This is a genomic window from Verrucomicrobiia bacterium, from assembly GCA_035765895.1.
Taxonomy (GTDB): Bacteria; Verrucomicrobiota; Verrucomicrobiia; order Limisphaerales; family DSYF01; genus DSYF01.
Window position 1 is genome coordinate 1 of record DASTWL010000080.1, and the last position, 57,671, is coordinate 57,671.

Below are 57,671 nucleotides of genomic sequence, written 5' to 3' on the forward strand. Positions count from 1 at the left end.
GTCGGCGTGCACGGCAACTTTCTGCTTCAGGTCTATCCCAAGAAGGACATCTGGCAGCGCCAGAATCAGGAGGAGTTCATCGACGAAGTGCGCACCGTGGACTCCAATGTCACCGGCACGCCGGTGCAGCTTTACGAATACACCACACTGTTGAAGCAAAGTTACGAGGATGCCGCGTGGTATTCCCTGATTGCCATTTCCCTGATGGTGCTGCTTCACTTCCGCAGCCTGGTTGCGTTGGCGCTGGCCTTGTTGCCGGTGGCCATCGGCACCCTGTGGCTGGTCGGGCTGATGGGTTACTTTAAAATCCCGTTCAACCCCGCCAATATCATGACGCTGCCCCTCGTGATCGGCATCGGCGTGACCAACGGCATCCACATTTTGAATCGTTTTGCCGAAGAGCAGAACCCCAGCATTCTGGCCAAGAGCACAGGCAAGGCAGTGCTGGTTTCCGGCCTGACGACGATTGCGGGGTTTGGCAGCCTCATTCTCGCCAAACATCAGGGGATTCAGAGCCTGGGTTACGTGATGGCCAGCGGAACGGCGGCGTGCATGTTGGCGGGTCTGACTTTCCTGCCCGCCTTTTTGAATTTGTTGATGCGGCGCTGGCGTTTAATCAAACAACCCAGTGCAATCAACAAGTGACCACACTGGGTTGGGAGGAACCGAGGTTAAAAACCTCAAGGTAGGCAGAGCATAGTCGGGTTGACATTAATGTCAATCCAGTTGTTTTGGCAGGCACAAAAAACGTTGAGTGGAAACCGCTAACGTTATCGGAATGCAAGTTGTCTTGAGCTACTTATTTCATCATGGCGGTCGCGGCGGACTCTCGGCGCGGCCGGCTCGCCGCCTTGCGGCCGGGGCGTTCCTCGCGCTGGGCGTGGTGCTCTTGCCCTTCACCAGCAAGGGCTTGGACGAAGACGGGCCGGGCCTTGGTCCGCTGTTTGACACGTTCCCGCTGACGCTCGCCGACGGCACGCGAACGGAAGCGGCTGGGCCTTTCTACTATCAGGAACAGCAGGACACCCAATCCACCTGGGCCGTTCCGCCGTTGTTGTCATCGGTTCAGGATCCCGCCACCGAATCTCGGGAATTTGATTTCGTTTACCCGGTGCTGACGTATGACCGCTTCGGCAGCGAATATCGGTTCCAGATCATCCAGCTGTTCAGCTTCTCCGGTGGCGGGCTGCAATCGGGCGAAACCGAGCATCGCTTCACGCTCTTTCCGCTCTACTTTCAACAACGCTCCCCGGACACGAACGAAAACTACACGGCGCTGTTTCCGTTGCACGGCACCTTGAAGAACCGGCTGTTCCGTGACCGAATCGACTTCACACTCTGGCCGCTTTACGTAAAAACCATCCGTCGCCAGGGCGTGGGAACGGTCGGAGCCGATGAATTTCTCGCATTGGGCAATCGCTGGGCCCGACACAGCCGGCGCGGCGATTTCACCACCTACAACTTCATCGCGCCCATCTTCCACCTGCGTTACGGTGACGGCCTGCACGGCTGGCAGGCGTGGCCGGTGGCCGGTCATGAGGTAAAAGTGGTCACCACGCGGACCAACGCCTGGGGGGACGCGGAATCCATTCCGGGCTACGAAAAGACGTTCATTGCCTGGCCGTTCTGGTTCAACGAAACACGCGACATTGGCACCACCAACACCGCACATTTCTCGGCACTGCTGCCGTTTTATTCCAAGCTGCGTTCGCCCGGACGGGATTCAACCTCCTACCTCTGGCCCTGCGGTTTGACGCTGACGGACGATCGCCTCAAGCAGTATCACGAAACCGACGTGCTCTGGCCGATCTTCGTTTACGCCCGCGGCGCGGGAAAGACGTCCACCCGCGTCTGGCCGTTGTTTGGCCGCGCCCGCAGCGAGCTGCTGGAAAGCGACTTTTATCTGTGGCCACTTTACAAATACAACCGGCTGCATTCCGACCCGCTCGACCGCGAGCGGACGCGGATTTTGTTCATTCTCTACTCCGACAAGCGGGAGCGGAACACCGAAACGGGCAAGGCCTCCCGCCGGATTGACTGCTGGCCCTTGTTCACCCACACCCGGGATTTCGAGGGGCGAACGCGTTTGCAGATCTTCTCGTTGTTTGAACCGATTGTTTCGACGAGCAAAAGCGTGGATCGCAACTACTCGCCGGTCTGGTCTGTCTGGCGGGCGGAGAACAATCCCGTCTCCGGGGCGTCCAGCCAGTCGCTGCTGTGGAATCTGTATCGCCATCAGGTGACGGCTGACGGCAGCCAGCGGACGTCATTCCTCTTCGGCCTGTTTGAGCACCGGCAAACGCCCGCCGGCACGGGCCTGCGGTTGTTTTTTATTCCGTTCAAATCGCCCGCGCCAACGCCGCCGGCTGCGGCCAAAGTTGATTCTCCAGTCCAAATGACGCACCCTGCCGGCGTGGTGCATCGATAAACCAACCCCGCGCACGCATGTTTCAAAACGTCGGCGAAATGGTGATCTTGTTCTGGCGCACGCTGCTGGCCCTGCCTTTGGCGTGGCGGCAGCGGCAGAAGGTCTTCGACCAGCTTTTTGAGATCGGCAACGCCAGCCTGCTGATGGTGTGCGTGCTCTCGTTCTTCATCGGCGCCGTCATCGCGCTGCAAACCGGGCCGGTGCTGGTGGAGCGTGGGTTGCATAGTTACGTGGGCGGCATGGTGGGCTATTCCATCGCCCGCGAGCTGGCCCCGATTATGATGGGGGTGCTGCTGGCCGGACGCATCGGCTCGGCCATGACGGCGGAGATTGGCTCCATGCGTGTTTACCAGGAAATCGACGCGTTGCGCACCATGAACATCAACCCGGTGCATTACCTGGTGTTGCCCCGGATGATTGGCATGGGGGTGGCCATGCCGATGCTGGTGACGTTTGCCATTCTGGTCGGCTGGCTGGGCGGCGCAACCGTTGCCGCCACGAACCACCAGATTGAAATCTCCTTCCAGGTGTTCTTCCAGGACCTGCGCACCGTGGTCGACCTCGGTGACGTCATCCACGGCGTGGTCAAAAGTTTCTGCTTTGCCATCGTCATCGGCCTCGTGTCCTGTCATCAGGGCCTGATCACCCGCGGCGGCCCGCGGGGAATTGGCCGGTCGGTGACCAAATCGGTGGTCAACTCGATTGTGTTGATCATCATCCTTGACTACCTGCTCACCCGCGTGCTCCAGAAATGATGAGCGAATCCTCCCAACAGTGTGGCATCAGCATTGAAATCAAGGGGCTCCGCAAATCCTTTGACGGCCAGGAAGTGCTCAAGGGCATCGACCTGCAGGTGCAACCCGGTGAAGTGTTCGTGCTGATGGGCCCGAGCGGCAGCGGCAAAAGCGTGCTGCTGCGCCACATCATCGGCCTGGAGCCGCCGGACGCGGGCGAGATTCTCATCGCCGGCGAATCCATTCACACCGAAGGCGTCATGGACCGGCATCATCTGGCCATGGTGTTTCAATCCGGTGCGCTGTTAAACTCGCTGACGGTGGGCGAAAACGTCGGCCTCTATTTGAGCGAGCATCGGCTGAAACCGCCGGAGGAAATCCGCCGCATCGTGGCCGAACAGCTTGAAGCCGTCGGGTTGAAGGGCGTGGAAGCCAAAATGCCCAGTGATTTGTCCGGTGGCATGAAGAAGCGGGTGGCCATCGCCCGCGCCCTGGTCAGCGAGCCCGAACTCATTCTCTACGACGAGCCCACGAGCGAACTGGATCCGGTGTCGTCCGTGGTGGTCGGCGAACAGATTGCCAAATTGAACGCCCGGTCCAAGGTGACTTCGCTTGTGGTTTCGCACGATCGGGATCTCGCCTTTGGCATCGCCGACCGCATCGCCGTGATTTTGGAGGGCCGCATCCTGGCCATCGGCAAGCGGGAGGAAATCCGCCAGTGCCAGGATCCCGCCATCCGTGATTTTCTCAACGCCAATTTCAACCGCCTTTGATTTGCCATGAAAAACACCCTTGAAACCCGCCTGGGGTTCTTTGCCGCCCTCATTGTGATCGCCGCCGTGCTGATCCTAGAAACGCTGGGCAGCCTGGAAAACTTCCGCCACGGGAAGCACGTCCGCGCCCTGTTCAACACCGTCCAGGAACTCAAGGAAGGGGACCGCGTCAAAATGGCGGGCGTGGAAGTCGGCCGCGTGGAAAAAATCGAGCTCTATGAAGGCCGGGTGCGCGTTGACATGAAACTGAACGCCAACGCGCCGGTCAAAACGGACAGCACGGCCACCATCCGGTTCGCCGGCCTGCTGGGCCAGAATTTTGTGTCGCTCGATTTTGGTTCGCCCGGCGCCGAACTGGCCGACAACAACACCTATCTGCCCACCGCCGAGCAGCCGGATCTCAATGCCATCATGCAGCGCCTCGACAACGTGGCCGCCGGTGTGGAAAACCTCACCAAGAGCTTCTCAGGCGACAAAATCGACAACATCCTCGGCCCGCTCACGGATTTCTTCAAACAAAACAACGCCCAGATCAGCGCCACCATCACCAACATCAAGAACATCAGCGCACAGGTGGCGGACGGCAAAGGCACCGTGGGCAAGCTGATCATGGAGGACACGCTTTACAACACGGCCTTGAACACGGTTTCAAACTTTCAGGACACGGCGGCCGACATGCGTTCAACCATCGCCGATGCGCGCACTGTGCTGGCCGATGCCAAGGCGGGCAAAGGCACCCTGGGCAAGTTGTTGACCGACGATGCGCTCTACAATGAAACCACCGAATCCATGACCAACCTCAAGGAGATTCTCCAGAAAGTGAACCGGGGCGATGGCACGGTGGGCAAACTGGTGAACGACCAGGAATTCTACAAGAACGCCAAGCTCACCCTGCAAAAACTCGACAAGGCCACGGAAAGCCTGGAAGACCAGGGTCCCATCAGTGTTATGGGGACGCTCTTCCAGACGTTCTATTGAGTTCCGCCGGGCGGGTCCGGGCGGCGGACCACGCTGCTCGACCCATGCGCACGATTTATTTCGACTACAACGCCACCACGCCCCTGGATCCGGAGGTGGGGGCGGCCATGCAGCCTTATTTCGCGGCCGAATGGGGCAATCCGTCGAGCATTCACCATGTGGGCCGGCGCGCCCGGGCGCTGCTGGATGAAATGCGGGATCGGGCCGCCGCGCTGTTCGGTTCCAAGCCGAGCGAGGTCGTTTTTACCAGCGGCGGCACGGAATCCAACAATCTGGCCATTTTCGGCACCGCGCGGCGGCTGCGCACGCGGGGCCGCCACTTGATCACCTCGGCCATCGAGCACCACGCGGTTCTAAATTGCTTCGAATACCTCGCCCGGCAGGAAGGCTTTGAAGTGACCGTGCTGCCGGTGGACCGCGAGGGCCGGGTGTCGCCCGAAAATTTGCGCCGCACCCTTCGTCCCGACACGATTCTGGTTTCCATCATGGCGGCCAACAACGAGGTGGGAACCCTCCAGCCGATTGCGGAACTCGGCTCCATCTGCCGGGAGCGCGGGGTAATTTTCCACACTGACGCCGCCCAATGGTTCGGCAAGGAGCCGTTCACAAACATTCACCAGTTCAACGCCGACCTGGTCACGGTTTGCGCTCATAAGTTTCATGGCCCGAAAGGGGCTGGTGCCCTGTTCATCCGCTCCCCTTTGTTGCCGGACCCGATTATTTTCGGCGGCGGCCACGAAAATGAGCGGCGGGCGGGCACGGAAAACCTGCCGGCGATTGCCGGTCTGGTGCGCGCCATGGAACTCTTCCTGCGCCAGCCCGTTTTCCCGACCGAACCGTTGCGGATCATGACCCAACAGCTGGCCCAGACGATTCAATTAATTGAGGGCGTGACGCTGGTCGGCTCACCAGCCCAAAGGCTCGCCAATACGGTCGCTTTCGTCGTCAACGGCACGGATAGTTTCGCCCTGCTGGCCGGATTGGACGTTGAAGGCATTTGCGCCTCGGCCGGAGCCGCGTGTTCGGCCGGTTCCTTGGAGCCTTCGCACGTCGTCTCCGCGCTTGGTTTTGATGCCCAGCTGGCCCGCTCGCTCGTTCGCTTCTCCCTTGGGCGCGAAAACACAAATGATGAGATTGAGGCTGTCGCCCGCCTCCTTCCCGCCATCGTCCGTCGTGCACAATCGGGCCGATAACCCGCCGATTCCTTGTGAATTACTTGTCAGCTTTGTCAATGACTCCGAGTTCTCCGTCTTGTCGAAAGTTGTGCGTGGGGTTTTTCACATTCCAAAACCCCGTTTTCAGGCCCGATTTCTTGACACCCCCGGTTGTTTGCCTTATTCACAGCCCATATTAAATCGGTCCAATTTTTGTGAGAGAATCACTCCATATCACGCAATGAACCTGACCATTTCCAAGGATCAAATCATTCACGGTCTGCAGGCGGTCCAGAACGTGGTCAGCACGCGCACCACCCTGCCGATTCTCTCCAACGTGCTGCTCGAAGCCGAGGGCAATCGCCTCAAACTCACCGCCACCGACCTCGATGTGACGGTGTCCTGCTCCGTTGAGGCGCAGGTCAAGAAAGGCGGCGCCACCACGGTGCCCGTCAAAAAGCTGTTTGGCATCGTGCGCGAACTCTCCAATAGCGACATCGAGCTGGAAGTGGACGAAAAGAACAATTGCAGCATCCGTTCCGGCGCTTCGTTCTACAAGGTGAACGGCCTCGCCGCGGAGGAATATCCGCCGATGCCGAAGTTCAAGGACGACAAAAAGGTCTCGCTCAAGCAGGAAACCGTCAAAACAATGATGCGTAAAACGTCGTTCGCCATCTCCACAGACGAGTCGCGCTACGTTCTGAACGGCATTTTCATGAGCCTGAAGGACCACAAGCTCACGATGGTGGCCACCGACGGCCGCCGTCTCGCACTCGTGGACGAGGAAGTGGACGTCACCGAGCAAAGCCAGGGTGAATTCATCGTGCCCGCCAAGGCGGTGAACGAGTTGAACCGCCTGCTGCAAGGCGCGGGCGAACTGGAAATTCGTTACAGCGAAAATCAGGCAGCCTTCAACCTCAAGGACGACAAGGGATTTTCCATCCTCATCATCAGCAAGCTCATCGAAGGCAATTATCCCAACTATCGCCAGGTTATTCCCGGCGAGGCGAAGGAGCGCGTGCAGCTCGTGCGTGAGGAATTCCTCCATGCCTTGCGCCGTGCGGAAATAATGACCAGCGAGAAGTCGAACTCGGTGAAGCTGACCTTCACCAAGAACAACCTCGCCATCACGGCCAATTCTCCCGAAGTGGGCGAAGCGCGCGAAAGCATCGCGGTGAACTACAAGGGCAAGGACATGGCCATTGCGTTCAACCCAAAATACATGATCGACCCGTTGAACGCGCTGGCCGAGGACGAAGTTTTCTTCGAGCTGATCGACGAACTCAGCCCCGGCGTGTTGAAGATCAACGGCCCGTTCCTCTACGTCGTCATGCCGATGCGGTTGAGTTGAAAACCCCTTTAAAGCAAAAAGGCGCGGAGAAATCCGCGCCTTTTTCGTTTATGGGGGAGAGTCGAATTCCGTTACATCTGCTCCAGCACTTCGATGCCCAGCGTGTTCAATCCCTGCTTGAGCACGCGGCCAGTCAGGTCGCAAAGCGCCAGCCGACTGTTGCGCATTTCGTCTTCGGACTTCAGCACCGGGCAGGCTTCGTAGAATTTCGCGAACGCGCCGGCGACCTCGTAAAGATAATTGCAGAGATAATTCGGCCGGAAATCATCCAACACCGCTTCCAGCACGCCGCCGAAGTTCAATAATTGCTTGGCGAGCGCGAGTTCCTCGGCCGCCGCCAATTGGATGTTGGATGTCGGATGTTGGACTTTTGATGTTTCTCCCGCCTTCCGGAGAATGCTCGCGATGCGGGCGTAGGCATACTGCAAATACGGCGCAGTGTTGCCCTGGAGCGACAGCATCTTGTCCCAACTGAACACGTAATCGCTCTGTCGGTTCGGCAGCAGGTCGGCGTATTTCACGGCGCCGAGACCGACCACGCGCGCAATCTCGCGGCGCTGGGCTTCGGGCAGGTCGGGATTCTTCTCATTCACCACCGCCAGCGCGCGCGACTCGGCTTCGTCGAGCAGGTCGCCGAGTTTTACCGTGTCGCCGGAGCGCGTTTTGAACGGCTTGCCATCGTCGCCCATGATCTTGCCGAAGCCGACGTGGAAGAGCTTCACGTTCTTCGCTGCCTCGGGCTGCCAGCGCCCGAAGGCGAGGAAGAGCTTCCTGAAATGCGGCGCCTGCCGGTCGTCCACCACATACACAATCTCGTGCGGCGACCACGTCTTCAGGCGGTAATCCACCGTGGCAAGGTCGGTGGTCATGTAGTTGAAACCGCCGTCGCTCTTGCGGACGAGCGCGGGGTCGGCCACCCACTCGCCGTCGCGGTTGACGAGAAAAGGGTCTTCCTTCGGCGGCAACGAGCCGTCGCTGAAGATGCCCACCGCGCCTTCGCTTTCGCGGGCGATGCCGCGCTTGAGCAGGTCCGCGACGACTTCGCCGAGCCAAGGGTTGTAAAAACTTTCGCCCAGCGTCTGGTCGAACTTCACGCCGAGCCGGCCGTAAATCGTGTCGAACTGGACCTGCGACAGGCGGATCATCTCCTTCCAGATGGCGGTGTTCTCGGCATCGCCGGCCTGGAGCTTCACCAGTTCCTGTTTGGCTTCTTCGAGCCGCGCGGGGTGGGCGTCGCACTCGGCGTTGATGACCTTGTAGAGCCGTTCGAGTTCGGCGATGGCGTCACGTTCGAGCGCGGGGCGATCCAGGATTTGTTTCCAGCCGAGCAGCAGCTTGCCGAATTGCGTGCCCCAATCGCCGATGTGGTTGTCGGTGATGACGCGGTGGCCGAGCAGGCGCAGGATGCGCTGGAGCGCGTCGCCGATGCCGGTGGATCGAATGTGCCCGACGTGCATCGGCTTGGCGACGTTCGGCGAACTGAAATCCACCACGACCGTGAGCGGATTGGCCGCGCGGCTAAAAAACAGATGCTGGCCCACGAGCGCTTCACCGAGGCACGCGGCCACGGCGGCGGGCTTGAGGCGGAAATTGAGGAAGCCCGCGCCGGCGATTTCGACGGGTTCGCACCACGCGGCGACGTCGAGCTTGGCCTTCACCTGTTCGGCGAGTTGGCGCGGGTTCAGCTTGCGCGCCTTGGCGAGGGCCATGAGGGCGTTGCTCTGGTAATCGCCGAATTTCGGGTCCGGGCACGGGCGCACGAGCACGGCGCTCACGTCGGCGTCCGGCAGGACGGCGCGGACGGCGGCTTGCAGCGCGGCTTCAATGTGTTTGTTGGGCAGCATGACAGGATGCGTGAACACGTCACGCGGGCGTGATTATTGCTAAAGACGGATGAAAAACCAGACGAGAGAATGGGATCGATCAGTGTTGACATAGCAGCGCTCGACGCGCGACACGCCACGAGCATCTGCGTTGAACACGCATGAGTTTTGAGAGTAGGCGAGACCTCAATTCTGGCTGGATACCGGATGAATCACTGGCGATCTGCGCTCCCCAGCAATCAGGGAAGTATGTGAGCGACCACTTTGAATTACACGCAGCCTCCAGTTGCTTTGAGAACGGATGACGTTCGAGATCCGCAAGCTCACCGGAGCGATTGACTGTCTTTATGGCAGCCAGAATTTTGTGAGCGAGGCAGCGCCAGCAGCGAACGTCCAGATGCCTCGAAACATTTTCGAGCGCCAGCTTGAGTAAATCCAAAGGAACATTGCGCAGATTTAAGTCTTGAATCCGTGCCCAGTTCTCTGGGAAATCCCAAAAACTTGAGGTATGAGCATCTGCGAGCGCACGGATTATCGAGGTTGGACCGTCATACTGGATGCGATTGAGCTCAAGCAGCCTGGCAGAACGGATTTGCTCTTGGCGCGCTCGCTCTGCCATTTCCTGTTCCTCTTGGGTTCTGCGCTCAAGCTCGCGCCTTTCCAGTTCCGCACGCCACAAAGGCAACGCATCACGCAAAACCTGATACCCACTCGCAACGGGATGGTAGTAATCAAACAGGGCAATTGTATCCTGAAGCCTGCTTTCTGCACGAATCGCAGCTTCCAACAGAAGAGGCGCAATGGTGGGATGCTGGTGAAATTTGCGTTGAAATGGAGCGGAGCCGCGTTTGATAAACCACTGGTGATTGTCGGTGGATGCAAGGCGGATGATTTGCCAAGCAAGCGAGCCGCTGAAGGGAGCACGTAAAGAAAGATTCGTAATAAAGCGGTCAAACTCGAATTGGTTCAACAGGAGGACGAGCCCAAGCAAAGGGCGGGGGTTGTCGAAGTCCGGCTCATCGCAGGCCGCAAGCGCGTCGACGAAAGATTGGCGAATTCCGTCACTCGTAGAATCAAACCTCTCTTGAATGCCAAGGTCACACTTTAGACAGAAGCCACGACAGCGTCTGTCCAAGCCCAACGACCTTGTTGCCGTTTCAATGGCAGTCATTTGAGTTGCCTCAAAGGAATTCCGCCTCTGTCAAATTGCAGCGTCTCAAAGCGAAAGGAGGCGCAAAACACCCTTTCTACTTCTTCCCCTGCTCCTTGATCGCCTGGAGCATGGAGTCCGAGTCGGGGGCTTGTTCGAGCGCCTGACGGAAATCGGACTTGTGGAGCATTTTGGCGATGTTGGCGAGGGTGTGGAGGTGTTTCTGAAACTGGCCTTGCGGAACGAGGAAGAGCATCACGAGGTGAACCGGCTGATTGTCGAGGGCGTTGAAGTCCACACCCTGCTTGGACCGGCCCAGCGCGCCGACGACTTCGTAGATCAGGTCCGTGGACGCGTGCGGAATACCGATGCCGAAGCCAATGCCGGTGCTCATCGAGGTCTCGCGCTTGCGCACCACAGCCGTGATCGCCTCCCGATGCTCAGGCTTGATCTTGCCGGTGACGACGAGGTTGTTGATCAACTCATCAATCGCCTGCCAGCGATCCGCCGCCTGCAAGTCGGGGACGATCTGCTCTTTGGCGAGTATGTCTCCAAGGTCCATAGATTTAATCCGCAATCGGGATTTCGCCCGAAACAATCCGGCAATTCAAGACAGAATTCAGCCGGAATAGTTACGGACCGGTCTCAGATGGCGGTGCGCAATGCGTGGAGCACCTGTGTGGTTCCTTCCACCCACCAATGCCCCACCGTCACCAGGTTGGTCCGGGACGTCAGCAGCGGCAGCCCAACCAGCAGCAGGCCGATGTTGCCCAGGAAAATGACCACGGCGGAAAACAAATAGCCGTGTTCCGTGATGTCCGTCTGCCGGCTTTGCAGCACGTAGCCCGTCAAAGTGACGTGAAAGGCGTAGGCGGCCCCGAGCAGCAGGTGGAACCAGACGGCAAAGCGTTGCCAGTTCCACACCCAATGGCCGAGCGCAAACAGGCCAACCACCAGCGCGGCGTAAAGCGGGAAGAAGTAAGGCGCCAGGGCGATGAGAAAGTTGGTTTTGGTCACGATGACGTGCCCGCCTTTGGAGGTGACCTTCAGGCGTTTCACTTCGCCGCCGAACAGCCATGCCCAGAGCGCGTGGGTCAGCTCGTGGCCGAGCACATACACCCACATGGGTTTGGGCAGAATGAAGAAAATCGCCAGCCAGCAACCGGCCCCTGCCAGGGTCGCCACCCAGATGGCGTCGGCCTGGCCCGTGGCGAGAATGACCCGCCACAACGCCAGCCCCGCCCCCGCGCACACCGGCAGGAGCAGAATGGCGATGATGAACTTGAACCACTTCGGCACGGCGGAAGAAAAGGCGAAGCCCGTCGCTGTGGCGAGCCGAAAGCCGGCGAAATGTCCGCGATTGCACTTTCCACTTTGAACTTGGCGCGGTGAATTTACGATGGCGCGCATGACACAAGACGAGGTGTTGGCTGTGTTTCGCCGGACGGGCGCGCTGCGGGAAGGGCATTTTATTCTCCGCAGCGGCCTGCATAGCCGGCAATTTTTTCAGTGCGCGCTCGCGTTGCAGCACATGCCCGACGTGGAAAGGCTGGGCGCGGCGCTGGCGGAAAAGACGCGGCCTTTGGGCGTGACCACGGTGGTTTCACCGGCCATGGGCGGACTGGTCATCGGCCAGGAAGTGGCGCGTCAACTGGGCGTGCGCTTCATCTTCGTCGAGAAAGAGGAGGGAAAACTCGTCCTCCGCCGCGGCTTCAAGATCCCGGCCGGCGAAAAGATTCTCGTTGTCGAGGACGTCGTCACCAAGGGCGGGCGCGTGCAGGAGACGATGGACATCGTCAGTTCGAACGGCGGCACCGTGGCGGGCGTGGCGATGGTGGTGGACCGCTCGAATGGCGGCGTGAATCTCGGCGTGCCCGCGTTCAGCCTCCTGGCGCTCAAGGTTGAGGCGTTTCCGGCGGACAGCCTGCCGCCCGATCTCGCGGCACTTCCGGCCGTGAAGCCGGGGAGCAAGTAGGCGGGGTCGAATTGCAGCGGGTGTGAATTTCCACCGGCCGACGAGGGTGGTTCGGCACGCCGGCGTGATTTGACATTCGCACCATTTACTGGAGCGCAAAATTGAGCTTTGAAGTTGACGCCTGCCCGTTAGCCTTGCCGCATGTTCAAACCGGCCGATTTGTTCGATCTGGCGCAGACGGAACACGCCGCCCTGTTTGAGGGCTGCGACTTCGCGTGGAGCGCGTTGAAGCGGATCAAGGATTACCTCGCCGCCAGCCCGCGCCGCGGCCTGCACAACCGCTGTGAAGGCGTCGCCTTCATCGGCGAGAACGTCTTCATCGGCGAAGGCACCGTGGTTGAGGACGGCGTGATGATCAAGGGGCCGGCCATCATCGGCCGCAACTGTCAGATCCGGCACAACGCCTACTTCCGCGAGCACGTCATCGTGGGCGACGATTGCGTGGTGGGCAATGCGTGCGAACTCAAAAACGCGCTGTTGTTCAACGGCTGCCAGGTGCCGCACTTCAACTACGTGGGCGACTCCATTCTCGGGCACAAGGTTCACCTCGGCGCGGGCGTGGTGCTGTCGAATGTGAAATCCATCAAGGGCAACGTGGTGGTGCAACACGGAACGGAGCGACACGACACCGGCCTGCGCAAATTTGGAGCGCTCGTGGGCGACGGCGTGGAAATCGGCTGCAACACCGTGCTGAATCCGGGCAGCGTCATCGGCCGGCACGCGCTGATTTACCCGGCGGTCAACTGGCGCGGCGTGCTGCCCGCCGGAAACATCGCCAAGAACAAGTCGATGGTTGAAGTGGTCGCCCGCCGGTGAGAGCCTGCAAAGAACGGTCAAAGGTCGGCAATTCCCGTGTGGCTGCGCAGTGGTGATTGTCCCTGAATGAGGGCGAACCACGGAAAGCTTATGACCGAAGTCAATGACCGGGCAGCCTGGCTCGTCGGCGGAGCAGCCCACTGCAATCATCCCCCGCGTCCGCGCTTACACCCTTACCGTCTCGTGCTGCTGGGCGCGCCCGGCGTGGGCAAGGGAACGCAGGCGGAATTAATTTGTGAACGACTCGGCACCTGTCAGCTCTCCACCGGCGATGTGTTCCGCGCCGCGCGGACACAGTGCAATTGTCATTCCAGTCCGGCCCTGGCTGCGGCGCTGGATTTCATGCGCCGCGGTGAACTTGTTCCGGACGAAACCGTGCTGCAAATTGTCCGCGAACGCGCGGCCTGCCTTGATTGCGGCGGCGGGTTCGTGCTCGATGGCTTTCCGCGCACGGTCGCACAGGCCGAGGCCCTGGCCCAGTTGTTTGCGGAGCATCACATCGCACCCAAGGCCGTCATCAACTACGAACTGCCGCTGGAAACCATCGTGGGACGGCTCAGCGGGCGACGCACCTGCGCCACGTGCAAGGCCGTGTATCACGTGGACGCGAAACCGCCGAAGACGCCGGACCGTTGTGATCATTGCGGCGGCCGGCTTGTGCAACGGGAGGACGACCGTCCGGAAGCCGTGCGTGTGCGCATGGCGGCCTACCTGAAAAGCACCGCGCCGTTGACGGAGTATTATCGCCAGCGCGACTTGCTGGTGAACATCCTGGCCAATGGTTCGCCCGAAGAAATTTTTCAGCACACCCTTCAGGCACTTCAGGCGCGCGCCGACGTGGCGTAGCGCTGCATTGCCCCTTTGCCAAACTCCGCTACCTTGCCCCCGCGCGTGCAGCCGGCGGCCGTTGTTTGACGGCAACTCGCTGTGATTCAGTCCGGTGCGTAGCTGATGCCCGGCTGAATAGCCGCCCTCCCAGACCAGTCGAATGAGACGAGGGTGAGCAGGCACGAACTGTGATACCCTTAAAGTAGGTGAAGCGTATGAAAACGAAACTGGTGGTGTTGGCGACCGCGATCCTGCCCCTGCTGGCCGGGTGCAACGAGGCGCGGTCCGAGCCGGAAGTCACTGGTGGCACGAATGTCGTGACCGCGATGCCCGCAGTGACAAACCCGCCGGCGGCCATGGCGACCGCGGCGCCCGACGAGGCGGTGCCCGCCGGACAGGTGGTGAACACTGAGAGTGCACCCCCGAGCAGTGTAAAGCTTTCCCCCGCGGCCTCAGAAATCGTGAAACTGGCCCAAGCGGGCGTGGATTCGAGCGTGATGCTCGCCTACGTGACCAATTCGGTGCACACCTTCGGTCTGGCGGCGGACGAAATTGTCTATCTGAACGACCTTGGCATTCCGGCGCCCGTGATGACGGCGATGATCCAGCATGACCAACAAGTGCGCGAGGCTTCGCTGGCCGGCGCCACTGTGACTTCGCCCGCGACCCCCGCTCCGGCCCAGTCGGTCTGGGCCACACCCGCCACCGCGCCGGCCACCAACACGTGGCAACAGCCGGTGGCCGAGGCGGCCCCGGCGGCGCAAGTGGACACGACGACGACTGTGCCGCCCCCGCCGGCAGAGGAACGGCCGGATCAAACGACGGTCAATTACTTCTACGATTCGCTTTCGCCCTACGGCACGTGGATTGACATCGATGGCTACGGACGTTGCTGGCGGCCCACGGTCGTGGTCACGTATCCCGGCTGGCGGCCGTATTGCAATGGTGGCCATTGGGTGTGGACGGACAGCGGGTGGTATTGGTATTCGGATTACTCCTGGGGTTGGGCGCCATTCCATTATGGCCGGTGGTTTAGCCATCCCCGCTGGGGTTGGTGCTGGATGCCGGGCTCAACGTGGGGCCCCTCGTGGGTGAGCTGGCGTTATTCGGACGCTTACTGCGGTTGGGCGCCGTTGCCGCCTGCGGCGTATTACTCGCCCAGCATCGGCTTCAGTTACTTTGGCAGTTCGTGTGGCGTGGGGTTCTCGTTCGGGCTGACGTGGGATTACTTCACGTTCGTGAGCTATCACGATTTCTGCGGCCATCATTACGACCACCACCGTGTTCCGCGGCATGAAGCTGTCCAAGTTTACAACCACACGACCGTGGTGAACAACATCATCCGCGGCAACAACAACACCATCATCAACCAGGGCATCGCGCCGTCGCGGATCACCGCGGCGACCGGCACGGCCATCCATCCCGTCACCATTCGCGGCGTCACGGGCGTGCATGGCGGAACGATCACGCGGCACGAGGCAATTGCTTCGGATGGCAAGACACTGACCGTGGTGCGGGCCAATGTGCCGGGCAATGAACATCATGCGGTGACGGGTGGCACGCCGCTGCCGACCCGGGGCGGAGCGCAGGGCTTGACCACGGGCAATGCCGCGCCAACCAATCCTCGTCACACCGTGCCCACGCGCACGGTGACGCCGGGTCATAATACAGCCGGACCCGGAGCGCCGGGCAATGTCGCGAGTCATGTGCCCAACACGCCGCAAACGCCGGCCCCCGCTGCGACGCCGGCGCCGCCTGCCACACATAACGTGGCCGCTCCCACCGGCCCGTGGGCTCCGGCCTCGCCACCGCGGGCAACGCACCCGCCGCGTTCGGAAGTCAACGGCGGGGCGCTGATCATCCGCTCTGAACCGGCCGCGAATACGCGGGCCAACACGCCGGCCCCTGCGCCTGCCGCTCCGGTGCCCGTGCGGCAGCCGGCAACCACGACCACGCCGCCCCGTGTCAACACGCCCGCGGCCACGCCGTGGTTGAACAACACGCGGTCGCAGCCGCAACCGAACGTCAAAGCGAATCCGGCAAACCCGATGCCCAGCACGTGGCAGCACACGTCGCCGTGGAGCCAGAACACTGTTCGCGTGATCCGGCAGGCTCCACAGAACAATTACACGCCGGCCGCGCCGGCGCCCGTGACGCCGCCGCGCAACAATTATCAGGCGCCCACGTATCAGACGCCGAGCGCGCCGCGCATCGAGCGGTCCGCACCGGCCTATTCCGCCCCGGCGCCGGCCCAAAATTTCCGGTCTTACTCGCCCCCGGCCACGCGCAGCTACGAGCCGCCGCGGACGTATTCGGCGCCATCCTATTCACCGCCGCGCGCCCCGGCCGCGCCCCCGGCCGCGTCGCATTCATCGGGCCGGTCTTACGACTCGGGCGGTTCCCGGGGCGGTGGAAAAGCCGAACGAGGGCGTTGATTCATGGCGCACCACCTGATCGTGAAGACGGAGCGGCACCTTCGTTTCGGGACGGGTTGCCTGTTGCTGTTGCTGTTCTTGGGCAGTGGCGCGGCGGCACGGGCCGACAGCGCGACGCTTTACGCCACGCAATTCGAACCGGGCGAGGGTTTCAGCACGGATTTTTACCTGGCCGGTCAAGGCGGGTGGATGAGCTCCGGTTCGGGCGGGAACGGGGTGGTGTCCAACTACATTGAAAACCTCGGGCAACAGGCCTACGTGGGCTACTTCCCGCCCGATCCTGGCGATGCGGCCCTCTTCGTTTGGCATCCGGTCAATTACTACCCCAGCAACGCTCCCAAGGTCCGCTTCTCCGTGGAAATGGCCGTCATCGATTCCACGACCAACCAGCCCAACCGCGACCAATTCCGCTGGGCGGTTTACAACGTTGCCGGGGATCCATTGTTCTCGCTCTTGTTTGACAACGCGGACCTCTCCATCTGGCGCGGGCTGGACAATGGAAATTTTTATGACACGGGCTGGGGCTTCACCAACAGCGAGTCCTACACCCTCGAAGTGGCGATGGATTTTGCCGTCAACCGCTGGAACGCCTGGCTGAATGGCGTGCAAATCGTGACGAACTCGCAGATGACCACCCAGAGCGCTGCGCTCAATTTTGGCGATGCGGATGCCGTGTGGGTGCCGGCGGATTCGTCCCAGCCGGGCGACAACTATCTGCTGTTCGACAATTACGCGATCACGGTGGATGCGCCGGTTCAGATTGATGCCAGCCTGCAACCGCCGCTGGCCGTGGGCGGCGGCCAGTATGTGCTTCGCGTCAAGGGCAAGGAAAACGCGCGTTACGCCGTTGAGGCGAGCACCAATTTGTTGAACTGGCTGCCGCTGAAAACGAACGTCGTGACGGGCGGCTACTTCGATTACCTCGACGCCGGCGCGGCCGGCTTGAAACAACGCTTCTATCGCGCCCGGTGGGTGCCTTAAAACGGCATCTGCAAACCCACCTTGTCGGCCACTTGCGCCACGTCCTTGTCGCCGCGGCCGGAGAGATTCACGATGACCAGGGATTCCTTGTCCAGCTTCGGCACGCGTTTGATGGCTTCGGCAATCGCGTGCGAGCTTTCCAGCGCGGGGATGATGCCTTCCAGCCGCGCGAGCCGGTTGAAGGCGTCCAGCGCCTCGGCGTCGGTGGCGTAGGTGTATTCCGCGCGGCCGGCGTCCCGCAACCACGCATGCTCGGGCCCCACCGCGGCGTAATCCAGTCCGGCGCTCACGCTGTGGGTGAGCTGAATCTGCCCGTAGTCGTCCTGCAAAATGTAACTGCGCGTGCCCTGCAGCACGCCGAGTGAACCGCCCTGAAACCGCGCCGCGTGTTGCTCGGGCCGGATGCCCAGCCCGCCGGCCTCGACGCCGGTCAGCTTCACGGTCGGGTCGTTGAGAAACGCGTAGAAGAGGCCGATGGCGTTCGAGCCGCCGCCGACGCAGGCGATGAGCTGGTCCGGGAGGCGGTTTTCCTTTTCGAGAATTTGCGCCCGCGCCTCGTCGCCGATGACGCGCTGAAAGTTGCGGACCATTTCCGGATACGGGTGCGCGCCGTAAGCCGTGCCGAGGATGTAGTGCGTGCTGCGGACGTTCGTGACCCAGTCGCGCATGGCCTCGTTCACGGCCTCCTTGAGGGTTTGCTGGCCGGCCTTCACGGGCACCACGTCGGCGCCGAGCATTTTCATGCGGAACACGTTCAACTTCTGTCGTTCGCAGTCCACTGCGCCCATGTAGATGACGCATTTCAGGCCGAACATGGCGGCGACGGTGGCCGTGGCGACGCCGTGCTGGCCCGCGCCGGTTTCGGCGATGATGCGCGTCTTGCCCATGCGCCGGGCGAGGAGAATCTGGCCCATGGCGTTGTTGATCTTGTGGGCGCCGGTGTGCAACAGATCCTCGCGCTTGAGATAAATTTTTGCCCCGCCCAGCTCGCGCGTCAGGCGTTCGGCGAAGTAAAGCGGCGTGGGCCGGCCGCAGAACTCGCGGAGGTAGTATTCAAACTCGTGGCGAAATTCCGGGTCCTGCTGCGCCCGGCGGTATTCGGCCTCCAGCTCCTGCAACGGGTGCATGAGCGTTTCGGGCACATAGCGGCCGCCATAGGGACCGAAATGGCCCTGCGCATCCGGCAGGCTGAGATCAGCGACGTTGTTCATGACAAAGCGCCCGGAATGTCGCGCAAAGTGGCGGTGCCGCCAAGTGATTTTCCCCTTGCGCCCCAATCGCCGCCGCCGCCGAATGGTTCCATGCGTGAGCTGCCTCACACCAAATCCTGCTTCGTCTGCGGCGAGGCCAACCCCGTCGGCCTCCGGCAACGCTTTGAAACGGATGGCCGCATCGTGCGCGCCCATTTCCGGCCGCGGCCGGAGCATGCGGGCTTTCAGGGCGTGGTCCACGGCGGTGTTCTGGCCACGCTGCTGGATGAAATCATGGTCTGGGCCTGTGCCGTGCCGACGCGGAAGTTCGGCTTCTGCGCCGAAATGACGGTGCGCTATCAGCGGCCGGCGACCCCGGGCGAGGAACTGGTGGCGGAAGCGGAACTCGTGGCAAACCGGCGGGGAAGAATTTTTGAAGCGAAGGCTGAATTGCGCAATGCCGCGGGGGAAATGCTGGCGAGCGCCACCGGCAAATACATGCCCATTCGCGATGCCGACCTGGCGGGACTGCAACGCGACCTGGTCGGCGACGCGGGCTGGCTGCTGAATCCCGCCGCGCCGCCGGCGGCCTGAACGGCGGGGCTTTACTTCACGGTCAGATCAATCTTCCGGCGCTCCAGCGTGGTGCCTTCCGCCTGGGCCAGTTGCGCAAGCGAGCGCTTGTATTGCACCAGCGCGCTGATTTCGTCGGACCGTGCCGAGGTCAGGTCACGCTGCAACGACAACACCACAAAGCTCGTGCTCTTGCCGTTCTCCAGCTTCTTCTCTTCCGCAGCCAGGGCGGCTTCGGCGTATTCGCGTGCCTTGCGTGTTGCATCGATGCGCTCGTAGTTTGACTGTGCGAGTTTGATCGCGTTGTCGATCTGGATCATGATGTCCTGCTCCATTTTCTTGAGCGTAAGGACGCTTTGTTCGCGTGCGGCCTTGGCGGAGTTGTAGCGGTTGCGCGCGGCGCCGTTGCCCAGCGGAATCACGAGCCGCCCGCCGTAAACGTAGAAGGGCCGGTCGCGCTGGTTGACTTCATTCAGCGCGTCGCTGAATTCCTGACCGGAGCCGTTATAGCCGAAAGTGCCGAAGGCATCCAGCTGCGGGTAAAGCTGGTTGCGGTTGTATTTCAACTGAATGCCCGCCTGTTCCAAGTCGAGCCGGGACTGCAAATAATCCGGGCGCATCGTGAGCCCCTTGGTCCAGCTGTCCTGCAAGTCGAACAACTGTGACTGCGCATTCAGGCTGTCCGACGGTTCCAGGTTCTGGCGGCTCCAGCTCTTGAAGTCGTCGTTCACCAGCTGCTTGAGGTTGTTTTCCAGCATGTCGAGATTGCGCTGGCCGGCGATGAGGTCGGCCTGGCGCGCGGCGACCTCGGACTCGGATTGCTTTTCGTCCAGCGGGGCGAGGGCGCCGACCTGCACGCGCTTGCGGTTTTCCTCGAGCAGCCGCTGGGCGAGTTCAAGCGCCTTCTGTTGCACCTTCAAATTCTCGTAGCTGAACTCGAGATCGTAGTAGGCCAGTTCAACGCGGGTGACGATGTCGATGATGGTTGATTTGAGGGCGAGCTCCGAATATTGCACCCGGTTCTTCGCGACGGCGATGTTCAGGCGGGTCGAATCGATCCAGAGATTCTTGAGGAGCGGTTGCGTCACCTGCAACGCCACGGAGCTCTGGCTGCTGTCGAACGGGAGTCCCACCGCCTGGTTCACGTTCGTGTCGAACGCGAAATTCTGGCCGTATTGTTCGTTCGCGTTGGCGCTGACGTCGTAGTTCATGCCCCACGGCGTCAACCCGCTGAGGCCGCCGCTGAAATTGTCCGAATCGGTCTTTGCGCCGGGGATGCTGAAGCCGCCGGACAGGATGCGCGAACCGGATTCGCTGTGATCGTGCTCGCCGGCGAGGCTGAGCGTGGGCTCATAGCCCGCGCGGGCGGCCGCGAGGTTGAACAACGCAAATTGGGGATTGTAGCGTTCAATGCGCAGATCGAGATTTTTTTGCAGCGCCATTTCAATGCATTCCTGCAACGAAATGGGCCGGGGCGGCGGCGAGTCCGCGGCGAACAGCGACGGGATAAAGGCGGTGAACAGCGCAGCGGCGCAGATCCAGAGTCTCATGGTTTTGGGAGATTGCGGCATTCGCTCAAGTTCGTCAAACAGCCGTGCAGAGTTCGACCTGAGCCGGCCCCAAAAATTCATCCACAAACTCCGGCGGGCCTGTGAAATATTTGCGCACCCGGCGGTTGTGCTTTTGCCTTGAACCAGTGTGGGAAAGCGGGTGAAGTGCGGTCGCGTCGGCGGGATTCATTACCGCCGAACGGAGGGGGGACATCCAAGAATAGCGAGTGAAAAACAACCAGCCGCATCTTTTCCTGATGGCGTTGACTGGCCTGTTGGCCTGGCCGGCACAAGCCCAGGTAAATCCTGCGTCCGCCTGCTCATCATGGACGGCCATCGGTTACGGGCCTGCCGGTTTCCCCGACCCGGCCGGCGATCAACAAACGGGTTCGTCCGAAGGCGACCTGGTGGGAAACGCGGCTAATCCGTCGTTTTATTCCACCTTCGACAATGGTGGCACACCCGCGCTCTTCACGGATGGTCAACTGGCTTTCCGCCTGCGTGTCGGGGCGGATAAAAGTCCACCGGGCTACACGGGCTGCGCGTTCGTGGGAATGGACCTGGATGGCAACGGCTCGCTGGATTTGTTCGCGGGCGTCAACAACAGCGGCTCGACAGCCTTGATTAGCCTCTGGTGGGCTGGTTCGGGCAGCAACCTTTCGCCCGGCACCACTACCATCGCCGGCACCCCGACGTTTTCGTATGCGGAAACCGCGGCCAGCTACTCATGGATGGCGGTGACGCTGGCGAACAACCCTGGCGGCACCAGCACGGACATGGATGGCGCCGGGCAGGCGGATTATTTCCTGTCGTTCGTGGTGCCGTTTGCCGATGTGGTAGCCATGGCCCACACCAAGGGCTTGGCCGGATTTGATGAGCACAGCACGCTGTCCTATGTGGCGGCGACCGCCACCCAGGCCAACAGTTTGAACCAGGATTTGAACGGCGTTGCGGGCGGCGTGAACTCGTCGGACAGTTGGGCATCGATGGGGGCAATATCAGCGCCCATCACGGCCGCCGGTCCGCTTCCGGTGCCTGAACCTTCCACCTTGGCGCTGATCGTCCTCGGCCTGGGCGGTTTGGTGGTTCATTACGGGCGAAGGCCGCGGCTCCAGCGTGATCGCCGTTGAGCGGCTCGTCACGATTTGCTTCAAGCCGCTCCGCGCGTCAATCGGTCACTGATGGCCCGCCATTCCGCAGTCGCAGGCGGAGCTTCCACAATGATTTCCTCGGCGCCCGCATCATCGCATTGGTGCAACTCCGCATACAGGGCACGTGCGAAGGCTTCGGCGTCGTGCGGCACCACGGCAACGCGCAACCAGTCCGAGCTGCCGGGCACGTGCGTATGGGCTACCACACAGGTCCGCCCACAGGGCGCGCGGCCGGCCTGCTGGGCGCGCAGTTCCGCCTCATTCAGCCAGCGCAAAATCCGCAGGCGGGCGCGTGGCGAGTAATGCTTTCGCAGCAAACCGGGGCTGCGCAAAACACCGGCCGGTCCGCCGATGGCCAGTTCACCGGTGACGGCGAGCAGGGCTTCTTCGTGAATCATGCCCGGGCGCAACAAACGCGGCGGGACGTCGCTCACATCGACCACGGTCGATTCGATCCCCACGTTGGACTGGCCGCCGTCCACGATCAGCGGGATTTTGCCATCCAGTTGTTTCCGCACGTGTTCAGCGCTCGTCGGGGAAAGCTGGTTTGAGAGGTTTGCGCTGGGCGCGGCGAGCGGGAAATCACAGGCCGCGATGACCGCCTGCATGAACGGATGACCCGGCCAGCGAATGCCCACCGTCGATCCGCCGGCGGTGACAATTTCCGGAATGAGCGGCGCCCGGGGCAGCACCAGCGTCAGCGGTCCCGGCCAGAACGCACGGGCCAGCGCCGCCGCCGCCGGCGGCCACGCCGTCACGCATCGCCGGGCCAGTGCGTGGCCGGCCACGTGACAAATGATGGGATTGTGCGCAGGCCGGCCCTTCACGTCATAGATGCGCGCGACGGCGGCGGGATCCAGCGCATTGGCCGAGAGGCCGTAAACGGTTTCCGTGGGCAGCGCCACCACCTCGCCTGCCCGGAGCAGGGCCACGGCCCGGAGCACCGCCGCGTCGAACAACGCCGGCGTGTGGGTGGGCAGGATTTCTGTGCGGAATAATTTGCGCATGGCCAGCCGCAGGCTGCGCGAATTTGGGCCTGCGCGCAACTTGCGCCGTGCGCCTTGGATTTTCCGGCTTCCGGGAAACGCCGGCCAAAACTAGAATCAAACCGTGCAGTTGCCAAATCTCACCGCCCAACTGGAAGCCGGCACAGACCTGTCCGAAACGCAGGTTGCCGCCGCGCTCGACGCGCTCGTGAATGACGCGCTCGCCGTCGCGCAGAAGGCCGACTTTCTGGCGGCGCTGGCGCGGAAGGGCGAATCCATTGCCGAAATCACGGCCTTCGCCCGGCAGTTGCGCGAACGGGCAGTAGCCGTGCCCCTCGACCCGCGCACGCGCACGCGGGAGATTCTCGATGTCGTCGGCACCGGCGGCGACCGGCTGAACACCTTCAACATTTCCTCCACCGCGGCGCTGTTGTGCGCAGCGGCGGGTGTCACCGTGGCAAAGCACGGCAATCGCGCGGCCACTTCGGCCTCGGGCAGCGCGGATGTGCTGGAATCGCTGGGCATCAACCTCCATCTCGCCCCGGCGGCGGCGGCGGCGCGGCTCCACGAGCGCGGCTTCGCCTTCCTGTTTGCGCCTAACTATCATCCGACCTTCCAGCACATTGGCCCGGCGCGCAAGCTGTGTGCGGAACGCGGACAACGGACCATCTTCAATTTTCTCGGCCCGCTGCTGAATCCGGTCCGGCCCACCGCCATGTTGCTCGGCGTGCCCCGGCCGGACATGTGCGAACCCATCGCGCACGTGCTGCAATCGCTCGGCGTGCGGCGGGCCATGGTGGTATGTGGCGCCGTCCCGCCCGCCGAACCCGGCGCCGCTGGCCAGCCGGCCGTTCCGGCGTCGGTCCGCCATCTCGACGAACTTTCCACGCTGGGCGAATCGACCGTGGCCGAGTTCTATCAGGAGCGTGGCTTTGCGGTGTCCACGTTCAGCCCCGCCGATTTTCCGGTGCAACCCGCCCGGCTTTCCGATCTTGTGGGCGGCGACAAGCTGGCCAATGCGGAAACCGCCCGGTGCATTTTGCGCGGGGACGAGCGCGGCCCCAAACGGGATGCCGTGCTGTTGAACGCGGCGGCGGCCCTGTTTGTGGCGGGGCGTTGCCGGACGATGGCCGAGGGCTGGGAGCTGGGCGAAACTTTGATTGCCGACGGTCGCGCCATCGCCAAACTGACTGAGCTGATCCAACCGTGAACGAATCCTTGCCGGACCATCAACCAACGCTGGCGGCCGTGCCACCAATCATCGACGCGGGCAAGCCGTCTGCGCGGGCGGTGCGCGGGATTCTGTTGGCGCTGGGCGGCGGGCTGGCGGTTTTGCTGGGCGTGTTGTTCTGGTTCAATCCGGCGCGGCACGGTTTCTACCCGACCTGCGTCTTTCACCGGTTGACGGGCCTCGAATGCCCCGGCTGCGGCGGCCTCCGCGCGGTGCATCATCTCCTGCACGGCGAAATTCTGACGGCCTTCCGGTTCAATCCGCTGGTGGTCGTGGCCTTGCCGTTCCTCTTGATCTGGGGTATTCGCCGCTGGTGGTGCGGCCCGCGGGTGCCGCCACTTTCGCACCGGGTGCAGGCGCGCTGGGGGTGGTTTGCATTTGGGGTGCTGATGGTCTTCTGGATCGTTCGTAATCTGCCGCTGGCGATGTTCCAACTGCCGCCCGGTTAACAAGCTTGCCGCAGGTGGTAGAAAGTGCGGCGACAGGCTTGCCTCGCTGCGTGAGTTGGCGTAAAAGGCGCTCAATCAGAACAAAGGACCAGCATGTATAAGATTCGCGGGGGTGACGGCAACGAATACGGACCAGTGACGGCGGACGCCTTGCGGCAGTGGATCGCCGAGCGGCGCGCCAATGCCGAAACGTTGGTCCAACGCGAGGGCACCACGATGTGGCAGGTGCTGGGCAGCCTGCCGGAATTCGCTGATGTATTTGGAGCGGCGGGCGCGGCAGCTGGCACGGGGGGCGGGCCTGGTTTGACGCCGGGCGTGAGCGCGGATCAAGGCGCACAAGGTCTCGCCAAGCCGGCGGGTTGGGCGCTGACGGTGGTGGGCATTCTGGGCATCCTCTGGAACCTGGGGCAGGGCGTGTTCTACGCCGTGGGGGGCACGGCCACCAATCCGATGTTTCAAAATTTTCTGCAACGCAATCCCTCGTCGTCCGGCGCGATGAAGGCGGGATTCATCTTCGGGCTGGTGTTCGCGCTCGTCTTCGGCGTCGTGTGGGCGGGCTTTGTGGCTTATGCGGGCACCAAGCTGCGCCGGCTGGAATCGTGGGGCCTGGTGCTGACGGCGGCCATTCTTTGTCTGGTGCCGTGCTTTGGCAGCAGTCTGCCGGTCTGTTTTTTAAGCTTTCCAGTGGGCGTGTGGGTGATCATCGTGCTGTGCCAGCCCAAGGTGAAGAACGCGTTTACCTGAACTCCAAACGAGGCAGTCCCAATACAAGAAAGGCCATCCATGTATAAAATTCTCGGCGGCGACGGCAAAGAATACGGCCCGGTTTCGGCGGAAACGCTGCAACAATGGGTCAACGAAGGGCGCGCCAACGCGCAGACGCAGGTGCAGGCCGAGGGCGGCACCGGCTGGACGGCCATGGGGCAATTGCCGGAGTTCGCGACGTTGTTCGCGCCGCCGCCCCCCCCGCCGCCGGGCGCGCCGGGAACCATCAGTCCAGCCACCGCCACCGCCGTGCCTCCCGGCACAAAAATTCCGAACTATCTGGTCCAGTCCATTCTCGTCACATTGTGCTGCTGCCTGCCCTTCGGCATCGCGGCCATTGTTTACGCGGCGCAGGTGAACTCGAAGCTGGCTGCCGGTGATCTCGCCGGGGCGCAGGACAGTTCCAACAAGGCCAAGATGTGGTGCTGGATTGCCTTCGGCCTGGGCCTGGTGCTGAACCTTATCGTCGTGGCCGTCCAAATCATCGGCCTGGCGGCCAGCGGTGGAATGCAACACATGCACTGAAATGAACGACGCGTTCAGGCTCGTGGGAGCGGACGGACGCGAATACGGCCCGGCGACGGCAGGACAAGTCAGCCAGTGGATTCGCGAAGGACGGGTGCACGGCCAAACCCGGATGAAACGGGAAGACGCGGCGGAGTGGACCACGCTGGGGCAACTTCCGGAATTCGCCGGCGAACTCAACGTTCCGCCCCGGCTGGCGCCGCCGCCGCCGGCCGTCGAAACCGGCCTGGCGCAACTCATCCCCTATCGCAACGGTCTGGCGCTGGGCGCCTACTATTGCGCCGTGTTTGCGCTGATTCCCGTCGTCGGCCTGCTGCTCGGCTGGGTGGCCTTTGGTCTCGGTCTGGCCGCATTGCGGTTTCTGCGGCGCAATCCCGCAGCAGGCGGCAAGGTGCATGCCTGGATCGGCATCGTGCTTGGCGCGCTCTGCGGCCTCGGCAACATCATGCTGTTTGCATTGCCGGTGGGCGCGGCGCTCCTGCGCCATCAGGCAGGCAGGTGATCATGTTCAAAGTCCTCGGCAATGATGGCCGGGAATACGGTCCGGTGGACGCCGCCGTGCTGCGGCAGTGGATTCATGAGGGGCGCGCCGGAGCCGGCACGCAAATCCGCGAGACCGACGCGACGACGTGGCAGCCGCTCCAATCGCATGCCAGTTTCGCTGATTTGTTTCAATCGCCCGCACCGCCTGTCAGCGCGGGCAGTCGCGGGCTTCCTTTGGCGGTGCGCATCATAGGCGTGGCGACACTGGCGGCGGGTTTGTTTATTTTGCTGCGCCAGATAGGCACCTGGTCCGCGTTGATGCAGCACTCCGTCAACCCGCGGCAATTTCCGCCCACGTTTATCCTGTTCCAGACGCTTGCGCTGCTCGGCGTCGTGGTGCGGCTGGTCAGCGGTGCGGGGCTGCTCCTTCGGCGGGAATGGGCGCGGCGTCTGGCACAGTATTACGCGGTCTTTGCCATCGCGTTGGGGCTTTATGGCCTGGGACAGACCTTCCTGTGGCTGACGACACGTGCCGGCTCGTTCAACGGGTTCACATCCATTACTTTTCTCGCCGGCATTGGTTTCAGTTTGGTGATGCTCGGGTTTGATGGGGTGACGATCCTGGTGTTGAGACGCCAGGATGTGCGGGCGGCGTTTGGGGCCGCCCGCCAATTGGACGGTAACGTTAGTTCCAAAACGGGGTTGAAATAATACTGGGCCGGCGTGACGGGCCGGGTTTATTGAAATTGCGCTCAGTGCAGTCAACCTCGTGAAGGGAGCAACCATGTTCAACATCATTGGAGCAGACGGCAAGGCCTACGGCCCGGTGTCCCGGGAAGTAATTGGCCAGTGGATTCGGGAGGGCCGGGCGAACGGCGCCACGCCGGCGCAACCCGCTGGCGCGACCAGCTGGCAGACGCTGGCGACGCTCCCGGAATTCGCCGACCAGTTTTCGGGCGGGCCCAGTGCGCCGCCCACCCTGAGCCCGCCGCGGCTGGATCTCGCGGCGCGCGCCAGCAACAAAATCGCGGCCGGCGTTTGCGGCCTGTTGCTGGGTGGCTTGGGCGTGCACAAATTCATTCTCGGCTACACCAATGCCGGCCTCATCATGCTCGCCGTCACCCTGGGCGGGTTCCTGCTGGGCTTTGCCACGTGCGGCGTTACGTTCCTGGCCTGCTCGGCGATGAGCATCGTTGGGCTGGTCGAAGGCATCATCTATCTCACCAAAACGGACGAGGAATTCGTCCGCGTTTACGTGGACGGCCGGAAGGAATGGTTCTGAACAACGGGAGGACGCAACATGTATCACATCATTGGAGCGGATGGAAAAACTTACGGACCGGTTCCCGCCGACGAAATTCGCCAGTGGGTCCGGGAAGGGCGGGCCGGCGGGCAGACCCAGGTTCGCGCCGAAGGCAGCAGTGAATGGCAAAAGCTGTCCGTGCTGCCGGAATTTGCCGACCTGTTTGGCGACACTGCGGCCGGTTCGCCGCCGGTTTTGTCAAACCCGCCCGCGGGCGCGCCTCCCAATCCCGATGCCCTGGTGGCCGAGGTGCTGGCACGGCATCCCGTCGTTGACGCCGGTGCGTGTTTCAGCCGCGCGTGGACGCTGGTGAGCAACCGCTTCTGGCTCAGCGTGGGTGTCGGCCTGGTGGGGGCGTTGTTGACCAATGTGCCGTTCCTCTACGGCGTGGCCTACGCCGGCATGTTTTGGTTTTTCCTGCGGTGCATCCGGGGCGAGTCCGCCAAGTTTGAGGACCTGTTCGCGCCGTTCAGTGTGGCCTTCCTGCAAACCTTTCTCGCCGGGTTGGTGGCTTCCCTGCTGGCGTCGCTCGGGTTCATGTTGTGCATCATTCCCGGGCTCGTATTGATGGCGCTGTGGACATTCACCTGGCCGTTGCTGATGGACAAGCGGCTTGAATTCTGGCCCGCGATGGAAGTGAGCCGGAAGGTGCTCTGGCCGAATATCTGGGGTGTGTTGTGGCTGTGGGTGCTGAGTTTTCTCATCATGTGCCTTGGCCTGTTGTGCTGCTACGTCGGCGTGTTTGTGGCATTTCCGCTGGTCATCGCCGCGCAGGCCTACGCCTATGAAGATTTCTTCGGTCGCAAGCCGGTTTCGCGGGGGCTGGCCCTGCCCACCGCACCGTGAGCGCCGGGAATTGTGCGTGTCCTGCGGACGTGCCCTGGGCTAGGGTGAAGGCCGTGAAAGTTTCGTTTCTCCACGGTCCCCTCACGCCTGCGCGCGCGCGCACCTTCGCCCTGCTCAATCAATTTGCCACGCCGGGCCTGGGCTCCCTGCTCGGACGGCGCTGGGTGTCGGGCGGCGGCCAACTGTTGCTCGCCGTGGCGGGGTTTCTGTTGTTCTGCGCGTGGTTCGTCAACGTGCTCCAGCAATACTACGGCCTGATCGACAGTGATCGACCGGTGCATTTGCATCCCGGCTGGGCGGCGGCGGGCGTGGGTGTTTTTGCGCTGGCGTGGTTGTGGGCGCTGGTCACCAGCATCAGTTTGCTGCGCGAAGGGCGGCGCAACGAGCGGGAAGGCCGGCTGCCGCCGCTTTGACGCCGCTTGCAACCCGGCACGTCCCGCCGCACTTTGTGGTCATGGCCAAGCTGACCACCGCCCAAATCAAGGCCGCTCTGGCGTCGCTGCCGGAGTGGAAAAAACAGGGTTCTCTGATTGCGCGCACCTTCGTCTTCAAGGACTTTCCGGCGGCGTTGCGGTTTGTGAACAAGGTGGCCGTGGCCGCCGAAAAGGCCTGGCACCATCCCGACATCGACATTCGCTGGAACCGCGTCACGCTGGCGCTGACCACGCACGACGAAGGCGGACTGACCGCCAAGGATTTCCAGCTCGCCCAAAAGTTCAACCGGCTGGCGTAAGGTCGGTCAGAACCCGTTGCGCGTCCTGCGGCCAGATATTTTTCGCTTCGTCCATTGTTTCATGCCAGCCCTCGCCGACCACGCGGTTCAAGCGCTGTTCAAGCAGCATTTCGGATTTCGCCCGGCGCACGTGGCCCGGGCGCCGGCCAAGGTGGAACTGCTCGGCAGCCACGTGGAAGCCTGTGAAGGATTGGTGCTGACCGCGGCAGTGGATCGTTACGCGTTTGTGGCGGTGTCGCCGCGCACGGATGGCCGCATCGAACTGGTTCACGCTGATCGCGCCCCGGAGCGGTTCTGGATCACGGAACTGCGCGCCCAGCCCGCGGCGCCGTGGGCGGACGCCTTCAAAGCCATGCTGCGGGAATTGCGCCAGCGCAAGGTTCACTTCAGCGGCTTCAACGTGGCCGTTCACAGCGACATTCCGGCCGGACTCGGCCTGGGCGAGGAGGCGGCCGGCGTGGTGGCGGCCCTGCTGGCGGTGCGCAAATTGTTTCCGTTCGGGCTCGGCGACAGCGGGGCAACGCTGCCGCCCCGGCGCAACGACCGGGGGGAACTGCCGCCTCTGCCGGCCCTGGAACGGATGCACTTCGCCCGAGTGGTGCAGGCGGCCCTGGCTTCTCTGGGAACGGACCGCGGGGGGTTTGTGGATGCGGCCACGTCCCTCGCGGGCAAGCAGTGGAATGTGCTGAACCTCGACTGCCGGTTTCGTTCCATCGAGCCGTCGCCGTTTGTGGGCACGGCCGTGATCGTATGCGACTCGGGTGTGCGGATGGCGCCGGACCCGTTCGCCGTCGAAATTCAAGTCCACGGGCGCGGCGCGGCCGACAAACTGCGCGCGAAAACCCTGCGCTCCGTGGAACCCAAACTCCTGCGCGCCGCCCGCCCGCAATTGACCGAACGCGAGTTTGCCTGCGCCAGCCACATCACGGGCGAAATTCAGCGCGTGGCGGCGGCGGAACGCGCCGTGCGCGAGGAGGATCACCGGCAGTTGGGCAACTACCTGTCGTTGAGCCACGAAAGCCTGCGTGACACGTTGCAGGCGAGCGGGCCGGAACTGGATGCGCTCGTTGCGCTGGCTCGGGCGCACGCCGGCTGCTTCGGCGCGCGGGCCATGGGGCTGGGGCTGGGCGGTGCGACGGTCAATCTGGTGGCCTACCATGCGGCGGAGCCGTTCATGACCTACCTGGCCAAGGCCTACGAAGCCAGAACGGGCCGCCGAACCCACCCCGTCGTCTGCCAGATCGTGGACGGTGCGGCGTGAGCAGGCGGTAAAATTTTCATTGAATCAGGCGATTGACGCGCAAAGATGCGGCAAACGCACGAACGCTGCCTCCCATCATGAACACCCTGCCGCCTTCGATTAAACCCGTTGCCCCTCCGCCCACGTCGCAACGCTGCGGGCTTGCCGTATGGAGTCTGGTGCTGGGAATTGCCGCGCTGGTGCTCAGCGTGGTGTGCGTGGGGCCGTTGCTCGCCATTCCGGCGGTGATTTGCGGGCACAAAGCCCTCGGACGCATCAAACGCTCCGGCGGCGTGCTGGCCGGTGAAGGGCTCGCGACGGGTGGCCTCATCACGGGTTACATCGGCATTGCGCTGATACCGATCATGCTGCTGCTTTCGGCGATTGCGGTGCCGAATTTCATTCGCGCCCGCAACATTGAGCAACGCAACCGGTGCATCAACAACCTGCGGCAGATCGATGCCGCGAAGCAGGAATGGGCGCTGGAGCGCGAAAAGCAGCAGGACGCCGTGCCCACGTGGAATGAGTTGTCGCCCTTCTTGAAAACGAATTACCAGGCCCTGGTCTGTCCCAAGGGCGGCACCTACACCATCGGAGCGGTGCAGGATTTGCCCACGTGCTCCGTGCCCGGGCACACCTTGCCGGAGTGAACGGGAATTGAGGCCGTGTCAACCCAGAGTCTTTTGTTCCTCGGTCGAGGCCGCCTCGGAGCGGGGAATCTCCGGTTCGCGCCCGGCTTCCTGCACCTGGATGTATTTCCGCAGGAGGAAGGTTCCCACCGGCGTGGTCAGCGCCATGCAACCGATGATGAACCACATCATTTCCGGATGACGCGGGCCGGTTTCCGGACAGTATTCCGTCAACAGCCATCCCGACGTGCCGCCCACGAAGAATTTGGCCAGGAAATACGGCAGCATCGAGAGCGCCATGTAGGAGGCCTCCTGGCCTTTCGGCGCGATGGCCGCGGAATATTCGTAGAGCCGCGGTGACCAGATGGCCTCGCCCACCGACAGCAGCGCGACAAAGAGAAAAATCGTGATGTAAAGCGGGTTCACCGGACCGGTCACGCCCAGCCAGCGGTGGCCGATCCAATCCCCCAGCCAGCCGTCCGCCAGCGGCTTGAACCACGCGGGCGGCAGCGCGATGAAAAACACCGACAGCGCCGAGATCAGGCTGCCCACGGTCACCATGCGGTAGGCGGAAACCCGTGCCGTGAGCACGCCGCACACCGGCACCAGCGCGAGAATCAACAGTTCGTTCAGGACGCCACTCAGCCGGCCTACCGGTGCGCCTTCGCCCAGTTCGCGGATGCCGTATTTGGGAAACGTGTAGAACAAATGGTAGTAAATCATCCGCACGCCGACCACGAGCGTCATGAAGATCAGGAAACGGTAAAACGACTTTTGCCGCCACAGGCCCGCGAAGATTTCAAGCGTTTTAGCGGTCGTCTCGCGGCAGGTCGTCACCAGGGCGGTCAGCATGTTTTGGCCGGCGGCGGCGGGCGCCCGCGGAGTGATGCGCACGCCCGTTTCCGTCATCTCCACGCCGTCGCGCAGGCAGAACCACACCAGCACCATGCCCGGCGCCGTGAACACCGCGCCAATCAGAATGAGCACCCGATACGTGCTCAGTTCCGTGCCCAGCCAGGGGAGCACCCAGGAGCCGTGTTCGCCCAGTCCGCCCGCGCTGCGCAGGTAGTCGAACAGCCAGTCGCCGACGGCATAGCCGAGGTTCATCAGGGCGTAATACAGCGCGAATGCCAGCGAACGCTGCGCGGCGTTGGAGTATTTCTTCACGCCGGCGATCATCACGGGCACCATCAAGGCGATGCCCAGCGCCTGCAAATACAGGCCAAGCGGCAGCACGATCCATTTGTCCACGGTGAGCGCCATGATCGTGCGGGACGCGAGGCAGACCGCGAAGCCGAGCAGAAACGTGCGCCGCACCCCGAGCGCGTCCGTCAGCGAACCGATCATCACGGTGATCAGCGTCATCAGCGCCGACCACGAGGCAATCATGGTCCCGGCTTTGACATCCGTGAAGCCCAGGTCCGAAGACAGCCACAACGTCAGCACGGAGGCGGCGCCGACCTTGTAGGCGAGATTTTCCAGGATGTAGGCGATGTAGATGATCCACAGCTCGCGCGGAGCACTGCCCAGGCAGGTGAACTTCGCCACGAACTGGCGGAACCGCGATGGCGTGGGAGGCTGGCTCATGTCGCTCACAATCTGGCGCACAGTAAAGAGCGTCCGCGCCGATGAACAGGGCGAAGTGCGGGAAATCCCGTTTGTCCGCCGGACCGGCAGTTTTTCACCTTTACAAAAAACCCGTTCGGCCGAACGTGAAAGCGAATCCCATCACGCCATGAAAACACATCTGCTATGGTTGTCGTTGTCCCTGGTGCTGCTGCTGCCTGCCGCCCGCGCGGAGGAAAAGCAACTCTGGGCGAAATCCTTTCTCGGCAAACCGGCGCCCAAGTTCGTCGTCGAGAAGTGGCTGTCCACCGAGCCGGACCGGCAGGGCAAATATGTGTTGATTGATTTCTGGGCCACCTGGTGCGGACCGTGCCGGCGCGCGATTCCCGAGCTGAACCAATTCCACAAAAAGTTTGGCGACAAGCTGGTGGTCATTGGCGTTTCCGACGAGCCGGAGGAAAAGGTGAAGGCGATGAAGGATCCCAAGATCGAGTATTTCAGCGCCATCGACCCGCAGCAGCGCATGAAGAAGGAACTCCAGGTGACGGGCATTCCGCACGTCATCCTCATCGATCCGCAGGGCATCGTCCGGTGGGAAGGATTTCCGTTGCTGCAAGGGCACGAACTTACTGAAAAAGTCATCGCCGACATTCTGGCGGTCAAACCCGCGCCGGCGCCCGCCAAATAGCCGGCGCATCTATTGCCCCCGCACGCGAAAGAAGGCGCGGGCAGCATCCAATGGCAGGCTCACGTCGGGCACATTGGAAGTCATCCACGGCGCCCACGCAGCGGGTGACAGGCTGGGGCTGCGCTCCACCACGAAGGGCGCCGTGCCGCCGGTCCACGTGAGTTCCAGTTGGCTGCCCGCGGGTTGCAGCTCCAGCGCAATGGCCGGGGCGACGGTAATGACGACGGCATCGCGGGCCACGGCATGCACACCATCGTCAGCGCTCAACAGCAGGGTGTATTGGCCCGGCCCGCCAAATGTCACCGTGGTGTTGGTTTGTTGTGCATCGCCGAACGTGGCGGTTCCCGGGCCGGCGTAGAGCGTCCATTGCACGGTGGGTGCGAGGTTGCTGAAAGTCACCGTGCCGGCGAGTGTCGCGGTTAGTCCGGCGACCACCGTTTGGTCCACTCCGGCGTTGGCCGTCGGCGCGCCGGGCGAGCGCGGTCCTTCGGTGGGGCCGGTGGTCTGCACCACTTCAAAATTGGTGATGCCGAGGGTGCTCAGGTGATCGAAACATCCGGCGGGCCAGCGGTCGTCGGGGGTGACGGAGATGGAGAAGAAGTTTCCGTTGTCGGCCACCAGCGCGCCGTATTTTTTCAAACCGAGCAGCACGGCCTTCTCCTCCAGAGTCCAAGCTGGGTTGATGACAAAGGAGGATTTCAATCGCAGCCGCTGGCCCATCATCGGCAGGTTGGCGCTCGTGTTGGTGCCGGGCGCAGCGTAATGCGTGGCCGGGTAGAGGTTCGTGCCGTAACGAGTGCGTTTCACCACCAGCCGCATCGCGTGCTCCACCATGCCGCGCTCGCATTCGTCGAAGCGCACCAGCGCCGGAAACATCGGCAGCCCCGCGGCGTCGCCGGAAGTCCAGCCCGGCGGGCGCAGGGCGTTGGTGTTCAAGTTGAACATGGCCCCGTTGGCCGCCGACCAGTTGGTGCCGGTGCGCGCGGTGCGCCACGTTTCAAACAGGCGGCCCGTGCCCGGCTGCACCATGATGGCGTGCCGGTCGCTGCCATCGTCATTTTGCTGCCATTGGTCGAGCGTTTGACCGCCGGTTTCCGAGGGCCAGGTCTCAATGGGCAGGTTGTCCGGAACCGGATACTGCCCCACGGGAAACGTGCCGCCATTGAGGTCGGATTCATCCGGGTAATCCAGAAAATCGACGGGCCGCAGCGGCTGGTCGTCCGGCACCAGCACGAAATTCATTTCCTTGAACAGGCGCAGCGTCTGGCGGCTGGCGGCGAGATCGTTGGTGATTTGCGCGATCATGGCGGCCGAATTGGCCAGCAACGGCCGGCGCGAGATGTCCTCGTTCCATGGATTGGTGAGCGGCAGGATTTGCAGGGCCGACACCACCGCGTCGGCGTTGGTGGTGTTGAACAGATGCACGTCGGTCACCACGGGCACCGGCCCGAGGATGCGCCCTTCCTGGTTGATGCGCTCCGCGTGACTCGTCAGGGCGAAGCTGAGGCCGACCGCGAGAAGCCAAAAATTTCGCCGGCACGGAAGAGGCAGCGTGTTTTGCACAAAACCAAATGAGCAAGACCAACGCCAGCCGCGCTTGCCGGGGCATTGTTCTTCCCTACATTGCCGGTGGGCCGTTCATGAGCACCGCGCGTCTTACCACTGGATTCCATCGCCTGTTCGAGCATTCCGTGCTGAAGACGGACGTAGCCCGGGCGTTGCGCAGTTCGGTGGCGTTCGTCGGGGCGTGGATGGTTTGCCTCGTAACGGGACATGCCAGCGTGGCGCCCTTCATGGCCACGGCGGCACAGAACATCGCCCTGGCCGATGTGCGGGGCGATTATCATGCGCGTTTCGCCATTCTGCTGCTGATGACACTGGTGATGGCCGCGTATGCCTGGACGGGCACGCTCGTGGGCGCCAACCCGGTCAGCGCGATTCTCATGATGGGCGCGGTCGGTTTGATGGGCGGCGTCTGGCGGCATCTCAGCGGTGATTACGGGCCCAGCCTGGCCATCGTGTCGGCGTTGCTGTTTCTCATCGCGCTCTCGCAGCCGGGCAACTGGCAGACTGGCGCCGCGCTCGCGGGCTGGATTGCCTTGGGCGGCGCGGGGGCCATCGTCTTGCAGGTGGCGGCGTGGTTTTTCCGTCCCCAACACGCCCTGCGCCATGCCGTCGCCGAAAGCTGGGTGGCCGCTTCCGACTTGATCACCGCGTTGCGCACGGAGACGAACGAGGGCGAACAATGCCAGGCCAGTTCAACCAGCCAGGAAAACGCGCTGCGCGCCACGCTGGACCGGACCAGCCAGGTGCTTGAAGCGGCCGTCGGCCGGAAACCTTCGCCATTTCTCACCCACCTGGACAGCACCCATCACCTGGCAGCGCGGCTGGCCACTCGCGTGGCCGCGTTCAGCACGGCGTGGGAGCCGTTGCGGTCGCGTCCGGAGTTTGCCGGCGTCGGCCCCACGATTGATTCCGTGTTGCGGGCGCTCGCCAATGCGGCGCGCTCGGTGGCGCTGACCCTGATCACGCACCGCGCCGAGCAGTTCGTCTCTTTGCAAGTCCGGCTCCGACGGTGTGAACACTTGATTCGGGTGCTGGATGAACGCTGGTCGCAGGCGCCGGTGGCGGATTCCGATCTGACGCAGGCGCGGCAGGCGTTGGCGCAGGTCGCGGAAATGTTGCCCGTCATCCGGCAAACCCTGGCGGAAACCGCGGATCACACCGGCCCGGGAAACAGTTTTCCGCTGCGGCTGCCCGAGCTGGGCGGATTCTCGATGCGCGCGCTGGGTTCGTGGTTGAACCGCGCGCCGCAGCTTGACCCCGCGCTCGTGCGTTACGCGGCGCGCATGAGCGTGGTCACGATGCTGGCCGTGGCCATTTATGAATGGACGCGGGTGCCGCACGGCTACTGGATTGCCTTCACGGCGTTGGTGGTGTTGCAGCCCGATTACGGTTCAACGCGGCAGAAGGCGGCCCAGCGCATCGTCGGAACCATCGCGGGCAGCCTGCTGGGCAGCGCGTTGTTGTGGGTCAAACTGCCCTTGGGAGTAATGCTGGCCTTCGCCGGTTTGATGGCCTTTTGCTTCGGCTATTTTCTGCGGCGCCGTTACGGGCTGGCGGTGTTCTTCGTCACGCTGATGCTGGTGCTCATCACCGAAGCCGTGGTGCCGGTGCGCCTGGATTTCACCGCGAGCCGGCTGTTGTCCAACGTGGCGGGCGGCGGCATGGCCCTGCTGGCGGCGCTGTTTTTCTGGCCGCGCTGGGAGCGAGCGCAATTCCCGCCCATCATGGCCGGCGCCGTGCGGGCGAATCACGCCTATCTCGCCGCGCTCGGCCGGCGGCTGCAATCAGGGGAACCTTTCACAGGGGACGCCGTTCACAAGAAGCGCCAGGCGGAGCGGGCGAACAGTCTGGCGGCCGCTTCCCTGCAGCGGCTGCTTGGCGAACCTGCGGCGCGCCGGGAGAACGTGGACTGCGCCGCCGCCCTGGCCGCCTACAATCAGCGGATTACCCGGGCACTGACCGTGCTCGCGCTTCAGCTCAACCAACGCCAGCGACTAGCCGGACCGGAACTGCCCGCCATCGTGCGAATCGTCAGCGAAGCCTTGGAGCGGCTGGCCCGGCTGATTGAGGCGGGCTCCCCGGCGGACGCCATCGAAGCCCGCGCCGGCACGGTGCAGGCCGTGGATGCGTGCTGGCCGAATGCCCCAGGCCCCGGACCGGCCCCGTCCGCCGGGCTCGCTTTCAATCAGTTGGTCAAAGTGGCCACCGAAATTGACGCCATGAGCCTGGCCTTGAAGACGAACTCCGTGACAGCGGCCGCTTGAGAGCGCCCGGGGGGATCAGGGCGGCGAGGTGGCCTCCAGTTCGTTCAATCTCGGGCCAATGACGCGCCGGGCGTGCTTGAACGATTCGGAGAGCATGACGAAGAACACCACGACCGCGATCGCCGTGATCAAGGTGCTCCACCAGTGACGCGGCCGGAAGCGTTTCAGCGACGGCGCGTAGGCGAGGAGTCCGAGTGCGGCCGCCAGCACGCCGACGGCATCCCAGCTCGCACGCTGCCAGTAACCGCCGCCCAGGCGCACCCACATCCCAAACTCGTCGAACGTCAGCCCGAGGCCCACGCCGTAAAACGCCGCGGCCACGGTCAATTCACGTCCGTGCGGCCGCCGGAACAACAGGTAGCCGCCCAGCCCGGCCAGCAGGAAAATGCCGTAATTCAGATGGTGAATGTGCGTGCCGCCCAGATGCACATAGAGGTCGGGCAATTGCCGCGACATGATCAGAAACACCACGATGCGCGCGGCCACGAAGGTCAGCAGAAAGCTGAACAGGATGACGCGCGCCAGCCGGTTTTTCCGGTCGGCGCGCGGCTCTGTGGGTGGCGCTGCGGCGGGTTCGGCCATGGGAATGCGCGCGGTGCGGCGTGGGCGTTCAGCGCAGTCCGCCCAAAATCCGGGCGGCTTTCACGGCGTCACGCTCCGTGTCCAACGCAATGTGGCAGACGAATTTTTTGCCGATGGCCGCCGCCGCGAGGCCGCGCAGATTCAGGCCGCCGTCGGCCAGCACCGCGGCGATGCGGGCGCCCTGCCCGGACTTGTTTGCGCCTTCCACCCGCAATGTATGCAGGCTGGCGGTCTTCGTGAAGCCCGCCGCGCCGGCGGTGCCGACTTGTTTGGCGCCCTGAATCGGCGTTACAAACACCACGCTCCTCCCGGGGTGCGCCCCGTCGCGTCGCGCGATGACGAATTCCAGATTGGCGCCCGCTTCGGCCAGCGTTTTGAGTTTGGCCGCCAAAGCGCCCGGCCGGTCGGGAATGGATGCGGCCCATGTGTCCACGCGTTCTGATTTCATAAAACCTCCAGTTGTCGCCTGCGTTTGTTTCACCGCGCCGAAGCAACCGGCCGGGAAGCGTCCGGTGATCGGTTCGGTTTCGGTTGGAAGATGCGCCCTAACTTCCGGCACGCGGCGGGGCTTGGCAAGTGCGTTCCCCACGGGGCTGCGCGGTTTGTCCGCGAACCGTTGCTCCGGCCGTTGAACGCCGTCGCGGGCCGCCTGTCTCAACGGCATGAACGCAGCAGGCTTTCGGCGGCGGGCGCGGCACTGGTGGCGGACGGAAATCCGGCCCTTGTTGATTCTGGTCCTGGTGTTGTGCTCGATCCGCTCGTCGCTGGCCGACTGGTATTCCGTGCCGAGCGGTTCCATGCAACCGACCATTCTCGTGGGCGACCGCGTCTTCGTGAACAAGCTCGCCTAACCAATGGAGTGCCGCCGACTGTTGGCGTGGTCACATTCAACGAGGTGCAGCGCGATCTGATTGAGGACATGCTCATGGATGAAGCCGCAAAGGACACGCAGTTTCAGGTTCGATACGTCGCCGAGCGTAACCGCGTTGAGAATGAGCAAGACGTTGGATTTTTCGTCAAGAATCTTGAATCTGTTCAGGGTGATGAACGCGACGTGATGATTTTCTCAACGACGTTTGGGCGTGATCCGCAAGGCCAATTCCGCCGCTTCTTCGGCCCGATCAATAGACAAGGCGGCGAGCGCCGCTTGAACGTCGCAGTGACACGCGCAAAAAAGCGTAACTACGTCGTCACCTCAATGCCCCTGCATGAAATCTCAGATGCCCTTGCTGGTGGTGCGCCCGTGGGCGCCACCGTAAGTGGACGCGATTACCTTCATGCTTACATGCAATATGTGAAGGCGGTTTCAAACCAAGACGCAGAGGCGCAAACCCAATCGTTACACGTTGCTGGGCGGCTTGCCGCATCTGCTGGTGAATCGCGTTCTGCTGGCAAGGAGGATTCATTGTTTGAAGCCGAAGTCCGCGACGCTTTACGTGCACTTGGCTACAACATCGAATCTCAGGTGGGGGAAAGTGGTTTCCGGATTGATTTGGCTGTCGTGCATCAGAATCCGGAGCGCGGCTATATTCTTGGCATTGAGTGTGACGGCAAGGCATACCACTCAGAATGGTCGGCTCGCGCTCGTGATGTGTGGCGGCAACGTATTCTTGAACATCGTGGCTGGAAAATTCACCGAGTTTGGTCAACAAACTGGTGGTTAGACCGTGGTTTTGAAATAAAGAAACTTGTAGCGCGGATTAAATCACTTGGCGGAAGTTGACCTCGACTCCTCACCCCGGCCCTCTCCTCACCCGATGAGGAGAGGGAGTTTTATTTTATGGGGCGTTTACCCAGGGTATTCGCTGCGCTCAAACCCTGGGCTAATATCCTTCGCCCCTATAGGGCTTCGGTTTGGCTTCGCGGTCTTTGCAGACGGCCACCGAGGCGGCGCGGCAGCACCGCCCTACCGGAATCAGATTCGTGAAATTCGTGTCAGAATCCCGGCTCGCGACGACGCTCGCTCCACCGAATCCGTGCTTCATCTGTGTGAATCTGTGGCCAGGAATCGTATTCCATTCCCGCGCACGAGCAGACGGGATTGCAGCCAATCCAACGCGGAGTGACGAGTGCAGATTGCGGAATGAAACGGCGCTTCGACCATGGGGGCCTGGATACTCCGGTTCGCGTCACCAGACGAGCACGCGGTAATACATCTGCGGCGCATTCCACGGGCTGCGCGGGTCCGTGACAATGATCGCGGCGCCCGTGCCGGGGATTTGGTCTTCGATGATTTCCCACGTTTGCAGGTCGGTGGAGGCCTCCACGCGGTAGGTCCGGTTGACCGCCGAGGCAAAGGCGATCTGGTAATGGCCGTAAAGCCCGGTGGCGCTTGGCGGCTGCACGGCGAATTTGGAACCAGGATCCTGTGGATCGGTGCCGGCCCAATACTCGCTCCAGGTCGGCACGCCGTCGCCATCCGGATCCTGCAGCTCCGCATTGGCGAAGTCGCTGGTGATGCCGTGGGCAATCAGCCAGGGAACCGGCGTGCCGTGCGGCAGCGGCGCGAAGGTTTCCACGAAGCTCGTCCCGTTCGTGAGCTGGAAGCTGGGGCCGTTCGTGGGATAAACGCTGTTGTCCACGGCGAACCCGCTGAAGGCGCTGGCGGGATCGGCCAAATCGCGCAGGTCAAAGCGGACCAGATCGCCAAAGGAGGCGAAAGGCAGATAGTTCGTCGGGCCCGGACTTGCCAGATCCAGCCAGAGCCCGCCGCTGCCGTCGTTGGTTCCGGAAACGCTCCAGCCCGCGAGAATTTCGCCCGGCGCGACAGATTGCAACGCGTAGGTCATCGGCCAGTTGGGCTGCACGTGCAGGCGCAGTTGGCGGACGTAGCGCGGAATGTAGGTGGCCTGCAGCGTCACCGATGCCGGCGCTACCGCGGGATCGTTCACCAGCCGCAGCGACCCCACGGTCACGTCGCCGGCATAGCTCGCCGGATTGAAATACGAGATGATGAAGTTGGTCGTGTAGTTGGTCACCGGCGGATCCACGGTGTCGTCCACCTCCATGCTGATGGGATTGGTGGGCGAATCGGCCGTGAATCCTTGATAGGAAATTTGGAACGAGGGCATGAAGGGTTTGTTGCTCCGCTTCAACGTGGCCCACCGCACGATGTAGCGTCCAGCCAGGTCCTTGGCGACCTGCGACAGTTCGTCCGGAATGTCCGTTGCCACGTCGGCCGTGTAATAACGTCCGCCGGTTTGCGCGGCGATCCGGGTCAGATCGGCGGCGTTCGGCTGCGAACCGATGGCCACGCAGAAGACCTTCACGCTGGCGTTCGTGGCGGCATCGATCACGTCGTCGGCCGTGTTGATGCTGGATTCATCCTGGCCGTCCGAAAGGCAGATGACGCAGCGTTGCGCCGCGGCATTGGTGGCCGCCAGGTCGGCGATGGCCGTTGAAAGCGCGTCCCAACACAGGGAGCCGGCCGGGAATCCTTGGACGTAATTGGTCCAGATGCCGTTGATGGCCGCGTGCAGCGCCGCGCGGTCCGAGGTCAGCGCGAGAACTTGCTGCGGGTCCGCGTCGTCGCGGTGGAACTCGTAAACCCCAATCAACGCATCCGGCGGCAGGCTGTCCACAAATGCGTTGGCCGCGGTCGTGAGATTGTCCACCGCGTCGGAGATGCCGTTGGTGTTGGCATCGCCGTTGGCCAGCGAGGCGATGCTGGCGGTGAAATCCAGGACCAGGTTGGCCAGGATCGGCTGGTTGCCGGGCCGGGCGCGGTTGCTGGCCGGGGCGATTTGCGCGCCGGTTTCCGAGGCGCTGATCACCTTGTCGTCCTCCCTGCAGGTCACCGACAGCAGCCGCGGCGGCACCACGACCGCGTGATCGGCGGTGGGATCGCTGCCGTCGCGCAGAGAGAACTCGAACTCCAGCAGATAGGGCGACGCATAGTTCGTTTTGACATCTTCAATCGCGAGCCCCGCCACTTGCGCATACCCAAAGCTGAGGTGCAGGTTCGTCGTCGCCGCGCCCCAGAGATTGCTGGCGAGCAGGGTGACGTCGTATTCGCCGCCGTAGAGCGGCACGCCGGTGATGTTTCCCGTCACCGGATCGACGTGCAGGTTCAGCGGCAGACCCGTGGCGCCAAAGCCGGTGGGTGAACCGCTGGCCGTGATTTGATAGTTGAACGCGGCGCCTTCCGTGCCCGTCGCCGTGACGGCGCTGGTGATGGCCGGTGCCGAGGCGACCAGGCTGAGCATCAGCGTTTGCACATCCTGCGCGCACTCGTTGCCGGTTCGCAGCGTCACCTCAAACAGTCCGCTTTCCAGTGGCACGCCCGCGATGACGCCATTCGTGGCATTGACCGCCAGGCCGGCCGGCAACCCAAAGGCGCCAAATTCCGTCGGTGAATGCAGCGCGGTGATGGTGTAGGTGAACGGCTCGCCCTGTTTGCCCGTGACTGTCAGTGAACTCGTTATGGTCGGGGTTTCGCCCAGCACCATCAATTGCGCCAGCCGGCTGGTCACGGCGCCAAAGGCATTGCTGATGACCACGGAATACAGCCCATCGCCGCTGGACGTGACGTGATTCAGGGCAAGGATGGCATTCGTTGCGTCCGTAATCGGCAGTTCCTGAAAGAACCATTGGTAGGCAAACGGAGATGTGCCATCGGCCACCACCTGGAACGCGGTGTTGTCGCCGCAAACCACGGAGCCATCCTGCGGCTGCTCGACAATCCACGGCGGAATGGCCAGGGGCGTCACGGTGGCGGGGGCGCTCAGCGCCGCGCCGTGGCCGTTGTAAACCTGCACGCGGTATTCGCCCGCGTCGGCGGCTTGAATGTTGGCCAGATGCAGGGCCGGGGCGGTCGCGCCGTTCAGGTTCGTGCCATTGTGGGACCACTGGTAGGATAACGGCGCATCGCCGGCGGCCAGGACGCGGAGCACGGTGTCCTTGCCCAGCGCCACCGCCTGGCTGAAGGGCTGGATGGTGATCGTTGGCGAACCGTCACCGACCAGCGCCAGATTGTGATACAAACCCGCGGCCACGCTCGCGACATGGGAAAGATTCGACGAGGTGGTCGCCTGGCCAAAATCATTGCGGCCCCAGGCCCAAACCTTGCCGGCCGCCGTCAACGCCACGTTGTGCGCGCTGCCGGCGGCGATGGCCACCACGTTGCTCAAGCCGGCCGGAATGTTCGTCTGCCCATCGGCATTGTTGCCCCAGGCGCGCAGCGTGCCGTCACTCAGCAGCACCAGGCTGTGCGCGTCCCCTGCCGCCACGGCCACCGCGTTGGAAATACCAGCCGGGACCCCGGCCTGACCGGCTGCATTGTTGCCCCAGGCCACCACTGTTCCGTCAGCCTTCAGGGCAAGGCTGTGACCGTTGCCGGCCGCGATGGCGACCACATTGGACAAGCCCGGCGGCGGGAGGTTGGTGCCATCCCAACTGACGACTGTCCCGTCGCTCCGCAGCGCAAGTTCGTGATCATAACCCGCCACGATGGCCGTCACATTGGTCACGCCCGCAGGCACTGCGCCGGCTTGCGAACCCCAGCCGACCACGGTGCCATCGCGCTTCAACGCGAGGCTGTCGCCGTAATTCGCGGCGATGGCGAGGACATTGGTCAGATTGGCGGGAACGGTGGTTTCGCCAAACGAGCCGCCGCCCCACGCCACCACCGTGCCGTTGTCACGCAACGCGAGGCTGTGCACGCCGCCGCCCGCCAGCGCCGTGACGTTCGTCAAGCCGGGCGGGACGTTGCACTGGCCATCGTTGTTGGCACCCCAGGCGAGCACCTGGCTGCCCGCATGCAGCGGCGCAGCCGTCACCAGCGCTCCGCCCATGAGCAGCGACAGGAACAACCTTTTCCGGCGCGTCCGGGGGGACGCGGATGGTTTCAGTGATGAGTGCAAAAAAAACAGCCTCCCAGGCGAAGTGAAAAAAGTGCGTTCCATATCGGGCTTGAACCCTTAAGGAAGGGCTGCCCGCCACCGCAAAGCAAGCTTAAGATGTTGTCAATCTGGCTTCCCCGCCGTCTTCGGCCGGGGGCTTGGCGCCATGGGCGGCGCATTGAACCTGCCCCAAAAACTCATCGGCGCGGGCGGAAGCTACCAGATCTTCGCCCGCAGTTCCGGCGCCCGCCACATGGGATCGGTGGCGGTAATGCCGAAGGCGTCGTAGAACGACTGCACATTCACGAGCGGTCCGATGGCGCGGAACTGTCCGGGCGAATGCGGGTCCACGGTAACGAGCCGGCGTTGCTCGGCATCGCGGATGTTGGTGCGCCAGATTTGTGCGAATGAGATGAAGAACCGTTGTTCGGGCGTGAAGCCATCGATTGTTTTCCGCTGCGCCGGATTTTTGGCCAAAGCCCGTTGCAAGGCGTCGTAGGCAATGGTCACGCCACCGAGATCGGCGATGTTTTCTCCCAGCGTCAACTTGCCGTTGACGTGCAGGCCCGGCAGCGGTTCATAGGCATTGTATTGATCCACGACCTTTTGGGCGCGGGCCTCGAAATTCGTGGCGTCGGCGTCCGTCCACCAGTCGTTCAGGTTGCCGTCCGCATCGAACTTGCGCCCCTGGTCATCGTAGCCGTGCGTGATTTCGTGGCCGATGACCACGCCGATGGCGCCATAATTCACCGCGTCGTCCATGGTCATGTCGAAGAACGGCGGCTGCAGGATGCCCGCGGGGAAGACGATTTCGTTTTGGGACGGATTGAAGTAGGCGTTGACGGTTTCCGGCGTCATGTGCCATTCGGTTTTATCCACCGCCTTGCCCAGGCGGACCAGCTCCCGCCGGTCCTCAAACGCCGCGGCGCGTTTGACATTGCCCAGAAAATCATCGCGCCGGATTTCGAGGCTGGAGTAATCACGGAACTTGTCCGGGTAACCAATCTTCTGCGTGAACCGGTCGAACTTTGCCAGGGCTTTCGCGCGGGTCGCGTCGGACATCCAGTCCAGCTTCAGCAGATGATCGTGAAAAACCTCCTTCAGGTTTTTCACGAGTTCGTTCATTCGCGCCTTGGCTTCCGGCGGGAAATATTTTTCGACGTAAAGCTGGCCCAGCGCCTCGCCGATGCAACCGTCGATGACCTTGCCCGCCCGCTTCCAGCGCGGTTCCTGTTCCTGCTGGCCGCTGATGACCTTGCCGAAGAACGCGAAGTTTTCCTGTTCGACCGCACGTTGCAGGAACGGCGCCGCGCCATGCAACAGATGCCAGCGCAAATAGACCCGCCAATCCTGGATCGGGCGTTCGGCGAGCAGTTTGTCCAGGGCCGTGAAGAACTCCGGCTGCCCGACGATTTCGTAGTTGAGCGGCACGAGATTCTTTCCTGTAACTCCGGGTCCAGATGCCAGGCCATATTCGGTGAAGTAAACCGTCCACGGAATCGTCGGGTTGGCCTTTAAGAATTCAGCAGTTGTGAATTTGTTATAGTTTTTTTCCGGATTGCGCAGTTCTTCGCGGGCGCGGCTTGCCTTGGCCAGCGCCGTTTCCAGGTCCAGCACGATCGCGGCGTTGGTGGCGGCAGCCGCGGGTTTGTCGCCCAGCAACGCGAACATTTTGGTCAGATGCGCGCGGTATTTTTCCCGGACTTCGGCGAAGCTTTCCTTGAGATAATAATCCCGATCGGGAAGCGTCAGCCCACCCTGGCCGAGTTGATAGGCATAGATGGAACTGTTCTTTTCGTCCGGCCCTACGCCTGCGCCGAACAGCCCGCCAACACCGGTGCGATGGAAATCCGCCAGCAACGCGAATAGTTCCTTCGTTGAGCGGACGGAATCGATGCGCTTGAGATCGGCGGCAATCGGCTTGAAGCCGAGCGTTTCGATCCGATTGGTGTCCATGGCTGACGCGAAAAAATCACCGACCTGCTTTCGAGGCGTGTTGGGACCGGCGGATTCCTGGCTCGCCGTTTCAAGGATTTCGTGAATCAAATACCAGTTGCGCTCGGCCAGCTCGATGAAGCTGCCCCAACGGGATTTGTCCGCCGGCACCGGATTGTTTTTAGCCCAGTTGCCGTTGGCGAATTCGTAGAAATTCGTCCCCGGCGACACCGAACGATCCATGTAGCCGACGGAGAACCGCGGCACGACTGGTGGTTTGTCCGCGGCCGTGGAGGGCAAAACCATTACAGCAATGGAAAATGTGTAGCAGAAAAAGCGGGCGAAATTTTTCATGGAATTATCACTCGAATAATTTGGCAACGATGTGGGCAAGATGGAACGCTTTTCCTTCGCGCAGGTCAAACCAGCAGTCGATTTGCAGGAGGGTTCGCTTTCTGGTTGTTCTTCAGCCAAATAACATGGCGGCCGAATTTGACTCTTGTACATCAACGTGTACAGAATGTTTGTGTGATTGGGCAGTTCTTCACCCCCGCGATTGTCGCTGAATGCATGTTCCAGCTCGCCGGCGTTTCGGCGAGGGAACGGGTCATTGACCCAAGCTGTGGTGATGGCGCCTTTCTCCGATCCGCTCCCCAAGGGGTTTTATTCCACGGTTGCGAGATTGATCCACAGCCTGCGTCGGCGGCACGTCCGTTGGTGCCGGCCGGGCGTTTTATTGAAGGGGATGCGCTTCGGGGGTTGACGGAACTGTGGGGGACTTTTGATTTAGCCATTGGCAATCCCCCGTTCAGCGCACAATCGAACCTGGAAACCCGCGCAGAAGTTCTACGAGGTTATGACCTGGGTGCGGGGCGGAAATCGCAATGTCTCGAAATTTTGTTTCTCGAATTGTTCTGGAAGCTTGCGAAGCCGGGCGGAAAGATTGCGATTATCCTCCCGGACGGCCCCCTGAGCAACAAGCCATTCAAGCATGTGCGCGACTGGTTGCTTTGCCGGGTGCATGTTGAGGCCATCATCAGTTTGCCGCGCGGTATTTTCAGAGGAACCACGGCTAAAACGAACATCCTGATTGCACAGCGGTTGCCATTATCATCTCGGGCATATCGCGACCCCACCTGTCTGCTCGAATGCGCAAGCGTCACTGATTTGAAACCTCTCCGGTTGCATGAATGGCGAAAAGTTGAGTCGCGTTGGCGGCAAGCAGTCTTGGCTGACGAACCGGATTGGCGGCCGGAAGCACAGGATCGAAACGGCTTGGAGTTGGCAAGCAATTCTGTGCGCTTGGGCGACCTGTTCCGGCTAAGGACGGGCTACGCACTCTACGGCAAAAAGCGTGACTTGTTTGATTACCCCGGCCAAGAACGCGTGCTGCTCATTCGGGCCAAGAATCTGGCTCCCGAAGGAGGCCTGCGGCTGGACCAAAACTGCGCTTACATTTCACGCGCGGGAGAGATGCATTGCGAAGCATCCCTCGTGCAACCGGGGGAGATTTTGTTCGTGAGGGTAGGCGCCGGTTGTTACGGACGAACCGCCCTCGTGCCGCGTGGGCTCGAGGCTCAGGCGGATGATTGGATTCATGTGCTTACGCCGTTGAGGGATGTTGACGGGCCGGGCGTGGTCGCATGGTTCAACAGCGAGGCGGGGCGTTCTGCCGTCCGAAGGCTGGCGAAAGGAGTTGGAACCTTGAGCATTTCTAAAACATCGCTGGCCGAGTTAAGGCTTCCAAAGGCGCTGGTTCGACCGAACGGGCACGCTCCAAAACTGGAACCCCAATCAGCCACAACGAAACGAAGGGAAAAGGTCGCGCAATCAGTTTCACGCGGGTCGTCACTGTGTGTGGATGCGGTCAATTGAAAGTTCTCGCCGAGGATTTGATCGGGTTTGGGAAAGCGCGTCCCCACAATTCAGGTTCATTCTGAGTTTGTGGTGTGCGACCAACGACCTCCCAAAACGTTTTGAAAGGCAAGGAGCATTGAATCCGGCGCTGTGTCTTTGAATCAATCTTCGGATTGATGACAATGGTGCTGGATCTGACCGCTGGCCCACGTTTCCACTCCCGCGCCATTCGGCGGACGGTTGAGTAATGTTCAGCCAAGTTCTTCACCACGGCGTCAATCGAAGAAATTTCTGCCAGTGTCAAATGACCCCAGAGATTTTGCCAGTCGGTAGCAGAGAAGCGGGCGCAGCCAATCTCGACGATCCATTTGTGCGTCTGGGTTCGTTGTTCCCAGAAACCAACGATCATCAGAAAGTCTCGATCAATCTGGCGCTGGCGAAGAACGTCTCCCAGCCCAATCGGACTCCCAAGTTTGGCAGTCTTGATCGAGACGGGCAGATTGTGGAACTCGCTCGGGACGGAAACGTGGTTGTTCTGATCGGGCGGCACATCCCATTTCTGCATGTAGTTGCCCGCATAACCCGAAAAGAAATGGTCGCGCACCCATTTCTCGAAGGTGAAACCATGCGATTGGACTTCAACCATAGGCTATTACTCGTGTGTTCACCCAAACAAATCCATTTGCGGCGGCGGAAGCTGCTGGAGCTTCTCGCGTTCGGCACGGTGGCGGGCGGGCTGGCGAACGTTGCCTTCGGGCGTGAGTTCGCTTTCTTCCAGGTTGCGCAGGATCACCTTCGCGCGCTCGATCACGGGCTTGGGCACGCCGGCCAGGCGCGCGACGTGGATGCCGTAGCTCTTGTCGGTGCCGCCTTCGACAATTTTGCGCAGAAAAACAATTGAGTCGTTCCATTCGCGCACGGCGACGTTGAAATTTTTTACCCACTTCAGGCGGCCGGCGAGTTCGGTGAGTTCGTGATAGTGCGTGGCGAAGAGCGTCTTCGCGCCCGCCTGATTATGCAAAAATTCCACGATGCTCCACGCGAGGCTGAGGCCGTCGAAGGTGCTGGTGCCGCGGCCGATCTCGTCGAGCACGATGAGGCTGCGCAGTGTGGCGTTGTTGAGGATGTTCGCCGTCTCGCTCATCTCGACCATGAAGGTGGATTGCCCGCGCCCGAGGTCGTCGCTCGCGCCGATGCGGGTGAAAATGCGGTCCACAAGGTCCACACGCGCCGCGGCAGCGGGCAGGAACGCGCCGGTGTGGGCCAGCAACGCCAGCAGCGCCACCTGCCGGATATAGGTGGATTTGCCCGCCATGTTCGGTCCGGTGATCAAAGCGATTTGGGGGAATGCGGAGTGCGGAACGCGGAGCGCGGAATCGGGGCTTGTAGTCCCGCCTTCAGGCGGCTCGGACGGTTGCGTGTCATTCGCGGGACCGCCTAAAGGCGGGACTACGAGCGAAGAAGCCAGCGCCACATCATTCGGCACAAAGCGTTCCTCGATCAACTGCTGCTCCAGCACGGGGTGACGGCCTTCGCGGATGAGCAGCACGCCTTCGTCGCGCACTTCGGGGCGGCAATGATTGAACAGGCGCGCGGTCTCGGCGAAGGACGCGAGCACGTCGAGTTGCGCGAGGGCGCTGGCGGTCTGCTGGATTTGCGGGAGCTGGCCGAGGACTTCCTCGCGCACGCGCTGGAAGAGTTCGTATTCGAGCTTCTCGCTGCGTTCCTCGGCCCCAAGAATTTTGCCTTCCATCTCCTTCAACTCGGGTGTGATGAAGCGCTCGCCGTTGGCGATGGTCTGCTTGCGCGTGTAATGCGGCGGCACCTTGTCGAGGTTCGCCTTCGTGACCTCGATGTAATAGCCAAAGACGGAGTTGAACCCGACCTTGAGCGAGCTGATGCCGGTGCGCTCGATCTCGTCGCGCTGGAGTTTGGCGATCCAATCCTTGCCGCCGCGCGCGGCGGCGCGCAGTTCGTCCAGCTCGGCGCTGAAGCCGTCGCGGATGATGCCGCCCTCTTTCAACGCCAGCGGCGGTTCGTCCACGATGGCGCGGGCAATCAACTCGACGAGCGTGGGGAGTTCGGTGAGTTGGGCAGTGAGGGAATCGAGCAGTGGGACAGGCATCTTGCCTGTTTCGTGAAGCGTGGACGACGCAAAGGTTTCTGAAAGTTCGTTTGGCTCATTGGACAGGCTGGAAGCCTGTCCCACTACGGCGGAGAGCATTGCGCGCAGGCCGGGAATCTGCTCCAGTGCGATGCGCAGGGCGAGCAGGTCGCGGGCGTTGCCGGAGCCAGTGCTGAGGCGGCCCAGCGTGCGTTCGAGATCGCGCACTTCGGTGAGCTGCGCGCGGAACTGATCGAGCGCGGGGGAATTATCCAGCCACGCCTGCACGGCGTCCTGACGTTGGCGAATGGGCTCGACGGCGGCGAGCGGTTGCGAAAGCCAGTCGCGCAGGCGACGGGCGCCCATCGGCGTGACGGTGCGATTCAGCGCCTTGTAAAGCGAGCCGGGCGGCGGCGCGTCCTTGTGCAGCGGTTCGAGGATTTCGAGATGACGCAGCGTGGTGCCGTCGAGCACGAGGAAGTCGCGGCATTCGTAGCAGGTCAGCCGCGTGAGATGCTTGATGTCGCGGCGCAGATGTTGCGTGAGGTAATGCAGCACCGCGCCCGCCGCGCCAATGGCGGCGTTCTTGTTCTTCAGCCCAAAGCCATCGAGCGAAGCGACGCCGAAATGTTCGCGGAGAGTGAACACCGCCGTCTCCGGTGCGAAGGTCCAGTCCTCGTGCGGAATGAGGATCGGGAATGCAGGCTGGATCAACTCACGCAAGGAGCCGGCTTCGGAAGGAAAAATGATCTCCGCCGGGCGCAGGCGGTCCAGTTCCGTGAGCAACGCGGCTTCGCTGTCGATTTGCGTCACTTTGAAATCACCCGTCGTGAGGTCCACCAGCGCGAGGCCGATAGTTTTTCCGGCGGCGAGCACCGCCGCGAGGAAATTGTTTCGCTCGGCGGTGAGCATCCGTTCGTCGAAGTGCGTGCCGGGCGAAAGGATCTGCGTGACCTCGCGTTTGACGAGCTTGCCGGGCTTGGCGTCCTCCATCTGGTCGCAAATGGCGACTTTGCGGCCAGCCTTGAGAATGCGGGCGATGTAGCCGTTCGCCGCATGAAAAGGCAGGCCGCACATCGGGACGCCATTCCGCTTGGTGAGGGCGAGGTTGCAGAGCTGAGCCCCTGCTTGTGCGTCCTCGAAAAACATCTCGTAGAAGTCGCCGAGGCGGAAGAGCAGGAGCGCGTCCTTGGGCAGTTCGCCTTTGATGCGGCGATACTGCGCCATCATGGGAGTAAGTTGGGCTTCGGCGGCCATGCGTGCCGGGGAAGTTAAAAAAGAAGCCTGGAGAGGTCGAAATCAAAACGCGGATGAGGAGGTTGTGCGACGAAATAACACGCCGCCTGTCACCCGGTCCAACCCAGGTCTTCGCGCCACCTTGCCTTGGGTGGCTTGCGTGCGCTGCTGCCATCCCTGGCGTAACGCAGCCTGCCGACGACCCGATTGGAACCGGCGGGGCGGGCAACAGACCAATTCGTGATCCGAATGCTGCCGGGCAGCACGGGACGCCAACCCGGGGCGGGCGGCAAGAAAATGCGTGCTGCGAGAACGGATGGCCGGGGGGACCAGTGAAAGCGTTAAGAAGCGCCCCTTTCAGGAGGAATTGGGCTCCGGATTGACAGATTACCCTGCAAATGCTGAGGATGGTGGCACCAATGCGCGCCATTCATCGGTATTATGGATTGATTTCATTGTTGCTGTTGACTCTGCTGCTGGCGCCGTTTTCGTCGTCTGCTGCGGATGGTCCTGGCCCTGCCATCAGCAACGCCGACAATGCCTGGATGCTGGTAAGTTCGGGGTTGGTGCTGATGATGACGGCGCCGGGACTGATTCTGTTCTACGGCGGGCTGGTGCGGACCAAAAACGTGCTGTCCACCATGATGCACAGCCTCGTCTTGATGGCTGCGATGTCGATACTGTGGATGGTGTTTGGTTACAGCGTGGCCTTTGGCGAAGGGAACGCTTTCATTGGGAATCCGGTGCAATATCTGTTTCTGAACGGCGTGGGTGCCGCGCCCAACCCCGCCTACGCCGCCACGATTCCGCAGCAGACGTTCATGCTGTTTCAAATGATGTTTGTCATCATCACGCCGGCGTTGATCAGCGGCGCGGTCGCGGAACGCATCAAGTTCAGCGCCTATTTGCTGTTCATTTTGCTCTGGGTGACGATTGTCTATCTGCCCTTGTGCCACATGGTGTGGGGAAAGGGAGGCCTGTTCAACTGGGCATCGGGCGGAAAGATGCCCGTGCTCGATTTCGCAGGCGGCACGGTGGTGCACATCAGTTCGGGCGTGGCTGCCCTGGTTTGCGCCATGGTGCTGGGGCGGCGGGACGGTTTTCCGCACGAGCCGATGATGCCGCACAACGTGGTGCTCTCGCTCATTGGCACCGGATTGTTGTGGGTGGGTTGGTTTGGTTTTAATGCCGGCAGCGCCCTCGGCGCGGGCGTTCTGGCGACGCAGGCGTTTTCAGCCACCCACTTCTCCGCCGCTGCGGCAGCCTTGAGCTGGGCCGGCACGGAATGGTTCTTGAAAGGCAAGCCCAGCGTGTTGGGGGCGGCCTCAGGTATGGTGGCCGGGCTGGCCACCATCACGCCGGCTTCGGGGTTTGTCACGATTCCTTCCGCGGTGATCATCGGGCTGGTGGCAGGTGTGGTATGTTATCTGGCCGTGACCAGGCTTAAAGCCAAGTTCAGCTATGACGACTCCCTGGACGTGTTCGGCGTGCATGGTGTGGGCAGCGTGGTGGGCATGTTGCTGCTTGGCGTGCTGGCAAACGTGCAGGTGAATCCGGCCATCGCTGCCACATATCAGGTGGCGGGTGTGCCGGTGTCGCTGGCGGGCAGCGCGGCGCAATTTGCGAATCAGGCCAAGGCCGTCTTGTTTACGGCCATCTTTTCCGGCGGGGTCGCCTTTGTCCTTCTCAAGCTGGTGGACAAAATCGTAGGACTCCGCGTGGATGTGGAGGAAGAAAGTCTGGGGCTCGACCTGTCGCAGCACGGAGAACGCGCCTACAACGAATGAGGATTTTATGAAGAAGATCGAAGCCATCATCAAACCGTTCAAACTGCAGGACGTGAAGGATGCCCTGAACGAACTGGGCATCCAAGGCATGACCGTCACCGAGGTCAAAGGATTTGGGCGGCAGAAGGGCCACACGGAAATCTATCGCGGCAGCGAATACACCGTGGATTTCCTGCCCAAGGTCAAAATTGAAACCGTGCTGCCCGACAACATCGTGAGCCAGGCCATCCCTGCCATCGTCAAGGCCGCGCGGACCGGGAAAATCGGCGACGGCAAGGTGTTCGTCACGTCCATTGACGATGCCTGGCGCATCCGCACGGAAGAGCGGGGCGACGAGGCGGTTTAGCGGGCGCTTCAGGGAAAACCGCGCGGGGAGGTCGCAGTGTGCGCCTCGGCGTCCAGCCGTTGGTGGCATTTTTGCCGGCGCGCCGTCCAGTCCGCCCATGCGGCAGTCCAGGCGTCGCCGGCGAATTGCTGGCGTGCCTGTTCCCATCCGGCGTCGAGCGCGACCAGTTCCTTGCGGGCCGTGGCGGTTTCCCCGTATTTGAGACAGGCTTCGATCCAGTTCAACCGGTTTTCGGGATATTCGGGCGCCAGTTCCAAGGCACGTTTGAGATGCTGCCGGGCCTTGCTGCGGCTGCCAATGCTCGCGAGGACGGGGGCCTCAAAGTAAAGCAGGCCCAGGTTCCGATCCGGCCCTGCGAAGTCGAAATGCTCGTCCAGCTTCCGGGCAGTTTTGAACTCCACCTCCATGTCGTCCACGATGGACAGTGCGCCCAATGTTTTGGTGCGGGCAAGCTGGCCGAGATTCATCCCCAAATAATAAGGGCCGGCCACGGCGTTGGAATTTTGGGCAATCAGCGCGCGGCTGGCGGCAATGCCCTCCTCGGCGAGCGCGGCCCGTTGGGTGTTGTTGCTCGCGAACTCGGCCCAGTCGAAACAGGCGCGCGCAAAGTGCCAGATCGCCCCGGGTTCAGCCGGGTGCGCGTGATACGCTGTCTTCGTCTCTTGATAAATGCGCAACGCGCGGGCGGCCGGCTCCTGCGGCGCGGCGTTCGTGGCGTCGGCCCGCGCCGCCTGGGCCAGCGCCAGGCCGAGCCCGACCAGCAGCGCCATGGCGCGCCGCAAAGTCGTCCTATCCCGCAGAGCCACAATAACTCGGCAATAATGCATTGCGAAGGTCATTACCTGACTTATACTCACAGCTCAGTGAAGTTACGCTGGAACATCGGGCTTGTCGCGTTGCTGGCCATTATTCCCTTTCTGGGGGCTGGCTGCAGCGGCATCAACACCACCCAGAGTGTTTCACCCGCGTCGTTCCTTATACCAGGCCTGATGCAGACCGATCCGCCACCGGCAGATCCTGTTCCCGTGTTGCCACCGGCCGGACCGGTCCGCCAAATGGCCCAAGCCCGCTGAATTCTATGCGTTTTCCGTTCGCGCTGTCGGCAAAAATCGCCAGCCACATCATCAAACACAAGGTCAAGCGCACGCCGCGTTTCGCGATGGTGCTGCAACTCGAGCCGCTGCATACGTGCAATCTGACGTGCACCGGGTGCGGCCGTATTCGCGAATATTCCACCAGCCTCAAGGACATGGTGCCGCTGGAGAAATGCCTCGCGGCCGCCCAGGAATGCGATGCGCCGATGGTCAGTGTCTGCGGTGGCGAACCGCTGATCTATCCGAAGATCGAGGAGCTGGTGAACGGCCTGCTCGGTCAGGGCCGCATCGTTTACATCTGCACGAACGGCGTGTTCATGCGGAAGAAAATGCGCGAATACATGGCGGCGAATTACTCGCCCGCGATGGAAGACCAGCTCAAGCAGCTCGTCGCGCAGCAGCTCGTTACAGAAAAGGAAGCGGAAGCCATCCGCAAAGCCGACGCGGCCGCCAGGAGCAAATCCGTCATCGCGCCGAGCAAATGGCATTACTGGAACGTCCACGTGGACGGACTCGAATTCACGCACGACCTCATCGTTGAGCGCGAAGGGGTGTTCAAGGAATGTGTCGCCGCCATCAAGATGGCGAAGATTCTCGGCTACCAGACGGCGACCAACACCACCGTCTATCGCGAAACCGACGTGCAGGAGCTGGAGGACATGTTCAAGTTCCTCAGCTCGCTGAACGTGGACGGCCACACGATTTCGCCCGGCTACGATTATGACGCCGCGAAGAAGGACATGGTGAAGCGCCTCGGCAAGAAGCCGGAAGATTTCTTCCTCACGCGCAAGATGACCGTCGCGAAGTTCTCGAAGATCGAGGAGTGGGGCCGTCTGTTTACCATCTTCGGCACGCCGGTGTATCAGGAATTCCTTGCCGGCAAACGCGATCTCACCTGCACCGCGTGGGCCATCCCGACTTACAACGTCAAGGGCTGGAAGGCTCCGTGTTACCTGATGACCGACGGTCATTACGACGGCTATCAGGAGATGCTGTCGAAAGTAAACTGGGAGAAATACGGCGTGGTGGACGGCGTCGCGCGCGACCCGCGGTGCGAGAACTGCATGGTGCATTGCGGCTACGATCCCAGCGGCGCGCTCGGCACCAATTACAAGTCCGGCGACAACTGGAAGAATTTCAGATACAACTTCGGCGCGAAGCCGAAGCCATACCCGGCCAGCGCTGAACTCGACAAACGTGCCTTTAACGGCTTCACCATCGGCAAGGGTCACCTTGCCGAAGCGAAGGCGGCGATTAATTCTCCGGCGGCCAGCGCGCGTGGAGCCTTCTCAAATAACGGGCACGGCCACGAAGAGCATGTCGGCAGTCACTGCGGCAGCGGCGACACCAGCGAGCGCGATGCGCTGCTGGCGAAGATCAAAGAGACGGGCAAAGCCTGATTTAGTTAGCGGTTCCCAAAGAAGTTTTTCCATGAGCAAGACGTTATTCCTTTCACCTCCATCGTTTGACGGTTTCGACGGCGGCGCCGGTGCGCGATATCAGGCGCGCCGCGAAGTCACGAGCTACTGGTATCCCACCTGGCTCGCGCAACCCGCCGCACTCGTCCCGAACTCGCGTCTGCTCGACTGCCCGCCGCACAACATCGGCGTCGAGGAATGCCTCCGCATCGCAAAGGACTTCGATCACGTCATCATCAACACCTCCACGCCGTCGCTGAAGAACGATTGCAAGGTGGCCGAGGCCATCAAGCAGCAGCGGCCCGAAACGAAGGTCGGCTTCGTCGGCGCGCACGCGATGGTGCTGCCCACCGAAACACTCAAGGCGTCTTGGGCGATTGACTGGGTCGGCCGCAAGGAATTCGACTTCACGTGCAAAGAGGTCGCCGAAGGCCGCGCGCTCAAGGACATTGCTGGCCTGAGCTATCGCGACAGCGAAGGGAAGATCAAACACAACCCCGAGCGCGAGATGATTTCCGACATGGATTCGCTCCCGTGGGTGGCGGATGTTTACAAGCGCGACCTCGAGATCGAGAAGTATTTCATCGGCTACCTCCAGCATCCCTACGTCTCGATGTATACCGGCCGCGGCTGCCCGGCGCAGTGCACGTTCTGCCTCTGGCCGCAGACCATCGGCGGCCACAAATACCGGGTCCGTTCGGCGCAGAACGTCGCCGACGAGATGGCTTACATGAAGAAAATCTTCCCGCAGGTGCGTGAGTTCTTCTTCGACGACGACACGTTCACCGCGAACCTGCCGCGCGCGCGCGAAATCGCGAAGAAGCTCGGCCCGCTCGGCGTGGATTGGAGCTGCAACAGCCGTGCGAACCTTGATTACGACACGATCAAGAGCTTCAAGGATAATGGCCTTCGCCTGTTCCTCGTCGGCTACGAAAGTGGAAACGATGACACACTCAAACGCATCAAGAAGGGCGTCACGACCGACGAGATGCGCAAATTTACGAAGGACTGCCACAAGGCAGGCGTGGTGATCCACGGCACGTTCATCCTTGGTCTGCCCGTCGAGACGAAGGAAACCATCGAGCAGACGATTCGTTTCGCGCAGGAGCTGGACGTCTTCAGCCTGCAAGTCTCGCTCGCCGCGCCATATCCGGGCACGGAGCTTTACGAACAAGCCAAGCTCAACGGCTGGTTTGTGAAGAAGGACAAGACCGACCTCATCGAAGGCGACGGCTTGCAGCAGTCCACGCTCGAATATCCCGGCCTCAGCAAGGAGCAGATCTTCGAGGACGTGGAACGCTTCTATCGCAGTTACTACCTGCGTCCGAAGCCGATTCTGCGCATCATCAAGACCATGCTCGAGGACAAGGACGTCTGCGTGCGTCGCTTGCGCGAAGGCTACGAATTCTTCAAGAGCATGGCCCAGCGCCGGAGCGATCTGGCGGCGGCCCGAAGTGTGACAGGTTGAGGCACGTTGCAATCCGGTTCCCCAAACATTTCCCAACGACTGAGCGTCGTCGCGCTGACTGCGGCGACGCTCTTCGCCTTTTGGACGACGGCGCAGGCTGCGCCCGCTGCTTCAACCTCCCGTCTCACGCTGCCCAATCATCGCCGCTACGACCTGGCCGCGTCAGCCGACGTGCGGCGTCTGAAAGGCGATCTGGAGCGGATGATTCAGGACGAGGCCCGGTTCCTCGCCCAACGCAAAGCGCAGCGTCAGGCGTGGCGCGAACAGACGCCGTTGGCGGAAATGAGCCGGACGGAGCTGCGGCGCTATTTCGACGAGCCGCTCGCGGCACCCTCGAACAATGAACTGCGCGGCCTGCGGGAACTCCAATCCCTGCTGGACCGCTGGGAACACGCGCCGGATTTTGGCACCCGGACCAACGTGGCACGCTGGATGGTCGAGATCGCGCATTCGCTTGGGAACCTGCATCGCACGCCGATTCCAACCCGGGTCGAAGTGACGTTGATGCCGCTGCTGTTCGCGGAATATCTGCACCGGCCGATGGTCAAAGGCACCACCCGCGCCGCGGACGTGCCGCCCGCCGGGCCCAACGCCGACTTCAGCCGGGTTGATCCGCCCGATTCCAGTTTCTGGCAAAAGCCGGCGAACGTGGCGCAGGCCGATCTGTTCCATTGCTTCGGCCGCACCAACTGGCCGGCGTATCCGGATCTGCTCTGGGAATATGACGCGCCCAAGACCAGCTTTGGCTCCAATCCGGGATTCACCCTCAAGCACGGCGACCTGGAGTTGAAGGCCAAGTTTGGTGAATGGCATTCCGAGCCGTTTGCCACCCGGATTTTC

General features: G+C 62.2%; 52 protein-coding genes (1 of these 52 running past the window's edge). 36 read left to right on the top strand and 16 right to left on the bottom strand.

What is annotated here, in order from left to right; all coding sequences use genetic code 11:
- From VFV96_15640 to dnaN, 7 genes are all read left to right on the top strand, one after another.
- The coding region (locus VFV96_15640) for an MMPL family transporter (GenBank protein HEU5071835.1) at positions 1 to 645 on the top strand (645 nt) is incomplete at its 5' end.
- Positions 646 to 778: 133 nt separating this feature from the next.
- Positions 779 to 2,428 carry a hypothetical protein gene (locus VFV96_15645; GenBank protein ID HEU5071836.1) on the top strand — a complete coding sequence of 550 codons (1,650 nt, stop codon included), beginning with the start codon at positions 779 to 781 and terminating at the stop codon, positions 2,426 to 2,428.
- 17 nt (positions 2,429 to 2,445) lie between these two features.
- Entirely contained in the window at positions 2,446 to 3,183 is a 738-nt protein-coding gene (locus VFV96_15650) for an ABC transporter permease (protein ID HEU5071837.1), read from the top strand.
- Positions 3,183 to 3,935 (top strand): ATP-binding cassette domain-containing protein, encoded by a 753-nt coding sequence (locus VFV96_15655; GenBank protein HEU5071838.1) that lies wholly within the window; start codon positions 3,183 to 3,185, stop codon positions 3,933 to 3,935. Before VFV96_15650 ends, VFV96_15655 begins: the two co-directional genes overlap by 1 nt.
- Positions 3,936 to 3,941: 6 nt before the next feature.
- Complete coding sequence (locus VFV96_15660; protein ID HEU5071839.1) at positions 3,942 to 4,913, top strand: MlaD family protein; 972 nt, start codon at positions 3,942 to 3,944, stop codon at positions 4,911 to 4,913.
- A 44-nt stretch (positions 4,914 to 4,957) separates the two neighbouring features.
- A complete protein-coding gene (locus VFV96_15665; GenBank protein HEU5071840.1) occupies positions 4,958 to 6,106 on the top strand; it encodes a cysteine desulfurase family protein in 1,149 nt (382 codons plus the stop codon).
- Between the two features lie 202 nt (positions 6,107 to 6,308).
- Positions 6,309 to 7,418 carry a DNA polymerase III subunit beta gene (dnaN, locus tag VFV96_15670; GenBank protein ID HEU5071841.1) on the top strand — a complete coding sequence of 370 codons (1,110 nt, stop codon included), beginning with the start codon at positions 6,309 to 6,311 and terminating at the stop codon, positions 7,416 to 7,418.
- A 71-nt stretch (positions 7,419 to 7,489) separates the two neighbouring features.
- Here the strand turns inward: dnaN and argS are convergent, their stop codons facing one another.
- The 4 genes from argS to VFV96_15690 all read right to left on the bottom strand — a co-directional run bounded on the left by argS (position 7,490) and on the right by VFV96_15690 (position 11,690).
- On the bottom strand, positions 7,490 to 9,280 hold the full coding sequence (gene argS, locus VFV96_15675; protein HEU5071842.1) for an arginine--tRNA ligase: 1,791 nt from the start codon (positions 9,278 to 9,280) through the stop codon (positions 7,490 to 7,492).
- Between the two features lie 61 nt (positions 9,281 to 9,341).
- Positions 9,342 to 10,412, bottom strand: a complete 1,071-nt coding sequence (locus VFV96_15680; GenBank protein ID HEU5071843.1) for a hypothetical protein — start codon at positions 10,410 to 10,412, stop codon at positions 9,342 to 9,344.
- A gap of 76 nt (positions 10,413 to 10,488) precedes the next feature.
- Positions 10,489 to 10,953, bottom strand: a complete 465-nt coding sequence (locus VFV96_15685; protein ID HEU5071844.1) for a PTS sugar transporter subunit IIA — start codon at positions 10,951 to 10,953, stop codon at positions 10,489 to 10,491.
- Between the two features lie 83 nt (positions 10,954 to 11,036).
- Positions 11,037 to 11,690 carry a hypothetical protein gene (locus VFV96_15690; protein ID HEU5071845.1) on the bottom strand — a complete coding sequence of 218 codons (654 nt, stop codon included), beginning with the start codon at positions 11,688 to 11,690 and terminating at the stop codon, positions 11,037 to 11,039.
- A gap of 109 nt (positions 11,691 to 11,799) precedes the next feature.
- Here VFV96_15690 and pyrE point away from each other — a divergent pair, with 109 nt between their 5' ends.
- The 5 genes from pyrE to VFV96_15715 all read left to right on the top strand — a co-directional run bounded on the left by pyrE (position 11,800) and on the right by VFV96_15715 (position 17,426).
- Entirely contained in the window at positions 11,800 to 12,366 is a 567-nt protein-coding gene (gene pyrE, locus VFV96_15695) for an orotate phosphoribosyltransferase (GenBank protein ID HEU5071846.1), read from the top strand.
- 141 nt (positions 12,367 to 12,507) lie between these two features.
- A complete protein-coding gene (locus VFV96_15700) occupies positions 12,508 to 13,182 on the top strand; it encodes a DapH/DapD/GlmU-related protein (protein HEU5071847.1) in 675 nt (224 codons plus the stop codon).
- 90 nt (positions 13,183 to 13,272) lie between these two features.
- Complete coding sequence (locus tag VFV96_15705; GenBank protein ID HEU5071848.1) at positions 13,273 to 14,028, top strand: nucleoside monophosphate kinase; 756 nt, start codon at positions 13,273 to 13,275, stop codon at positions 14,026 to 14,028.
- Between the two features lie 197 nt (positions 14,029 to 14,225).
- Positions 14,226 to 16,445 carry a DUF6600 domain-containing protein gene (locus tag VFV96_15710; GenBank protein ID HEU5071849.1) on the top strand — a complete coding sequence of 740 codons (2,220 nt, stop codon included), beginning with the start codon at positions 14,226 to 14,228 and terminating at the stop codon, positions 16,443 to 16,445.
- Positions 16,446 to 16,448: 3 nt separating this feature from the next.
- Entirely contained in the window at positions 16,449 to 17,426 is a 978-nt protein-coding gene (locus VFV96_15715; GenBank protein ID HEU5071850.1) for a hypothetical protein, read from the top strand.
- Here VFV96_15715 and trpB read toward each other — a convergent pair.
- Positions 17,423 to 18,637 (bottom strand): tryptophan synthase subunit beta, encoded by a 1,215-nt coding sequence (gene trpB / locus VFV96_15720; protein ID HEU5071851.1) that lies wholly within the window; start codon positions 18,635 to 18,637, stop codon positions 17,423 to 17,425. The two genes, VFV96_15715 and trpB, sit on opposite strands and share 4 nt — an antisense overlap.
- A 90-nt stretch (positions 18,638 to 18,727) precedes the next feature.
- On the opposite strand from trpB, the gene VFV96_15725 reads away from it, so the two are divergent.
- On the top strand, positions 18,728 to 19,210 hold the full coding sequence (locus tag VFV96_15725; GenBank protein HEU5071852.1) for a PaaI family thioesterase: 483 nt from the start codon (positions 18,728 to 18,730) through the stop codon (positions 19,208 to 19,210).
- Between the two features lie 11 nt (positions 19,211 to 19,221).
- On the opposite strand, the gene VFV96_15730 is transcribed toward VFV96_15725, so the two are convergent.
- The gene (locus VFV96_15730; GenBank protein HEU5071853.1) at positions 19,222 to 20,739 is read right to left on the bottom strand and encodes a TolC family protein; all 1,518 of its coding nucleotides are present in this window, start codon (positions 20,737 to 20,739) and stop codon (positions 19,222 to 19,224) included.
- 227 nt (positions 20,740 to 20,966) lie between these two features.
- On the opposite strand from VFV96_15730, the gene VFV96_15735 reads away from it, so the two are divergent.
- A complete protein-coding gene (locus tag VFV96_15735) occupies positions 20,967 to 21,869 on the top strand; it encodes a PEP-CTERM sorting domain-containing protein (protein ID HEU5071854.1) in 903 nt (300 codons plus the stop codon).
- Positions 21,870 to 21,889: 20 nt separating this feature from the next.
- Here the strand turns inward: VFV96_15735 and VFV96_15740 are convergent, their stop codons facing one another.
- Complete coding sequence (locus tag VFV96_15740) at positions 21,890 to 22,897, bottom strand: L-threonylcarbamoyladenylate synthase (GenBank protein ID HEU5071855.1); 1,008 nt, start codon at positions 22,895 to 22,897, stop codon at positions 21,890 to 21,892.
- Positions 22,898 to 23,000: 103 nt separating this feature from the next.
- Between VFV96_15740 and trpD the strand changes: the two genes are divergently transcribed.
- From trpD to VFV96_15800, 12 genes are all read left to right on the top strand, one after another.
- Positions 23,001 to 24,086 (top strand): anthranilate phosphoribosyltransferase, encoded by a 1,086-nt coding sequence (trpD, locus tag VFV96_15745; GenBank protein HEU5071856.1) that lies wholly within the window; start codon positions 23,001 to 23,003, stop codon positions 24,084 to 24,086.
- Positions 24,083 to 24,556 carry a DUF2752 domain-containing protein gene (locus VFV96_15750; GenBank protein HEU5071857.1) on the top strand — a complete coding sequence of 158 codons (474 nt, stop codon included), beginning with the start codon at positions 24,083 to 24,085 and terminating at the stop codon, positions 24,554 to 24,556. The genes trpD and VFV96_15750 overlap by 4 nt, the downstream gene beginning before the upstream one ends.
- A gap of 93 nt (positions 24,557 to 24,649) precedes the next feature.
- Positions 24,650 to 25,300, top strand: a complete 651-nt coding sequence (locus tag VFV96_15755; protein HEU5071858.1) for a DUF4339 domain-containing protein — start codon at positions 24,650 to 24,652, stop codon at positions 25,298 to 25,300.
- Positions 25,301 to 25,339: 39 nt separating this feature from the next.
- Positions 25,340 to 25,846 (top strand): CD225/dispanin family protein, encoded by a 507-nt coding sequence (locus VFV96_15760; protein ID HEU5071859.1) that lies wholly within the window; start codon positions 25,340 to 25,342, stop codon positions 25,844 to 25,846.
- 1 nt (position 25,847) lies between these two features.
- A complete protein-coding gene (locus VFV96_15765; GenBank protein HEU5071860.1) occupies positions 25,848 to 26,348 on the top strand; it encodes a DUF4339 domain-containing protein in 501 nt (166 codons plus the stop codon).
- Positions 26,349 to 26,350: 2 nt separating this feature from the next.
- Positions 26,351 to 27,040, top strand: coding sequence for a hypothetical protein (locus tag VFV96_15770; GenBank protein ID HEU5071861.1), 690 nt, complete (start codon positions 26,351 to 26,353; stop codon positions 27,038 to 27,040).
- A 73-nt stretch (positions 27,041 to 27,113) separates the two neighbouring features.
- Positions 27,114 to 27,611 (top strand): NINE protein, encoded by a 498-nt coding sequence (locus VFV96_15775; GenBank protein HEU5071862.1) that lies wholly within the window; start codon positions 27,114 to 27,116, stop codon positions 27,609 to 27,611.
- Between the two features lie 18 nt (positions 27,612 to 27,629).
- Entirely contained in the window at positions 27,630 to 28,478 is an 849-nt protein-coding gene (locus VFV96_15780; GenBank protein HEU5071863.1) for a GYF domain-containing protein, read from the top strand.
- A 53-nt stretch (positions 28,479 to 28,531) separates the two neighbouring features.
- Complete coding sequence (locus tag VFV96_15785; GenBank protein ID HEU5071864.1) at positions 28,532 to 28,891, top strand: hypothetical protein; 360 nt, start codon at positions 28,532 to 28,534, stop codon at positions 28,889 to 28,891.
- A gap of 41 nt (positions 28,892 to 28,932) precedes the next feature.
- Entirely contained in the window at positions 28,933 to 29,211 is a 279-nt protein-coding gene (locus VFV96_15790; GenBank protein ID HEU5071865.1) for a 4a-hydroxytetrahydrobiopterin dehydratase, read from the top strand.
- Between the two features lie 61 nt (positions 29,212 to 29,272).
- Entirely contained in the window at positions 29,273 to 30,472 is a 1,200-nt protein-coding gene (locus VFV96_15795) for a galactokinase family protein (protein ID HEU5071866.1), read from the top strand.
- Between the two features lie 77 nt (positions 30,473 to 30,549).
- A complete protein-coding gene (locus VFV96_15800) occupies positions 30,550 to 31,101 on the top strand; it encodes a DUF4190 domain-containing protein (protein ID HEU5071867.1) in 552 nt (183 codons plus the stop codon).
- Between the two features lie 18 nt (positions 31,102 to 31,119).
- Here VFV96_15800 and VFV96_15805 read toward each other — a convergent pair whose 3' ends face one another.
- Positions 31,120 to 32,667, bottom strand: a complete 1,548-nt coding sequence (locus tag VFV96_15805) for an MFS transporter (GenBank protein ID HEU5071868.1) — start codon at positions 32,665 to 32,667, stop codon at positions 31,120 to 31,122.
- A 148-nt stretch (positions 32,668 to 32,815) separates the two neighbouring features.
- Between VFV96_15805 and VFV96_15810 the strand changes: the two genes are divergently transcribed.
- Entirely contained in the window at positions 32,816 to 33,334 is a 519-nt protein-coding gene (locus tag VFV96_15810; GenBank protein ID HEU5071869.1) for a TlpA disulfide reductase family protein, read from the top strand.
- Between the two features lie 9 nt (positions 33,335 to 33,343).
- Here the strand turns inward: VFV96_15810 and VFV96_15815 are convergent, their stop codons facing one another.
- Positions 33,344 to 34,897 carry a hypothetical protein gene (locus tag VFV96_15815; GenBank protein HEU5071870.1) on the bottom strand — a complete coding sequence of 518 codons (1,554 nt, stop codon included), beginning with the start codon at positions 34,895 to 34,897 and terminating at the stop codon, positions 33,344 to 33,346.
- A gap of 8 nt (positions 34,898 to 34,905) precedes the next feature.
- On the opposite strand from VFV96_15815, the gene VFV96_15820 reads away from it, so the two are divergent.
- Positions 34,906 to 37,164 carry an FUSC family protein gene (locus VFV96_15820; protein HEU5071871.1) on the top strand — a complete coding sequence of 753 codons (2,259 nt, stop codon included), beginning with the start codon at positions 34,906 to 34,908 and terminating at the stop codon, positions 37,162 to 37,164.
- A gap of 15 nt (positions 37,165 to 37,179) precedes the next feature.
- On the opposite strand, the gene VFV96_15825 is transcribed toward VFV96_15820, so the two are convergent.
- Both VFV96_15825 and VFV96_15830 read right to left on the bottom strand, forming a co-directional pair.
- The gene (locus tag VFV96_15825) at positions 37,180 to 37,746 is read right to left on the bottom strand and encodes a hypothetical protein (GenBank protein ID HEU5071872.1); all 567 of its coding nucleotides are present in this window, start codon (positions 37,744 to 37,746) and stop codon (positions 37,180 to 37,182) included.
- A 28-nt stretch (positions 37,747 to 37,774) separates the two neighbouring features.
- The gene (locus VFV96_15830) at positions 37,775 to 38,194 is read right to left on the bottom strand and encodes an ACT domain-containing protein (GenBank protein HEU5071873.1); all 420 of its coding nucleotides are present in this window, start codon (positions 38,192 to 38,194) and stop codon (positions 37,775 to 37,777) included.
- A 214-nt stretch (positions 38,195 to 38,408) separates the two neighbouring features.
- On the opposite strand from VFV96_15830, the gene VFV96_15835 reads away from it, so the two are divergent.
- Together VFV96_15835 and VFV96_15840 are read left to right on the top strand one after the other, a co-directional pair.
- Positions 38,409 to 38,597 (top strand): S26 family signal peptidase, encoded by a 189-nt coding sequence (locus VFV96_15835; GenBank protein ID HEU5071874.1) that lies wholly within the window; start codon positions 38,409 to 38,411, stop codon positions 38,595 to 38,597.
- A gap of 8 nt (positions 38,598 to 38,605) precedes the next feature.
- Positions 38,606 to 39,469: an AAA domain-containing protein gene (locus VFV96_15840; protein ID HEU5071875.1), complete on the top strand. Its 864-nt coding sequence runs from the start codon at positions 38,606 to 38,608 to the stop codon at positions 39,467 to 39,469.
- Between the two features lie 406 nt (positions 39,470 to 39,875).
- On the opposite strand, the gene VFV96_15845 is transcribed toward VFV96_15840, so the two are convergent.
- Together VFV96_15845 and VFV96_15850 are read right to left on the bottom strand one after the other, a co-directional pair.
- Positions 39,876 to 43,607 (bottom strand): immunoglobulin domain-containing protein, encoded by a 3,732-nt coding sequence (locus tag VFV96_15845; GenBank protein HEU5071876.1) that lies wholly within the window; start codon positions 43,605 to 43,607, stop codon positions 39,876 to 39,878.
- Positions 43,608 to 43,802: 195 nt separating this feature from the next.
- Positions 43,803 to 45,875, bottom strand: coding sequence for a M13 family metallopeptidase (locus VFV96_15850; GenBank protein HEU5071877.1), 2,073 nt, complete (start codon positions 45,873 to 45,875; stop codon positions 43,803 to 43,805).
- Positions 45,876 to 46,049: 174 nt separating this feature from the next.
- Here VFV96_15850 and VFV96_15855 point away from each other — a divergent pair, with 174 nt between their 5' ends.
- Positions 46,050 to 47,396, top strand: coding sequence for an N-6 DNA methylase (locus tag VFV96_15855; GenBank protein HEU5071878.1), 1,347 nt, complete (start codon positions 46,050 to 46,052; stop codon positions 47,394 to 47,396).
- Here the strand turns inward: VFV96_15855 and VFV96_15860 are convergent.
- A complete protein-coding gene (locus VFV96_15860) occupies positions 47,389 to 48,024 on the bottom strand; it encodes a hypothetical protein (GenBank protein ID HEU5071879.1) in 636 nt (211 codons plus the stop codon). The two genes, VFV96_15855 and VFV96_15860, sit on opposite strands and share 8 nt — an antisense overlap.
- Before the next feature lie 18 nt (positions 48,025 to 48,042).
- Positions 48,043 to 50,739: a DNA mismatch repair protein MutS gene (gene mutS / locus VFV96_15865; protein ID HEU5071880.1), complete on the bottom strand. Its 2,697-nt coding sequence runs from the start codon at positions 50,737 to 50,739 to the stop codon at positions 48,043 to 48,045.
- Positions 50,740 to 51,125: 386 nt separating this feature from the next.
- Here mutS and VFV96_15870 point away from each other — a divergent pair, with 386 nt between their 5' ends.
- Both VFV96_15870 and VFV96_15875 read left to right on the top strand, forming a co-directional pair.
- The gene (locus VFV96_15870; protein ID HEU5071881.1) at positions 51,126 to 52,505 is read left to right on the top strand and encodes an ammonium transporter; all 1,380 of its coding nucleotides are present in this window, start codon (positions 51,126 to 51,128) and stop codon (positions 52,503 to 52,505) included.
- 7 nt (positions 52,506 to 52,512) lie between these two features.
- Entirely contained in the window at positions 52,513 to 52,851 is a 339-nt protein-coding gene (locus VFV96_15875; GenBank protein ID HEU5071882.1) for a P-II family nitrogen regulator, read from the top strand.
- An 8-nt stretch (positions 52,852 to 52,859) separates the two neighbouring features.
- Here VFV96_15875 and VFV96_15880 read toward each other — a convergent pair whose 3' ends face one another.
- Positions 52,860 to 53,621, bottom strand: a complete 762-nt coding sequence (locus tag VFV96_15880) for a hypothetical protein (GenBank protein ID HEU5071883.1) — start codon at positions 53,619 to 53,621, stop codon at positions 52,860 to 52,862.
- Positions 53,622 to 53,929: 308 nt separating this feature from the next.
- Here VFV96_15880 and VFV96_15885 point away from each other — a divergent pair, with 308 nt between their 5' ends.
- The 3 genes in view from VFV96_15885 to VFV96_15895 are tightly spaced (at most 31 nt apart) and all read left to right on the top strand, a layout consistent with a single transcriptional unit that may run on beyond the window.
- On the top strand, positions 53,930 to 55,345 hold the full coding sequence (locus VFV96_15885) for a DUF3463 domain-containing protein (protein ID HEU5071884.1): 1,416 nt from the start codon (positions 53,930 to 53,932) through the stop codon (positions 55,343 to 55,345).
- Between the two features lie 31 nt (positions 55,346 to 55,376).
- On the top strand, positions 55,377 to 56,831 hold the full coding sequence (gene hpnJ, locus VFV96_15890; GenBank protein HEU5071885.1) for a hopanoid biosynthesis associated radical SAM protein HpnJ: 1,455 nt from the start codon (positions 55,377 to 55,379) through the stop codon (positions 56,829 to 56,831).
- Positions 56,832 to 56,837: 6 nt separating this feature from the next.
- Positions 56,838 to 57,671, top strand: the beginning of a protein-coding gene (locus tag VFV96_15895; protein HEU5071886.1) for a hypothetical protein. The gene runs 1,053 nt beyond the window's last position; only the first 834 of its 1,887 coding nucleotides appear in the window; the start codon lies at positions 56,838 to 56,840; the stop codon falls past the right edge of the window.

Bases quoted from the DNA above. Each gene is read 5' to 3' on its own strand.
- VFV96_15680 (HEU5071843.1), bottom strand. From the start codon at position 10,412: ATGACTGCCATTGAAACGGCAACAAGGTCGTTGGGCTTGGACAGACGC.
- VFV96_15860 (HEU5071879.1), bottom strand. From the start codon at position 48,024: ATGGTTGAAGTCCAATCGCATGGTTTCACCTTCGAGAAATGGGTGCGC.
- VFV96_15705 (HEU5071848.1), top strand. From the start codon at position 13,273: ATGACCGAAGTCAATGACCGGGCAGCCTGGCTCGTCGGCGGAGCAGCC.
- VFV96_15665 (HEU5071840.1), top strand. From the start codon at position 4,958: ATGCGCACGATTTATTTCGACTACAACGCCACCACGCCCCTGGATCCG.
- VFV96_15660 (HEU5071839.1), top strand. From the start codon at position 3,942: ATGAAAAACACCCTTGAAACCCGCCTGGGGTTCTTTGCCGCCCTCATT.
- VFV96_15655 (HEU5071838.1), top strand. From the start codon at position 3,183: ATGAGCGAATCCTCCCAACAGTGTGGCATCAGCATTGAAATCAAGGGG.
- VFV96_15880 (HEU5071883.1), bottom strand. From the start codon at position 53,621: ATGGCGCTGCTGGTCGGGCTCGGCCTGGCGCTGGCCCAGGCGGCGCGG.
- mutS (HEU5071880.1), bottom strand. From the start codon at position 50,739: ATGGCCGCCGAAGCCCAACTTACTCCCATGATGGCGCAGTATCGCCGC.
- VFV96_15805 (HEU5071868.1), bottom strand. From the start codon at position 32,667: ATGAGCCAGCCTCCCACGCCATCGCGGTTCCGCCAGTTCGTGGCGAAG.
- VFV96_15755 (HEU5071858.1), top strand. From the start codon at position 24,650: ATGTATAAGATTCGCGGGGGTGACGGCAACGAATACGGACCAGTGACG.
- pyrE (HEU5071846.1), top strand. From the start codon at position 11,800: ATGACACAAGACGAGGTGTTGGCTGTGTTTCGCCGGACGGGCGCGCTG.
- VFV96_15650 (HEU5071837.1), top strand. From the start codon at position 2,446: ATGTTTCAAAACGTCGGCGAAATGGTGATCTTGTTCTGGCGCACGCTG.
- VFV96_15740 (HEU5071855.1), bottom strand. From the start codon at position 22,897: ATGCGCAAATTATTCCGCACAGAAATCCTGCCCACCCACACGCCGGCG.
- VFV96_15730 (HEU5071853.1), bottom strand. From the start codon at position 20,739: ATGAGACTCTGGATCTGCGCCGCTGCGCTGTTCACCGCCTTTATCCCG.
- dnaN (HEU5071841.1), top strand. From the start codon at position 6,309: ATGAACCTGACCATTTCCAAGGATCAAATCATTCACGGTCTGCAGGCG.
- VFV96_15765 (HEU5071860.1), top strand. From the start codon at position 25,848: ATGAACGACGCGTTCAGGCTCGTGGGAGCGGACGGACGCGAATACGGC.
- VFV96_15835 (HEU5071874.1), top strand. From the start codon at position 38,409: ATGAACGCAGCAGGCTTTCGGCGGCGGGCGCGGCACTGGTGGCGGACG.
- VFV96_15715 (HEU5071850.1), top strand. From the start codon at position 16,449: ATGGCGCACCACCTGATCGTGAAGACGGAGCGGCACCTTCGTTTCGGG.
- VFV96_15870 (HEU5071881.1), top strand. From the start codon at position 51,126: ATGGTGGCACCAATGCGCGCCATTCATCGGTATTATGGATTGATTTCA.
- VFV96_15875 (HEU5071882.1), top strand. From the start codon at position 52,513: ATGAAGAAGATCGAAGCCATCATCAAACCGTTCAAACTGCAGGACGTG.
- hpnJ (HEU5071885.1), top strand. From the start codon at position 55,377: ATGAGCAAGACGTTATTCCTTTCACCTCCATCGTTTGACGGTTTCGAC.
- VFV96_15770 (HEU5071861.1), top strand. From the start codon at position 26,351: ATGTTCAAAGTCCTCGGCAATGATGGCCGGGAATACGGTCCGGTGGAC.
- VFV96_15775 (HEU5071862.1), top strand. From the start codon at position 27,114: ATGTTCAACATCATTGGAGCAGACGGCAAGGCCTACGGCCCGGTGTCC.
- VFV96_15685 (HEU5071844.1), bottom strand. From the start codon at position 10,953: ATGGACCTTGGAGACATACTCGCCAAAGAGCAGATCGTCCCCGACTTG.
- VFV96_15795 (HEU5071866.1), top strand. From the start codon at position 29,273: ATGCCAGCCCTCGCCGACCACGCGGTTCAAGCGCTGTTCAAGCAGCAT.
- VFV96_15885 (HEU5071884.1), top strand. From the start codon at position 53,930: ATGCGTTTTCCGTTCGCGCTGTCGGCAAAAATCGCCAGCCACATCATC.
- VFV96_15760 (HEU5071859.1), top strand. From the start codon at position 25,340: ATGTATAAAATTCTCGGCGGCGACGGCAAAGAATACGGCCCGGTTTCG.
- VFV96_15790 (HEU5071865.1), top strand. From the start codon at position 28,933: ATGGCCAAGCTGACCACCGCCCAAATCAAGGCCGCTCTGGCGTCGCTG.
- VFV96_15710 (HEU5071849.1), top strand. From the start codon at position 14,226: ATGAAAACGAAACTGGTGGTGTTGGCGACCGCGATCCTGCCCCTGCTG.
- VFV96_15820 (HEU5071871.1), top strand. From the start codon at position 34,906: ATGAGCAAGACCAACGCCAGCCGCGCTTGCCGGGGCATTGTTCTTCCC.
- VFV96_15800 (HEU5071867.1), top strand. From the start codon at position 30,550: ATGAACACCCTGCCGCCTTCGATTAAACCCGTTGCCCCTCCGCCCACG.
- VFV96_15810 (HEU5071869.1), top strand. From the start codon at position 32,816: ATGAAAACACATCTGCTATGGTTGTCGTTGTCCCTGGTGCTGCTGCTG.
- VFV96_15830 (HEU5071873.1), bottom strand. From the start codon at position 38,194: ATGAAATCAGAACGCGTGGACACATGGGCCGCATCCATTCCCGACCGG.
- VFV96_15780 (HEU5071863.1), top strand. From the start codon at position 27,630: ATGTATCACATCATTGGAGCGGATGGAAAAACTTACGGACCGGTTCCC.
- VFV96_15645 (HEU5071836.1), top strand. From the start codon at position 779: ATGCAAGTTGTCTTGAGCTACTTATTTCATCATGGCGGTCGCGGCGGA.
- VFV96_15825 (HEU5071872.1), bottom strand. From the start codon at position 37,746: ATGGCCGAACCCGCCGCAGCGCCACCCACAGAGCCGCGCGCCGACCGG.
- VFV96_15700 (HEU5071847.1), top strand. From the start codon at position 12,508: ATGTTCAAACCGGCCGATTTGTTCGATCTGGCGCAGACGGAACACGCC.
- trpB (HEU5071851.1), bottom strand. From the start codon at position 18,637: ATGAACAACGTCGCTGATCTCAGCCTGCCGGATGCGCAGGGCCATTTC.
- VFV96_15850 (HEU5071877.1), bottom strand. From the start codon at position 45,875: ATGAAAAATTTCGCCCGCTTTTTCTGCTACACATTTTCCATTGCTGTA.
- VFV96_15725 (HEU5071852.1), top strand. From the start codon at position 18,728: ATGCGTGAGCTGCCTCACACCAAATCCTGCTTCGTCTGCGGCGAGGCC.